Genomic DNA, 55703 nt, shown 5'->3' on the forward strand with positions numbered 1-55703 from the left:
CTAGAGTAAAAAATGCATAACAAGTTGTCAAAGTTCACTCCGCAGCAAGCTGCTCCGCGGGACGCGTTTTCAACGCGCCCCTTGGCAAGGCGTTAGGTGTGTTCTGTCTGTTTAGCTAAAACGGTCGTTGATAAGAAGTGTTTCGTTGGTGCAAACTTTCTGGTGTGAGGCAGCCTAGAAAACTGGTTCATCGTTGTAAGTTAAGTATTTATATCGTTTTGGTCGAACAGCATTTTTACCACTAAACGAATTCTGATAGTCTGGCTTAGTATATGATATAAATGGTTTTGTTCTATGGAGGCAAAAGGAAGTGCATCAAGTCATCGAAAAAGTCACACCACCTAACAAGGCGTCAAAGTTCACTCCGCCAACAAGTTGGCTGCGCGGGACGGCTGCTTCGCGCCGCCCCTTGGCTTAGCGTTAGGTGTGTCCTGTCTATTTAGCTAAACCAGTCGTTGATAAGAAGTGTTTCGTTGGTGCAAATTTCCATGAGTGAGGCAGTCTGAAAAACTGATTCATCGTTGTAAGTTAAGTATTTATATCGTTTTGGTCGAACAGCATTTTTATCACTAAACGAATTCTGATAGTCTGGTTGAGTAAACGAAAGAAATGGTTTTGTTCTGTGGAGGCAAAAGGAAGTGCATCAAGTCATCGAAAAAGTCACACCACCTAACAAGGCGTCAAAGTTCACTCCGCCAGCGAGCTGGCTCCGCGGGACGGCTGCTACGCGCCGCCCCTTGGCTTAGCGTTATGAATACAAGGAGATCAATAATGTTTAAAGTTCTTATTCCCATTTTCCTTATCGTAGTTTCTTCTTCAGCAAAATCTCAAGATTGGAATGAACGTCAAACAGAAGGTAGTCTTAATACGGCAAACGTAATTAATTCTGCTTGGGAGTTGAGAAGGCTTTCTGAGAGCTTAGAACCCGGAATAGATACTCGTTGTTATATCGCGAAACTTGCTGCATTTAAGGCAAAGAGCCTTCCTGCTGCTGCAGAAATAGTTAAGCGGTATGAAAGCACCGACTCTGATCGCTTTGCAGTCCAGAGTGCTGAACAAGCCATAGAAATTTTTAGTCAGAATAGAGTTCAAGAAATAGCCAATGAATGTAAGAGTAATAAAGATTCATAACAAGAACCCAAAGTTCACTCCGCAGCAAGCTGCTCCGCGGGACGCGTTTACAACGCGCCCCTTGGCTTGGCGTTATATGTGTCAACAAACATGAGTATTGAAACCGATGCCTGAGTCTATAGAAATAACATTATGGGAACGATTCGATTCAAATTCGAAATCGTGGAAATATAATCATTACTCAGAAGGCTTTTTTGAAGACCAAGATCGACCAATTCCAAAGGGAAAAGTTCAAGAAGGCAGCTGGCCAAGTGGAACTTGGAGAAAACAAAAAGCTGTTTTAAAAGTTAAAAAAATCATCGAGGAATAGCTCAAAAGTGTTTCTAGTAAAAACATATAACAAGGCGTCAAAGTTCACTCCGCCAACAAGTTGGCTCCGCGGGACGGCTGCTTCGCGCCGCCCCTTGGCTTAGCGTTAAGTGCATCAAACCATGAAGATAAATTCTAGATTAAAAATTTTTCTGAGTGCGCTGGCAGGGACAATTTTTGGATATGTCCAAAGCTCATCAAGTATTCCAGGCTTATCAAAAATCGCCTTCAACCCAAATACGATTTATTCCATTATAATTTTTGGGGGTTTAGCGGGTTTTTTTATCGGTATGTACTCAATAAGTAAGTCCAACAAGGAAGAAGATAGGCATGCTGGCTACGCATTTTTTCTTTGCTTATGTGCGGGGATCAGCATTCCAACATTGTTAAGAGATTATAATGGAGCAATATTCGAGAGCTTAAGCATGGTTAGTGCTTTTTTTGGCTCAATCGCAGTCTTCTTAGTTTTAGGTGGGGCCGTCAGTGCAATTTTCAGCAAGAGCACTTAACAAGCTCAAAAACTTTCGCTCACTGCGTTCACTTGGACGCGCAGAAAACGCGCGCCCGTTTTAAGGGCGTTATATGTCCGAAAAGCTAAGGAGATCTTAATCTATGTTAGAACTTCGCCCCAACTGTGAAAGCTGTGATAAAGATCTTCCTCCAGAATCAACTGAAGCTTGTATATGTACTTATGAATGTACTTTTTGTTCTAATTGCGTCAGCAACTTGCTAATGAACGTTTGCCCAAATTGTGGTGGTGGGTTTTCTCCTCGGCCAATACGTCCAAAAAAGGAGCGTAGAGTTGGCGTAAGTCTTTTGCATCAACCCGCTTCAATGTCTAGGGTAAATACAAAGTACACTGCGGCTGAAATAACTGATTTTTCTAATGCCGTTAAAGACATTAAACCAGAGAACCGATAGTGCGATTAACAACATATAACAAGTGTGTCATGTTCGCACGCAAAAAGCGCGTGCTGGGACGGCTTACGCTGCGCTCCAGCCGCCCCATACACAAGCGTTAGTTTTACGTGATTCATCAACGGCCTAATGACCTTCTCGAAATTTATCTTGAGGGGCAATACTATTATTTGGTTGTTATGACTAAAATAGTACTATTCGGAGGGAATATTGTTTTCGGATTTCATAGCGATGGCGAACAAAAAAGTCCTAAATTTCTATTATCACAAGCACATCCGAATGGTTTCAATTGTTGTGTAGATTTACTTTACGCAAAAAAGCATGGTGAAGTAAAACGAGTAGCTTCCATTACTAGCATCGAGAAGTACTGGCTCACAAAATTTGCTAAATCTCCGATTTATTTTGGTAGTAACCTAGAACGAACATGGGGATGGAAGATTTACTCAATAAAAGACTTAAAAAATATTAAAAAAATCAGAATCTTCCTATTTGGAGAACATAAACAAGCAATGGACTATAGTTGCTGTGGATTTTTGTTTTACATCCAGTTAGTAGAGAGGAAATATCTGTTGGGACAAAGCATGTTTCTAAATGAAAACTAACAAGTTGCCAAAGTACACTCCGCCTTCGGCTCCGCGGGACGTCGCTCTGCGCCGCCCCTTGGCTTGGCGTTATATTTATCATGTCTAAATTCTGGAGAAATACTCTTGGTTTACTTGCGGGAGCTGCAATATTTTTTGTTGGTACGAGTCTATTTACCTATATTAGAAAGGGAAAGTGTTTAGAACTCGATGGCACGTATTCCGGCTACAGTTACTGCGAGTCTGCTGCTGGAACGCGTATCGAAATAGAGCTCACCATTACTGAATATATAGTGGTTCTGGGAACTTTCACGATAGTGTGTTGCTTGATCTTATGGGCAACAAATAAATTAACTAAACGTCTTGAAAAAATATAACAAGCTCAAAAACGACAGTACACTTCGTGTGCTCGGACGCGCAGAAGACGCGCGCCCGTTTTAAGGGCGTTATATGAGTAGCTAAATTTGAATATGTGGCCAAAATCGTATTATTTAGCAATGAGCAGAATGCTGTATATGGAGGTATTTATTATTGCAATTGCGATGTTGATATATATTGGCATAGGTGGCTTGGTGGGTCGTAGTTCACCAGAAGTATTTTTGTATTTTGTGGGCTCAATACTCTATACCTCAATAGCATTCTATATGGCATGCGTGTTATTTGGTTTGGTCGCTCTGGTTAAAAGGCAGCAGGTTCTTACTTCTTTATTCAAACTGCTTGTAGCTAGTGTCGTTGCAGTATTTCCTGCTGCAGTTGTACCGAACTTTTTGCCGATATAGTAGGTTTCATATAACAAGTTTGTGAACAGGACATTTTTTGCTACTCTTCGTTTTGGAGTGGCTGCGCCACTTTACTCCAAAACTACGTTTCGCAAGAAAATGCCTGTTACAAAGGCGTTATACAACAATAGGACCGTACGATTGAGATACTATCTTTCAATAGCAATGATTTTACTCGCTTCGTTTATGAGTTTTTTGTACAAAGACTATATAAGCGCGGTATTCCTCGATTCTTATGAAATCGAATTCGAAATAAAATTGGATGGACGTAGTGAAAACGTACATATTGGAACCTTTGCCGATCAACGAGAAAACTTAAAATCGTCTGGTGAAATCGTCGTTGTTAGTTCTGAGGTTGAGATCTCTATTACATACCCGTTGAATTCTCCTTCGGTATTTAAGGTGCACTCGGAAGGTGGTTTTACTCGGTTAGAATTGGTGGATAAAATATCAGAGTTGTATAAGATGGTGTATGAAGAGGAGGAGGCGACCACCAAAATATCTATAATCCCAGTAGAAAAAAGGATGGAGGAAATGGGCTTAATTAATAGAAATACCACCGACGGAAAATATCAGATTTGGGGCCACGATCTAGGTGATCTAGTCTTGGATGGTGCGCATATATACAAAGATGAAAACGGTATAGTTTCTGTAAATCTATACGTACAGTCATAGAGTTATGCCAAACAAATGTATAACAAGTTGCTGCTACGGACACAAAATAGTTGGCACCTTTCCTGCGTTCGCTGGCGCTCAGCAACAAAGGTGCCAACTATTTTGTGGCGCAGAGCAATGCGTTATGTGTAAAAACGAATGAAGAATTTGCTCCTAGTTATATTTATAGTGTTCATCACAAGTGGTTGCGCCACTCAGAAGACATATATTGGTTCAGTTACATCTTGCCAGAATGAGCCAGTATTAAGTGCCGCTGTTGAGGCATGGAAGAATCAATTGATTCCGTTTCATCTTCCGGTAAAACTAGGAGAAACTAAAACAGATCAAGATGGAGCGTTCGTACTAAGCACTAAAAAGGCCGCGAGCTTCTTTGTTTACTCAGGTGAAAAACTAAATTTTTCAACTCACCCAAAAAAATCAATAAATAAATGTACCAAGTCAAACACATAACAAGGCGCCAAAGTATAACTCCATTCGCTGCGCTCATTCCGCGGGACGTCGCTCCGCTCCGCCCCTTGGCACGGCGTTATGACTACAGAGAGCCCAATCTATGAAAAATATTGTTTTAACTATTTTAATATTCATATTGTTTAGTTTTGGTATTTCTCTAGATAGTTTTGCTAAAGAGCGAGCTTCTGATGCCTTGCTAACCGCTAGAATGATTTATGGCTTGGCCAAGGCCAATGGTGAATCAGCAGATCCATATGAGAGAGAGGCTTACGCTATTGAATCTATAGCCGAAGTATGGGAAGAGTTACGACAAAAGGGTCAGGCTGAATCAAACAAGAGCCTTGATGAATTAGTTTCTGTTAATAAAGCCGGGTATATCAAAGAATATACATGGCACTATTTGAAGAAGAAAAACTGGAAGAAACCTAGGAGGCTAAAAACCAAAGAGTTTGAAGATTGGAGTAAAGAAAATTTGTTTGATCATGAGCTGAGTTATTTATAGGGAAAACCTCGGTGAATATGAGTCATAACAAGGCACCAAACTATCACGCTTTTAGCGCTCGGACGCCACTGTCGTGGCGCCCGTTGGCTTAGCGTTATGGTCTTATGAATAAACTACTTTTTCTAATATCATTAATAATACCTGCAGTGAGTGGAGCAGAGGTAATTGTCCCCGAAGTGGTTCTATATAAATGGGGATACGAATCTATAGGCACGGACGAAAAGTCACAATCGATTAAGCGAATCAAAGGCGAGCGCTGGTCAGCTGATGAAGTTTATTATCCGCGGTTTACTTTGAGTAAATCTTGCCATTCGTCTGAAGCTGAAGCTTTATTAAAGCAGGAAAGTATAATTGATAATCTGAAAAATGACCCCTTTAAGGGGACCAAAAGTCACTACGATAGCTTTGTATGCTCAGCATGTTTGTATTCGATTACAACTACTGCAAGAGTAACCTACCTAGAGCATCAGCCGGGTATTTTGTTAAAGTATGAGGCTTATATTAAGAAAGGGGCAAAACCATAACAAACGGCTCCATGCAGACGCCCAAACCTACGCTGCTTTTGTGGGTTTCGCTGCGCTACACTTTACCACAAAAGCCTCTCCGGTTCGGGCGCTGGTGAGAGCCGGGCGTTATGTGCTGTCAGTCCGAGAGGTTTTCAAGTGGTTAGCTATTGGATAAATTTCATATTTATGCCGCTTATTCTATCGGCCGTAATTTTTATTTCTGGAGAAATCTCTCTATATTTTTTACTCGTAGTATTTTTATTTCTACACTTTATAGGTGAACGGAATTGTGGAAAATGGCAAACGTTTATCAAATCTAAGTTTGGGGTTGGAGCAACGGCCGTTCTGGTAATGGCAGCAGCACTATCCTTATCTGTGTCAGGCGTCATTCTGTACATTACTTGGGGCCATAACCCGCAATGCGAGTTCCATTGTGGTGGTGCTATTAATTGGTTAAATTGGCTGCCCTATGGTGCAATATCGGCATTTTTAACGTACTCTATTTCATACGTAATTGGCATGGCACTATTGGCATTTTTTCAAAATATCCGCGTAGGCACATAACAATTTTGTCCAGCCGACGTTTTGGTCTACGCTTCTTTTTGTGCATGGCCTTCGGCCATTTTTACACAAAAATCAACTACAACCAAAACGCGGCTGACAAAGGCGTTATGAATACATGAATAAATATTTGATGCTAGCAACTCTCTTAGCTTTTTCATTAATCATAGCCGTTAAAGCTGATGAAATCGTTAAACCAATTCCAACGGACATGCCAAATCAGCACACTTTTGTTCTTATGTTGTCAGCTAAATTTAGTTGTGGTCTTAAACGTTGGCCAGCTGATCTAAATGAGCTCAAGGCATTTCAGGAGATCAATGAAATTGAATTAGGTGTCGTTCCAAATTGGGGCTGGATATTTGGTGAAGAATTCAGCTTTGAAAAATCTAAGAATAAAATGGATTTGGTTTCGGTCAGCATAGCGCCAGAGGGAAACCCTATTACCGTAAAGTCTTATCAGGAAAAGCCTCTATGTGAAAATGGTTCAATCACAATACGTGGCGCGCATGTGGACATCGATTTTGGTGAAGAAGATTCATAACAAGTCAAACAACGCCTGCGGCTTGGACGTGCTATTCGCACGCCTGTTTTTGAGGCGTTATGTGGGTTACTAAATTTATGACAATTGAAGTCCTTCTATGGAGTGGGTTAGCGTTAGTTCTTACACTAAACCTAATTGTGAGTATTGCTGTAGCATTAAATTCTCCTGAATATTTAGGTAGCCAGAAGTTATACAAAATTCTGTTTGTTTGGCTTGTGCCAATAGTTGGTGCGATCCTTGTATGGAGCTTCCGTCGTATTGACAGAGCTGAAACCTTATCAACAGCGGAGCGTAAAAAATCCAGAGAGTGGTCAGCGGAAAATGACAGTTGGTTCCACGGATGATCTAAAGGTATGAGTAAACTAAAACCACATAACAAGTTGTCAAAGTTCACTCCGCTGCAAACGACGTAGTTCCGCGGGACGTTCGCTCCGCTCCGCCCCTTGGCAAGGCGTTAGGTGAATCTTTAAATCTATGAATAGAAAGACCATAGGGTTAACTTTACTACCGTTGGGTTTAGCAGGGCTTACATACGTTTTTCTTCAGCAAAATTTGATGCCGCCTGGTGCTGCTAGATCTGAGTTATGGATCAAAGGTATCACTGGAAATGAAGGTTACTCATACCCCGGGTTATCTGGTTGGCTACCGGCGGGTAGAACGGTCTTCTTTTTAAGTATAGTACCGATAATTTCAGGAGTAGTTATGATCTTTGGTGCCCCAAAAAAGTGAATACAAATACGCGATCACCTAACAAGTTTGCAAAGTTTGCTCCGTTCGTTTCACTCACTGCGCGGGACGGCGATAAAGCGCGCTGCCCCTTGCAAAGGCGTTAAGGTTGTAGTCGATGTATGAACAAGAAATACAGTTTCTACAGAAAGTTGAAGATAAACTAGATACAAATAATATACGTGATTTATTATCTAAAGATGAATGTGTAGTTATTGAAGCTAAATATCCATTAATACCTAAAGAATATTTAGCATATCTAATGGAGGTTGGTGCGGGCTCTGCAAGAGAAGATCAATATATGATCTATGGTATGCCCACATTGTGTCATGAGGATACTGACTATTCGTGGTACGAAACAAAAGGAGTTAACTACTTAGTTATTGGTGATGACTTTACTGGTAATTTGTATGCCTTTAATATTGATACTGGTTTTACTCCAGTATTACTTGATCATGAATGTATGGAGGAATTTGTTCATAACGGAACAATTAAATCATTTTTTAGGGAAATGATGCTTATGGACGAAAATGGTAATGATCAAAGAGAACCTTAACAAGGCACAAAACTGTCACTCACTGCGTTCGTTCGGACGCGCAAAAAACGCGTGCCCGTTAACTTGGCGTTAGACACTCTAGGAGTAAAAATGAAAAGAAGAATTTTTTTGACGACGTTATTGTTGTTGATTATTAAACCAAGCTTTGCGGACGAATATTTCCCGTTTGTTGAGTTTACTTGTATTCCAGAAGCAAATTATTTAAGAGTGTCTGCAGAAGGTTTTTATAACATTGGCGCTTACAAAAAAGAAACTGAAGTGGTTGAGGCTATCGAAAAACAATCAACCCTTCACTATGTTGGCTGGAATAATCCCCTGAAAAAATCATGCACTGTTAACGATAAAATAATTGAAGTGGAGCTCAACTATCGTAAGCCTGAGGCTAGAGGTGAATGTGGCGGTGAAGAAAGAGGAGCATTACAGGTCACTATTGATGGTTTAAAAGTAATAGATGGGGCTCGTTTTCATAGTGAATGTTTCACCTCATCTGTTAAAACGATAGACTTTAGTACTTTACAATATGGTCATTTTAAGGTTTGTGGTAGGTACACTGAACGTAAACCTTACAAAAATAAAAATGTGTGTGCGGAAGTACATTTGAGAAAAATAAAAGAAGGTGAGCCCGCAAATGTAGAGGTTCTCTTGAAAGAGTTTTCGGCTGATTATTAGCCTAACAAAAAGCTGTACGCTGACACATACTGCTACGTTCGTTTTTGTGTCTGTCGCTGCGCTCCATTATCACACAAAAACGCTCTCCACATTATGTGCAGGTGAGCTTAGCGTTAGTCTTTCGAATTAGCCTTGGAGTAAGCGTGTTATTTAATTGTCCTGTTAGTAGCGAAAAAGTACACCTATTAATAAGTATTCTGGAATTGAATTCCACATGTAAAGTTATTGATATAGGGTGTGGAGAAGGCGAGTTGCTTACTCTTATTCAGCAAGCGTCTGGCGCTGATTGTTTAGGTATAGATATTGACCAATCATGTATACAGCGTGCGGAACAAAAAGTAAGGCAATATGACTTGGGTGATAGACTTCATTTTTTATCAGATGATGTGCGAAAAACATCATTAGAAAAAAATAGTTATGATCTTGCTGTATGTGTAGGTTCAAGTCACGCCTTTGGGCAAGGTGAAGCGACCTATGTAAATGCCTTAAAAGAAATGAATGAATTATTAAAACCGAGAGGTCTTATATTAGTTGGTGAAGGATACTGGAAACAACCTCCAAAAAGGGAGTATCTGGATTTTATCGGCGAGCCAGTCGGAATTTATAACACCCACGAACAGAATATACAGCAAGCGGAATCTCTTGGGTTCATTCCTCTTTATGCAACAACCAGCTCTCAAGACGAATGGGATCATTTTGAGTGGTGTTTTCGAATGGAAGCAGAGTATAAAGTTATTGCTGATCCTGATAATGAGATGGCTAAAGAGAAGTTGGAAAAAGTGCGGGAATGGAATCATAATTATCGAAAATTCGGAAGAACAACAATGGGTTTTGGTTTTTATCTATATATGACGCCTTTGTAATGCGAGAATCTCACCAGTGTATAAACGCGGATTTATTTTTCCGTTGCTTCGCACCCCAAAATAAGCCGGTTATACAAGCATTAACATTAGGAGAGTGTAAGTATGAATAGAGAAGATTTCACATCGAAAATTTCAGAGTTTTCGACATTGTGTACATCTGAGATAGAGTTGAATGGCTCGGATGAATCAACGCATTTAACTACAGAAGTAGCTTCAGAAATAATTTCAATTTCAGAGGCTAATATAGAATTTATTGAATCATCAGTATTAGGTAATTGCTTATATAGCTATATAGAAAAAGTATTGGCTAGCCATAAGCCAAACAAATCTGAACTGATCAGAAATAGTATTTTTGTTGTGTGGTCATTTATTGATTCTATTTCGGATGATGAAACTAGAGAGCTATTGTCGCACTCGGTCAAAGATCAAGAATCATTTGATAACTTTGCTTCTTACATATTATCTGGTAAAGATAATGTTGAATCTGAATAAGAGAGGAGTTTGAAAATGAGCTGGACGCCTATTCGTTGTTGGTTCTGCTTGTGTTGAGTCTCCTTCGTTGTTTGAGGTCGGTCGCGGGCAGTGCGGTGTGTCTGGCAATGTTCCAGATATAGGCGCTGATATCATGAGCAATGGCAGCAAGCGATAATCGATATTGCGAAGCTGACGGTGGTCAATGACGGAGTTGCGGTGCAGTTGGAATTTTGTAACGACAGCTCATGTGCTAGTGCTCGCTATGATACCGCGCCTCACCAGCAGCAGGCAGAGCTGCCACTGAAAGTCTGGTACTAACAAAACTGGCCTCAATCGCTTGCTTTGCAAGGTTTGGGCTATGCAGCAATGCTGGCGATGCTCTCGGCGAGTTTTATGGTTCTGTAGCGAACATTGGCCAGCGCCATTTCCGACCGCGCAGCAATCATTAGCACGCAAGGTTTGTCGAGATATTGCGTTCGAACAAATAGCACGTTACCAGATTTAGATTCAACAATTGTGACGTCAAATTGGTCCGTTAACACTTGATTCGATGTTGCGTCGCTCAGCGCGCAAATTGTACTGCTCATGGCCGCGAGTTTATCTGCTTCGGCGGCGAGGCTTTTTGATGCAAACGACTTAATCGAGAATCCATCTGTGGTGCATAGGCTCACTACAAAGATTTCTTTATTGGTTTCACAGAGCGTTCTTATTTCACTAATAAGCTCTGGTTTAACTGGAACCTGATTGTTTGGCATGGTCTTTTTTATGATTAAGTTTGGTAGTTAATAGCGTTAAACATATGCAATACCGATAGCGCTGATTCTTTGTTACGAGGGTCAACGTTAATGATCGGGCTTACCAATTTGTTGTGGTCAAGGATAGCGCGTATTTCGCAATTGAGCGCAACTAGATCAGAATTTTCCGCTTGTTCACAGTGTGTTACGCCGACGACACAGGTGGTGTTGTTTTCATTCGGGGCAAAGAATGAAAGGAGATGATCAAAGTCGTCATAATTTGGGGTTTCACCGTATTTTACCAAGATCAAAATGCCCCAAAGTCCTTTATTTACGGTTTCCCATAAAAAGGAAAAGCGCTGTTGTCCGGGCACACCGTACAAGCCAAGTGCAGTGTCATCAGTCAGCTTAATGCGGCCGTAATCGATGCCCACCGTGGTGTATTTTTTGCCGATATCAATGCTTGATTCGACCTCGGTCTCTACTGGGCTGATCTCGCTTAATGTTTTAATTAAACGCGATTTCCCGGCACCGACTTCACCGATTATTGCTAGCTTTTTATAGTCCATGCTGCCTCTAGGTTAATCTCAAAAATGATCGCATTTTTGCGTAAAAGCCGCCATTGGTCGCAGTCGTGCGATCGGACTGGTGGTCGCCTTGAATTTTGGATGCAGTTAAAATATCTAAGGAATAAAGGGTTCCGAGAAGCTTGTCTAACTCGGCCTTTGAGCCTAATTGTTTATTTTTCACAAGCTCGCTATATGGCACAGAATGTCGAATGAGTTGAGCGCAAAGCTCATAAACCATCGGGGATTGCCCTACGTGATTAAAGTCCGGCCAAGCCGAAAGTTGCAGCGCTAATCCTTCAAAAGTAGGCTGTTGCGTTGCACTCGGGGTATTCCGACCCTGTGGGGAGTCGAGAAATATTTGAAGCAATTCTCGGTCTTCTTTCGCTAAGGTGTTCAAGGTGCTGGCATGTTTGCTCAAAAAACGCTTGAACTCTGGCACTTTAGAGATGTTCTCAGCTAACTTCATATCCCATTCAGGAAATGATCGAGAGGTAACTTTGGTGTCCAGTATAACTCTAACGTTGGAGTGCCGTTTATCTAAGCGTATGCTGTTAAACAGTTGATCAACACTACTGGCTTCGCCTTCAATGACTTGAATGTAGCGGCCTAGTCGATAAGACAGTATGCCGGTTACCTTCAATTCAGCATTTTTCTTTCTTGCGGTGCTGAAAATATTCGACAAGCCGACTGGCAATGTCGCTCCATTTTTTCGCGCGATTACCTCGCTTATATAGGCGATGCATTTCATTTTCCTACCCCTTGTGTGACCCCGTTCTGTGCAGCACTGACTGCATGAGCTTACTGGCTATTTACAATGATGGCCCGGCCCAGAATGAAGTCTTGGCGTCCATCCAATCGGATATTTGTAGTGCTTAGAATGACGTAGGGTTGGCCGGTTCTATCAACCTTGAACGAGTCGACCGTTCATCTATAGTACAAGTATTCTTGAATCGTGAGTTTGGCTATACGAATCCAGCTAAACTCACGACTCGACTGCTCTTTATTAAACTTCTAAACTGTCTTCGATGTTTTGAACTTTGCGACGTGCAAGTGCTAAATTAGCCTTGGCTGTGTCAAGTACTAGGTAGATGAATAGACCTTTGTGATTAACTGTTGGGCGAATGATGTGCATTTGCGTGTCAAGAGTAATCAAAATGTCAGTGATGTCGCCTGTAATACCTAACGACTTCATGGTCGCTATTTTGGCTTTCACTACTTCAGAATTACCTGCCGCCGCTAACTCAAGGTCAACGCCACTGCCTGCTGTGCCTAAAGCCATGCCAGATGTATAGTCTACGATGCATGCACCAAGCGCACCGTCAATGTTCAATAGTTCAGCTAAGCTATCATTAATATTTGCCACAATTTCCACCCATTTTTAAAGTTAATCTAGCTATATTGACGGAGTGTCAATATACGAGAAGCAAGCATTCTACACCGAGAACGGACTTTGTCTAGTAACCTAGGTGCCAATGGGTATGGATTTCCGCTGTGTTTTCAATTGTTTGCAATTAGTTTGAAAAGCAGGAGTTTGACTTGTCGGTGAGTTTCGATTTAGGTGTTAAGCACATATAACACGGGTGTCGAAGTGCTGGGATTACGCGAGAGGTGTGTGTTAATCAAAATATCCTTTGGCAGCTGCTGCAACCACGCTCGAATGGCGAGGGTTTCAGCCTCGCCGGCTGGATGGCCGGGGTAGCACAGTAGCGTCATAACGCCATGTGCAGACAGCTTGGTGAGGGCCGCATTCAGTGCTAGCAGGCTTGATTCAGCTTGTGTTGTCAGCGTTTTATCTGCGCTCGGCAGATAGCCGAAATTGAACATTACGCAATCAACTTCTCCGTCTACGTGGTTGGCTAGTTGCTGATGGCCGTCATTAACTAATTGGACATGATCAAATCCAGCTGCTTCGAGGCGTTGACGCGTTGCCGAAATCGCCTTCGCTTGAACATCAAAGGCCCATACTCGATGCTGAGTGTGCTGCGCTAAGAATAATGTGTCGTGTCCGTTGCCACAGGTAGCATCGACTGATTGCCTAAGAGTACCTGGCAGAAAATGATCGAGAATACTCTGATGAGCGATATCGGTTAAAGCCATTGGCTGAGCTCCTTGGACAATTCCGTGCCGTGCTGCAGGTGCTCACAAAGCGTGGCAGCATAATACGGAATAGTTAAACAACCTTTGCTGCCGAACCCGTTAAAGCAATAGGTGTTTGGTAAGTTTGTCAACGGCCCAATAAACGGTTGGCGTTGCGCGGTGGTTGGTCGTATACCAACTTGATGCTGCACCACGCTAGCGGTTTGTCCGGTGTGTAGTGAGAGGCTGTCAAGCAAGCTTTGTTGGATCGCCGGGTCAGTCTCCAGACTTACATCATTCCATGCATAGTTAGCCCCGAGTTTGGCGTAGTTTGGCTTGTCAGCCGCGGGAACTAACCAGTTCCCCCAACTCAGCATGCGGTCGTTTGGTTGTTCGGTTTTAACCGTGATGATCTCGCCTTTAGCTAGTTTGAAGGGTAGGTCTTTGAGCCAAGGGTTATTAATGGCCTGGTATCCTTCGCAGAAAATAATGTGTTTAGCTTGCCAATCTTGGTAGTGGCATTGGTGTTCTGTGATGCTCAGCTTTGAGTAGTCGAAGTGCTCGCTGTGATACACCGCTCTAGCCAATAAGGCTTGCTTCACTGAGGCTACCATTGCCACAGTATCAACTACAGCGGTACGTGCTACATCGGCACACGCCAAGGCATTATCAGAAAATGGTGATTGGGATGATCGGCTTAATATTGTTTGGTAGTCTGCTTGCGTTAAGCGCTGTGTAAAATAGCTCGCCTGACCAGCATTTTTGATTAGCCTTTGTTGCTTGATAGGCCGGTAGAAGACGGCACCGAGCTCCTGTTCTAGAGAGGTATACCAGTGTTCGGCGTACTTTGAGTATTCCTCGAATCTGTCGGTAATATTGAGTCGGTGGCCAGTAACTGGGTTGATGATGCCTGCGGCAACTTGACTGGCGCTTCCTTTGTGGTGGTTATCAATGACACGCACCGAGTAGCCTGCTCGGAGTAGGCTAAATGCCAATATCGACCCCGCTATACCTTGGCCAATCAGTAAAAAATCAGTCTGTGCCTGAGGCATGGGGTCACCGAGGGTAATCTAAAAGTAAAAGGTTTGTGGTAGTCTTTTCAAATGATCGGCAAGTATAACAATTGCACTCTTTCAATGGGTGGAAGAAAGCAGACAATGAAAATCTAATATGGCTCAACATTTGGTTAGCTCGAAGCGTTTTCTTCCGTACTTTTGTACGCAGTTTTTAGGCGCCTTTAATGACAATATCTACCGCAATGCGTTTGCGATTCTGATTACTTATTTCCTTGCCAAGGAAAACCAAGGGGTCATTATCAATATTGCGCTGGTAGCCTTTATTCTGCCGTATTTTTTGTTTGGCGCTATTGCTGGGCAACTCGCCGACAAATATGAGAAAGCTCGTTTGATCCGCTACATCAAATTAGCAGAAATCGTGATTATGCTAATGGGCAGTTTGGCGTTGTACTTTCATCACGTGCCTTTCATGCTATTTGTTTTGTTTGCATTAGGTTCTCAGTCGGCCTTTTTCGGCCCGATTAAATACAGTATTTTGCCGCAACATGTTAGCCCCGACGAAATTCTAGACGCCAATGCTTATGTCGAATCTGGCACCTTTATAGCGATTTTACTCGGTACTATTTTGGGCGGCACGCTGGCTAGTGATCTGAGTTATCAATACGCATTGATGGCGAGCATTGTAGGGTTTGCTGTGCTCGGCTACTTGGCGAGCGCATATATTCCGGCTGCGCCGGCGGCATCGCCGACACTGAATATGTCGTTCAATATCTGGACTAGTAGCCTCGAAATTATTCGCATGACACGCCGCAATAAGCCGGTGTTTATGTCGATTTTGGCAAATTCCTGGTTTTGGTTTTTTGGCTCAATTGTACTGACCCAGTTTCCGGTATTCGCCAAAGAAGTATTGTCCGGAGATGCCGGCGTCGCTACCTTATTATTAGCTACATTTTCTGTTGGGATTGGTCTCGGATCGTTTGCCTGTGCGGTATTTTCGCGAGGGCGAGTTGAAATGGGCTTGGTGCCGTTTGGTGCCTTGGGAATTAGTTTTTTCACTTGGCAGTTGAGTAGAACCGACATTGTCGCGGGCGACTCGCTTAGAACCTTGACGGAGGTTATTCAGTTGCCGGGCGCATGGTGGGTCATTACCAATCTAACGATGATCGCGTTTAGCGCGGGCCTGTTTATCGTGCCGTTATATGCCTTCATGCAAACTCGCAGCGCGGAGCAACAGCGTTCACGAACCATTGCCGTTAACAATATCTTTAATTCAATTTTTATGGTGGTGGCCGGTGCGCTAGGTGCGGTGTTACTCGCCTTAGATTTTTCGGTATTGGATATTTTTAAAATTGCAGCGATTCTGAATTTGATTGTCGCTGGTTATATTTTCTATCAGATTCCGGAATATTTTCTGCGGCTTTTGAGTTGGTTGTTGATGCACATGGTGTATCGCATTGACACCAAAGATCTAGATAAAATACCCAAAGAGGGTCCTGCGTTGTTGGTCTGCAATCACGTAAGTTTTTTTGATCCAGCTATTTTGCTTGGCGAATTGCCTCGGCCAGCGCGATTTGTGATGTGGTACAGTTTTTATGAGGTCCCGTTATTTACCTATTTGTTTAAAGGCTTGAAATCTATTCCAATTGGGAATCGGCGGGAACGACCTGAGTTGGTGGACGAGGCGTTTGATCGTATCGCGGAAGAGTTAGAAGCGGGTAAGTTAGTGGTTATTTTTCCTGAAGGAAGCATCACTCGTGACGGCGAGATGAGTAAATTTCAACCGGGCATCGACCAGATTGTAAAGCGGACGCCGGTGCCGGTCGTGCCATTGGCCTTACGCGGTATGTGGGGAACATGGTCATCACGCAAGCGCGGTCGTGCATTAAAAGGTTGGCCTACCGCGTTTATGCGTAAATTAACCGTGGTGGCTGGCGACCCAGTTCCAGCGAAGCAGGCGACGCGCTTAGTATTGCAAGAAAAAGTTCTGGAGTTACGCGGAGAACATAAGTGAACGATAGCTTAGTTAAGGATGGTCTGTCGCGCTGTAGTTGGTGCGAGAGTAGTGAGTTGTATCGCCAGTATCATGATCAAGAATGGGGCGTGGCCGTGTTTGATGATCGTGAATTGTTTGAAATGCTAAATCTTGAAGGTGCGCAAGCCGGTTTAAGCTGGATTACTGTATTGAAAAAGCGTGAGAATTATCGTGATGCATTCGACCAGTTCGATCCGGTCAAAATAGCTCAGTACGATGAGGCTAAGCGTGGTGAGTTGTTAGCTAATGCCGGGATTATTAGAAATAAGCTTAAGGTGAATGCCTTCATTGTAAATGCCCAACTCTATTTAGAGATGCAGTCGTTGGCTGAGAAAAATGCCGGCCCGACATTTTCGGAGTTTCTGTGGTCGTTTGTTGACGGCAAGCCCATTGTGAATACGCCAAGTTCTTTGTCTGAGGTGCCAGCCACTACCGCACAGTCGGATGCAATGAGCAAAGCGTTGAAAAAACGTGGATTTAAGTTCGTTGGTTCAACTATTTGTTATGCGTTTATGCAAGCCTGTGGCATGGTTGTTGATCACACCCAAGATTGTTTTCGGTTTAACAAAGAAGCTAAGTAACCCCATTAGCGGCTGTTTGACTGAGCTAACATGAGATAGTTAGGTTAATGCTAAAGCCCACGCTAATACCACGATAACTAGGCTAAGTGTCGCAAAAACTCCTTGGGCGGGTACGGTGCTCTCCATACGTCGCAGTACTGTCATCCAGACTAGCGCGGTCATGCAGCCACTAAAATAGCCTGTGAGGTGTGCCATTACGTCGGTTCGTTCACCGGTGGTGCCCAAAAATCCAAGTAAAGCCAGTGTTGCGATCAGCGGTGCCCAGCGCCTTAACCCACGTTGGGCATAGGCGTAACGGTCATTCAGGGCAAACACACCGAGGATGCCCAGCGCAGCGAATACCATGGTTGAAGCGCCAATCGATAAGTGTAATGTTTGGTACAAATAGGCGTTGAGGGCGTTGCCTAGTGCGCCAGCAATTAGGATGCTGAACCACGCGGCGCCACTACCGATGTATTGCGATACCAAAATGCCAAATAGCGCGCCAAAGCCGATATTGCCAATAAGATGCGCGGCATCGGCGTGTAACGTTAATGCGGTGATAGTGCGCCACCATTCACCATCGAAAATTTTCTCGGAGTGCGCGACGCCTTGGTTTTGCCAGTTTTGTCCGAATAATTTAAGGCTGCTAAAAGCGCCAACTATTAGTAATGCCAAGCCATAAAGATAGGCACCTAAAAAGCCTTTTGAGATTGGATGAAGTGGTTTCGCCAGAACTTCTTCTTCCGCGTTCTCACTTAAATATAAGCGCAACTGCTGGTAGGCTTGCTCGGCGCGCTCATGATCTATCAGTAGATAGTAGCGAGATCCAGAGTGTACTAAGTGGCTGTCAAATCCTGTTGCTTGCAGTACTAAGTTAAACTCCTGACATTTAGCAGAATCGATTGAATGAAAAAGGGCGGCGTAACTCATTTAGGTTTGATGCGACCGACTTATTCAAATTCAAGTGAGAATGCCATTTGCATTGTTGTCATAGTGGCGTGCTAGGTTCGGTTTAGCGGATCATAGCTTGCCGTTTCATAGGTGCCCCTGTGGGTTTTTGCTGCTGTTATTGGTTCAATAGACGTGACGTGAATGGTTAAACATAATAGGTGTTTTGTATGTCAAGAAAATGGAGCATGGTTTTGATGTTATCGATGTTGTTGTCTTCGCCAACGATGGCTGATCCGCTGGTTATTGCGCATCGTGGGGCGTCTGGGTATTTGCCAGAACATACGTTAGAAGCGATTACCTTGGCGTTTGCACAAGGCGCTGACTATATCGAGCAAGATGTTGTTCTTAGTCGCGATGGTGTGCCGGTGGTGCTGCATGATATTCACTTAGATACAGTTACCGACGTGGCGGAAAAATTTCCCAAGAAAAAGCGCGCTGACGGTCGCTTTTACGCGATTGATTTGACCTTAGCCGAACTTAAATCGCTGACGGTGAATGAACGACGGGAGCTCAACGGAGATCAGGTTTTCCCCGGCCGTTACCAAGGCTCTGCTGGTTTTACTATTGCCACCTTTGAGGAGCAAATCGAGTTAATTGGTGAGCTCAATCGCCAATTTTCAAAAAACGTCGGCCTGTATCCAGAAATAAAATCACCGGCTTGGCATCGTGCGCAAGGAGCGGATATTTCTGTGGTGGTGCTAGAGGTGCTTCGTCGTCATGGTCTCGACAGCGCCGATGCGCGCATCTATTTACAGTGTTTTGATTTTGCTGAAACTCAGCGAGTCCGTGTGGAGCTTGGCGCTAAGCTTAAGTTAATACAGCTCATCGGCGAAAACGATTGGAGCGAATCCGACTCTGATTATGATTATTTGAAAACACCAAGCGGCTTGTCTGAAGTCGCTAAGGTTGCGCAGGGGGTTGGGGTTTGGATTCCGCAGTTAGCGAGCCCCTCAACGTTTAAACCCACCGCGTTGGCGAAACATGCTCAGATGGCAGGGCTCGATGTGCACGCTTATACGTTTCGCAAAGATGCATTGCCACCTAGTGTAACCTCACCGATGTTGCTCGACCTGCTGTTCAAACAACTTGGCATCAATGGCATTTTTACGGACTTCCCAGATCTGGTGGTTGAGTATCTGGCTGGTGGTTAAGTTTGCCTGGTGGCAGATTCAAGCGCTGCGCAAAGATTTATTCGCGGATACATTGTCAGTGGTGGCAACGACCTTCGTTGTTTGCTCTGAGCGTTTTGGGCCAATACGTGATTGCTTGATTGAGCCGATACCGGCGACATCAATTGCGATCGATTTGGTGGCGGCAAAGTCTATTGCTTCGGTCTGAATCAGCTCACCGCCAATGCGGCACGCGGTTGCGTAGTCCACGTATGCTAAGCGATTTGCGTTGGCGAATTTGTTAGGGTCTCGATCGTATAAGCCATTCACATCTTTGAGCAGTCGTACGCTTTCCAACCCTAGTGCATGGGCAATGCACACAGCGCTAATATCGCTGCCGCCGCGCCCCAGCAGCACACATTCGCCGTGTTGGTCAACGGCCGAGAAACCTGGCACCACAATCACCGGCGTCTGTGCTAGCGCCGAATTGATCTTAACTGCATTTATACTGGTGGGAGTTGCTTTGGTGCGCTCGCCATGCGCAACAAACTCAAGGTCAGCAGGTGTTTGGCAAGACGCTTTTAAGTCGTGTTGGGTCAGAAAGTTAACCAAAGCCGCTGCGGATTGAAATTCGCCGCTAGCGATTAATGTTGCAAACTCAACAGAATCGGTACTGAGTTGTTTTGCGGTTGCTTGTGTAATTAACTGTTCGGTCATTCCGAAAAATGCTGAAACGACGGCGATGACGTTAATGTTTTGCGAGCGATACCGATGGATTTCTGAATGGATTCGCTCGAAATCGGCTTGGCTGTGAAGAACTGAGCCACCAAATTTCAATACGATGGTTTCTGTGTTTGCGGCGCCTTTTGGTAGGCTCAAGGCTGTTGTTCCGCTCAGGGCTTCTGTTTCGCTCAGGGCTGCTTGTTCGCTCAGGGCTGTTGTCTCGGTGCTCATGGGGTACTCGTAACTAGCTGGTCAATGGTTGTGTGTTTCGACACTGTTATTCACAATAAAGGAGTAGCGTCGAAGGACATGTGGCCAATCAGGGGAAACATCAACCAAGCACCAACCGAGAAGGATTCTCGTTCGGGCTCGCTTTAGCTGAATTTATTTCCGCGCCCGCAATCGGAGTCAAATCGGCGCCATGGGGGGACTATATCAAATTATTGAATTTGAATCAGTAAATCTAAAATGACACTCGAATCAACTGTCGTTTGACCTTCTGTTGTTCGAGTGGTTGGTCTTATTGGTCATTTAATGTGGCACTGTTAAGTGCGAGTTTTCTGTTTGTGAAAATAGTGATAAAGAATAATAAATTTATGATAAACATAAAATATGTTTTGTAAAAGATTGTTTTTTGAAGTAAGCTGACCCTATGGATATCCGAATTAATCTTGACGTGGAAATGGCAAAGAACAAGATGTCTCTAAAAGAGTTGTCTCATCGAATTGGCATTTCCATGACTAATTTGTCGCTACTCAAAACTGGCAAAGTTAAGGCCATACGTTTTTCGACGTTGGCGGCTATTTGCCGAGAGCTGGGTTGTCAGCCCGGTGACATTCTTGAGTATGTTGGAAGTGCGGCCACCGACGGCGAAGCTGTTTCGTCATGACAGTCTATTTTGGAACAACAATATTGGAGAGCGGTGATGCAAAATAATGATTACATCTTACCTGGAGTCGCTGCGATTGCGTTAGCGATACTGTATCCGTTGTATTGGATAGGCGAGTTAACTGGAAGTGCGCTGAGTATCTCGGCTGCGGCATGGGAAAATATGCTAATGCTGACGTTTTCAGATGTGCTGTTTTTAGCGATCGGACTGTTGGTGATTTATGTATATCTAAGCGTTAAAACTATTCTGAATGACCAGTTGAATTTTAAACGCATCGATTTATTGTTGTTGATCATGGTCGGCGTAAACGCCATCTTTATTGGTACTTTGAGCCTCGATTTGGCCGCGGCCATCCTGCCGGATGCGATTGTGATGCAGAATAAAGACCTGTTGTTAGCCGTCGGCTTCTCGCTCACGGTTGGCGTGATTCTAGTGTGCGGATTGTTGGACGTTGTTATTGGTTTGGTATTACTCGCGAACGCCAGCAAGTTACCTACTTTGGTGAAAATATTTGCGGTTATGACGTTGATCCAAGGTGTCTTTGAAGTCACCGTGGTTTTTTCTCCAGCCTCGATCGTGATCTTCCCGGTTTCTCTTATCGTGTTGGCGGCTTTTTTCTTAACCAAGCCGGAATCGATTGAGGTGGTTTAGCCTCATGTCTGCTAAACAACAGGGCTTAGTTATCGGCTCAAATTGATTCGTTAACCGAATTGGTGCGGCTATTGTGAGTTTTGTCGACGCTCCAGTTGCTTGATTGTTAGTGAACAAAAAAGCGAAAACGCTGTACATACGTCAAATTTACTGTATGGTGCAGACTAGCTTAAAGATTCAGCCAGTTTAGATCCTTCGTATTTCGGTTATCTCCTCGTAGTTGTTACATCCCGCTTAGCCTATCCGTTGTTACTATTTTAGTGCCCTCGTATAGTAGAAATAGTTGCTTGTTACCCTCCAGAAGTTTTTACCTTTTCAAAGTTTATAAATCCCCGCTTCAATTTTTCTGCATCATCGCCTCATTGAGGCATTATAAATTTTATATATTTAAAGGTAATACACATGTCTAATACAACAACTGGAACTGTAAAGTGGTTTAACGAAACTAAAGGCTTTGGCTTCATCGAGCAAGAATCTGGCCCTGATGTTTTCGCACACTACAGTGCTATTTTGGACTCTGGTTTCAAAACATTGCAAGAAGGCCAAAAAGTTGAGTTCAACTTAACTCAAGGCGCAAAAGGCCCACAAGCTGAAGCGATTGTTTGCGTCTAGATTTGGATGCTGCTGAACGTAGTTCAGCTTCAGAGTGCTGATTAATTTGGCACTCTGACAAAACATAGATCAAATCGGCCGATTGCTAAATCGCCGACTTGCTCAAAAAATCCAATCTCCGATTCATTCGGTGGTTGGATTTTTTTTTGCTTTATAGTGATGGCTAGTTTGTAGTTAGGTGCTAGCTGAGTTCAGCTAAAAAATCACCGGCGAACAGAGCTCAAGACTCTGTTCGCCGGCGCGCTCTTCTGGCTAGCCGGTAGATCCCTTGGGGCTAATTTATTGCCATTATTATATTAAGTCGAATCTATCTAAATTCATTACTTTGTTCCATGCTGCGATAAAATCTTCGATGAATTTCTCGTCAGCGCCACTGCTGGCGTATACCTCAGAGATAGCACGCAACTCAGAGCTTGATCCGAACATTAAGTCGACTGGAGTTGCCGTCCACTTCAGTTTGCCGCTAGTACGGTCGTGACCTTGGTAAATTCCAGCCTGCGTGTCAGACTTAGACCACTGTGTCGACATATCCAATAGATTGACGAAGAAATCATTGCTTAGCGTGCCGGGTTTGTCTGTGAGCACGCCGTGTGCCGCTTCACCAGTATTGGCGTTGAGTGTACGCATTCCTCCGACCAACACAGTCATCTCTGGAATACTCAGAGTTAACATGTTCGCACGATCAATCATCATGGCGCCCGGTGATCGAGTGCTGCCTTCAGCAAAATAATTGCGAAAGCCGTCCGCACTGGGCTCAAGAGCGGCAAAAGATGCAATATCCGTTTGCTCAGGGCTGGCGTCGGTGCGCCCCGGTGTGAATGGAACCGAGATTGAGTGGCCTGCCTGTTTGGCTGCTTGTTCAATTGCTGCAGCACCTCCAAGTACTATCAAATCGGCCAACGATACGCGCTTGTTGCCTCGTTGAGCCTCGTTGAACTCTTGTTGTATTGTCGCAATGCGCTCGAGCACGTTTGCTAACTCTTTAGGATTGTTGGCCTCCCAGTCTTTTTGCGGTGGGAGACGTAATCGTGCCCCGTTTGCTCCGCCGCGCATATCGGTGCCACGAAAACTGGCGGCTGATGACCATGCAGTTCTGACCAGTTGAGACGTGCTTATACCTGAGGCAAGCAGGCTATTTTTGAGGTTAGATATATCTTTAGCGTTCACTAGGTCGTGGTTTAGTGCGGGAACTGGGTCTTGCCAAATCAATTCTTCGCTAGGTATATCGGCTCCCAAATAACGCGCGCGCGGGCCCATGTCCCGGTGAGTGAGCTTAAACCATGCTTTGGCAAAGGCTAACTCAAAAGCCTTAGGGTCTTTTTGAAAGCGTAGAGCGATCTCACGATAACTTGGGTCGACTTTGAGCGAGAGGTCGGTAGTGAACATTATGGGTGCATGTCGCTTAGATTTGTCGTGCGCATCAGGAACCAAGTTGGCCACTTGACCGTTGGCCGGAACCCATTGTACTGCGCCGGCGGGGCTTTTGGCTTGAACCCATTCGAATGCGAAAAGGTTGTCTAAGTACTGTGAGCTCCATGCAATAGGATTTGCTGACCATGCGCCTTCTAATCCGCTGGTAATGGTGTCGGCACCGTTGCCTGTACCGCATTTATTTTTCCAACCAAGGCCTTGCTCTTCGATCCCCGCGGCGGCAGGTTCTCGGCCAACGCATTCGTCTGGTTTTGCAGCGCCATGAGCTTTGCCAAATGTATGGCCTCCAGCGATAAGTGCGACCGTTTCTTCGTCATTCATAGCCATGCGAGCAAACGTATCACGTATGTCTTGGGCTGCAGAAAGTGGGTCGTGGTTGCCATTTGGGCCCTCAGGGTTGACATAAATTAAACCCATTTGTACAGCGGCTAACGGTTTTTCAAGTTTTCGGCCTTCGCTATAGCGCTCATCGCCTAAGAATTCAGTTTCAGGGCCCCAATAAACTAGGTCTGGTTCCCAGTCGTCGGTGCGCCCTCCAGCAAAACCAAAGGTGTTGAAGCCCATCGACTCAAGTGCGACATTGCCAGTTAGAACCATCAGATCGGCCCAGGAAATAGCATTACCGTACTTTTGTTTTACCGGCCATAATAACCTGCGTGCTTTATCTAGGTTAGCGTTGTCTGGCCAACTGTTTAAAGGTTCAAAGCGTTGTTGTCCGCCGCCTGCACCGCCGCGGCCATCTGACACGCGATAAGTCCCTGCACTGTGCCAAGCCATGCGAATGAAGAATGGTCCATAATGACCGTAGTCCGCTGGCCACCAGTCTTGCGATGTCTTCATAACCGCCTCAATGTCGCGCTTTAGTGCGTCGAGATCAACGCTGTTAAATGCCGCGGCGTAGTCAAACTCCGAACCGAGCGGGTTTGATTCAGCGCTATGCTGTCGTAGAGGTGAAAGGTCTAAATTGTCTGGCCACCAAAAGTTGTTAGGCTTGGCTTGCCTAGCGGCGCCGGTAATCGGGGCTGTCGCAGCGATGATGAGCGTGGCGGCGGCTAATAAGGGGATAGTCTTTTTTAACATGATATTCGCTCCTTTGCGTGGTATATGGATATTTAACTTTATCTATCCCTAACAAGATAAATCGATTGATGTCAAGAAACCAATTCAATTATTAGATGGTCATTATCGGCTTTTCTGATCGAACTAAATCGATTGCCGCTGTTATACAAAGAAATAGTTAGCGCCCAATAGCGCATCTTAGGTTGGATCGAGCGGTGAGAGTGATGCTGGAGAAGTAGTGGTATCGGCGTTTTCGAGCACCGGTTTGTTTTGATCTTTATACTGCTCCAGCTATTTATAGAACCGAGGAAGGCGGTTCACGTTCGGCGGAGCTGAATACATTTATGTTATTTTTTGACGTTGGTAAAGGTCGCGAACGCTCTAGAATGCTACAGCCAGCCGTTTTCACGAGCGATTCGAAACGCTTCAATGCGATTGCCCGCACCTAGTTTCTGAGTAGCTTGAGCCAAGTAGTTTCTGACGGTACCGGCAGATAGATGAAGCTGTTTGGCTATGCGTTTATTGGTGTGCCCAGCCTCGGCCAATCGTAGAATTGCCCGTTCACGATCACTTAATGGGTCGCTTGTTGCCCACGCGGCTTCTGCGAGAGCCGGGTCAATGACGGTTTGCCCGGCAGCAATTCGTCGTACTGTTTGCGCGAGATCTTCGCTTGGTGCATCTTTTAAGACGTAGCCTGATACCCCCGCGGCGCGCGCGCGCTCTAAATACCCCGGTCGTGCGAAGGTGGTTACCACCAGAACTTTGGTGGCGAGGTTTAAGCGTTGAATTTCCTGCGCTAGTTCGATGCCTGATTTATTAGGCATTTCGATGTCAGTAACCAGCACGTCGGGACGCAATTTTTTCACGTGTTCTAATGCTTCGCTGCCGTCGCAGGCTTGCGCTAAAACTTCAATGTCAGCTTCTAACGATAACAGTGTGGCGAGAGCACCGCGTAGCAGGGATTGATCCTCAGCGAGAATAGTCGTAATCATAATGTTAGTGAGTCAGTGGAATAGTTAATGAAATACGCACGCCGGCTAGCGTGTCGATTTGGGTGCGACCACCGAGATCGTCGATGCGTTGCCGTAATCCACTAAGTCCGGAACCTTCGGAGGTGATGGTGCCTTTGCCGTTATCATGGATGATTAATTTAAATGTTTGTTGGTTTTGCTCGAATACTAACTGAGCTTTGTTCGCGCGTGCGTGACGTACAATATTGGTGGTCGCTTCGCGTACCGCTAGTCCTAAGGTTCGGTCGACGTGCGAATCAAGTTTTGGTAGTTCACCAACTACCTCTAAGTCGACTCCCGCGGAGGTCAGTATAGAGCGTGCGCGGTGCAACTCTTTAGCGACACTGGTTTGGTTCATGTTGGCGACGGCTTCTCGAACATTGGCGAGTGCTTCGCGTGACGTGTGCCGTATTTCCTCTATTTCTTGTTTGGCTCTAGCCGGGTCGCGTTCAATTAGTTTGCTCGCAACCTCGGATTTCAACGCGACCATGGTCAGGGTTTGGCCGAGCAGATCGTGTAAGTCTTGCGCAATGCGTTCACGTTCGGCCAAGGTAGCCATTTGGGTATCGTGGTCACGCGATCGCCGTAATTGTTCGACTTGCTCATCTTGGCTAGCACCGTAAATGCATCCGACACCGATCGCAAAGCCGGCGACCAGCGGAAATGAATAGACCCACCAAGGTTGGTTAGTGGCGACGGTGAAAATGATAAACGAGAAGCTAACCAGCGCCAGCCCAATCCAAGCTCTGCGCTCCGGTCGCGTATAGGCCGTGAGTACGCATGCGTAGATATGAAATACAGTGAAGCCGCCGTTAAACTGAGATAGCACAAAGCCGATCAAAACAAAGGCGACAGTGTGCGGAATATTGTCGCGCGATGGGTCCCTAAACGCTAAAAAATAAACCGGTAAGAAAACCATAAGACCAACAATGCTAGCAATGATATCGGTCTTACTCGGCGACTGGAAAAACCACGGCGTAATATAGAATACCAAGTAAATTAGGTAAAACTCGGGTCTGGAGCCAAGGGCTTTTATATTGTTTGCCTGGAATTTCATTGTGATTCGAGAGTAACACTCTTTAGTGAATACTTATATTTTCCGGGCCTAGGGCCAGCGACTATTGCGAAGCCAATCAGTTGTTTGGAGTCGAGTCCGTGAAATTGCTTTAGAGGCAATCGAAACGTTTGCCATTCCTCTGTAAGGTTGAATGTCTGTGCGGGCGGTGCGCCAGCCATGCTGCCGGAAAAGCTCAATGCTTGGTAGACTCCGGGGGAACCTTTGGCCATGAAAGACAGTTCATGATAATCGCTGATGTCTAAGGCTGTATCGCCAAACAAGCCCGCCCCAGCCCAGGGAAACATGAAGCCTTGTTGCACGTTAGCTTGAACTTCTAGTACACCATTGGTTCGCCGTAGTTTGGTGCTGGAGTTACCGCCGGTCATACGGTCATCGGTGGTTGCCCAGTTTAAGTTTGACGGCCCGTTTAAGTCTTGTGCAAACTGACTGAGATAGCCACTGGAAATTTTAGAGCTGACGACATTAGCCGAGGTGGTTGTGCGATTCACTGCAAAGCCATTTTTATAAATTTGGTGTAGGTTTCGTGTGGCATTAATATTTTCAATGGGGTTGTTATCGAGGAGCAAAAAATCAGCTCGCTGACCGACCGAGATTCTGCCGCGGTCGTTAATTCCAAACGCTTGCATAGGCAAAATGGTTGCTGCGCGTAAAGCTTCTCTAGGAGTTAGTCCGGCGCTGACCAGCATAGTTAATTCTTGATGCAAGCTTGCGCCATAGGTGGTTCCTGGGTTTGGAGCGTCTGACCCAGCTAAGATCATGATGCCTGCCTCATGCATACGACGGACATTTTGTTGGGCTAGTTTAAAGTTGAACCCTGGCCATGTCGCGTCACCAAAATCGGTTTCTAATTGTTGCCGGCTAGCGCTGTTTAAAAAAGGTTTAATGGATGGGTCGTTGGCAAGTATTGCGCCGCTTCGTTGGTGGTCAACCGTCGCAAGCACCGATAATGTGGGGATCACAAAAATAGAGTTTTCGAGCGCTAAATCTAGAAACTCCTGCGAGACCGCTTGATCGGCAAATACATGTACTAAGCCATCGATGCCCGATTCCAGCATGGCGGTCGCGTCGTCAAGTGTGTCGATATGTGCGACCGCTAGTAATCCGGCGTTATGCGCTGCCTCGATAACCGCGGTTGCGGTTGCTCGATCAATGCTGCTAAACATTGAGTTGTTGGGCATGTAAACCAATTTTATGAAGTCGCTCCCCTCCGCTTGACGCCGGGCTACCCATTGCGCGGCCTGTTCTGGCTTAGTTAGAGTGTCGACGTGAATGCCGAATTGCGTGCCGTGACCACCGGGAGAGGTTGTCAGCATGCCGGCACTAAACAGATCTGCTTTATCGGTTTTGGTTAACGCGTTTCGGTCAGTTTTGGCACTACTAATTACGTCGGCTGAGGTGAACATGTCGATGCTGGTGGTGATGCCGAAATTTAGTGAGTCGGACAGCGCCGATCCGAAGTTGTGTGTATGCGCATCAACTAATCCGGGAATGAGCCATTTTTCTGACGCATCGATGATTGGAAGCGCATCGCTAACTAGATCATTTCCGACGTGTTGAATTATTCCATCGCGAATCTCAATTGTGGCGTCGCGTAACACTTGTTCTCCGTCAAATACGTGGGCATGTTTAATAATAAAGCTATTGCTGTTAAGCACTACAGAATGCGGTGTTGGTAGAAGGCTAATGACACCGATGGCGAGCATGGACACGCTAGCTAGCGTGATCCAGAAGATTTTTTTTAACATGAGGAGTACCTTTTAATGAATGGGCTAGCGCTGACGCGCCCAACTAGCAATGGCTAAGCTGCCGAGCGATGCAGTCATTACACTGATCCAAATGAGATTCAGTTGTGGACTGCGCTCGCCTGGCGCGCCAATAACGCATAAAGCGAGTTCGGCGAGGTGAAATGACGGAGTGAAGGCCGATAGGGTTTGCATGGGGGCAGGGAACATAAAGACTGGGAACCATAGCCCGCCGAGAATAGCGAGCCCTAGAAACACAATGTTCGAGACCGCAACGGCTCCTCCGGAGTTCAAAGAAAAGCCAAGGATTAAGCCAATTAATACAAACGGTACGGCGGAAAATAAATGCAATACAAATAATAGGGTCCACGTACCACGCGGTAATGCTACTTCGCCTAAAAATCCGGCAATTAAATAGATTGGAAGGAGCGCTGCTGCGCAGAACAACAAGGTGGTGATAAGTTTGGCTGATATATATGCAAAGGCTGGTGCCGGTGCAGCGCGTTTGAGCTGTAACCAGCCACGGTCGCGTTCGTTGGCCACGCCGACGCCAAAGCCAAAAATCGACGGACCCATCACCGCAAATACGCCGTATGTCGCGAGTAGATAGGGCGCATTATTATCGGCGCCAGGCAATACGACGCCGAATAATGTGTAAAACGCCATTGGCATTAATAAGGTTGGGAGTACAAACTCTGGGGCGCGCAGAGCCTTTAATATTTCGGCGCCGGCTTCATTAAGGTAGATATTCATATCGTGTCCTGAGATTTGTGTTTGGCGAAAAGATAAATTTGAGCGAGCTAACCGTTCGAGGTTAGGCGCTTAAACGCGTTCTCTAAGGTCGGTTTGGTTACCGTTAACTCAGTGACTAGGTCGTCTAGGCTGAGTAGTTCGCGCAAGGTCTGTGTGCCACTATTGGTCAAAATTTCAATAAATCGGCCGGATGTTTGAACAGTTTGAACGCCAGTCAGTGCTGCAAGGTGGTTTTCGTTGAGGCTTGTCTGACAACGAATGACCGCGCCACTTACCGCCGCGCGTATGTCTGCGCTGGCCGCATTGGCGATAATTTTTCCGGCGTTCATGACAATGATGTGGTCCGCCAAGGTATCGGCTTCCTCTAAATAGTGCGTGGTCAATACCACACTAGTGCCTTGCTCTCGTAGGTCGCGAATGGTATTCCAGAGCACGCGGCGCGCATCGATGTCTAAGCCGGTAGTGGGTTCATCGAGAAATACCAGTTGTGGACGACCAACAATGGCTAATGCGAATTGCACGCGGCGTTTTTGGCCACCAGATAGCTTCTTATAACGGGTATCGGCAAATCCATCTAGCTCACAAAGAGTCAGCAGTGCATTGATGTCGTGCGGTTTTTCATAGTAAGTAGAAAATAGGCTGATGTGTTCGCGCGCGGTCAGTTGGTCGGGTAAGTCAGAATCCTGCAGCATTACCCCGATGCGTCGCTTTATGTCGATCTTTCCGGCCTTTCCGCCGAGAACCGTGATCGAGCCACTACTCGGTTGTTCGAGTCCGAGCGCGCAATTAATCAAGCTTGTCTTGCCTGCGCCATTCGAGCCCAATAAAGCGGTAATCCCACCGTTTGGAAAGCTTAGGCTGATTTCATCCAAAGCGCGTGTTGTACCAAATGTTTTTGTTAGCCGATCAATGATGATTGGTGAGCCATGAATAGGTTCGAGCATTCGACCTCCGATGAGCCGTCTGTAGTGTAGCGTCTACTATGCCTATGGATGGTTCGGCTAACTATTGATGGGTATCACCACTTTTAGGTGACATTTGTCATATCAGAGCTTTTGATATAGGCAGTAGCGCGACCGCGATGCCTCGGTCATACTGACATTACTTGTTCTGCCAAAATGCGCTGTGTAACGCTATGCCTCAAACAAAATGCCGACTTGTGTACGACGGCGAATGCCCTGTATGCCGGCTGTATTGTGAATCCATTGAGCTGGAGTCGTCAGCGGCTAATTTGATGTTGGTGGACGCCCGCCAAGATCATGAGTTGATAGATGAAGTAAACAAAGCGCAGCTCGACCTCGATCAAGGCATGGTGCTGGAGGTTGACGGCAGTCTGTACTACGGTGCACAAGCACTGCATGCATTGGCTGGATTTGGTCGTCGGTCTGGGGTATTTAACCAAATAAATTATTGGCTGTTTAAGTCTGAATCACGGGCTAATCGTTTATACCCACTATTACGTGCACTTAGAAATGGGCTATTAAAAGTGCGTGGAAAACCTAAGATCAATAATCTAGAGCAACCCAACAATGATTGAGTTGAGGTGGCTGGTTAAAACCCTCACTCTTATCCGCTTGGAATAATCGCTTCGACGCCTAAATCCATACAAGCTTGGTAGATTTGTTCGCAGGTTTCGGAAATTTCGTTTAAATCGGTGCCTTTAACCACAAAGATAACGCGATATTGGCTGATGGTTGAGTCTTTGTCTTGTGGGTAGCTGCCGATGTCTATGTCTGGATGGCGGTTCTGTATCGCTTCCAGTGCTGCAGCGATTTCACCTTCGCCAATATTGGCGTGTACGCTGGCGTTATGGATCGCAACGCCGGTTTTTAGGTGAGCCACGATGCCGTCGAGCATGATGCGCATAATTCTGGGTACTCCGGCCATCACATACACGTTGTCGATGCGATACCCTGGTACGATCGATTGATCTGTTTTGATCATTTCAGCTCCTTGTGGCGCGTATGCCATACGCTGAGCTGCTGCCGTGAACTCGACTCCTTTGCCGGACAAGTAAGCGTCGATAAGGTCATATACTTCTTGTTGAATGACATTCTCCACGCCGAATGCGGCGGCAATAGAATCTGAGGTTATATCGTCGTGGGTCGGGCCGATGCCGCCAGTGGTAAATACATAATCATAGCGTTGTCGCAGGGCGTTTACCGCGGTCACAATTTCGGCTTCGATATCTGGCACGATTCGCGTTTCACGCACTCGAATTCCGCGTTGCTCTAAGGTCTTTGCGATGTGCGCTAGGTTTCTATCTTCTATGCTGCCTGACAACAATTCGTTGCCAATTAATAGAACGCCTGCAGTAAGTGTATTTTTCATAATATTGTCAGTAAGCCAAGACTAGTCAAAACGAGGTCTTGCAGAAATTTTGTGGTTAAATAATACCCTAGGTGAGATTAAATATTCGTTGCGCATTTTGGCTAGTAACCTCAGCAACCTGCTCCACGCTAAGGTTTTTTATCTCGGCTACCGCGGCCAACACAAACGGCAGGTACTCAGGGCTGTTGCGCTCGCCTTGGTGTGCTGACACCGTCATGTCCGGCGCGTCAGTTTCCAATACGATGGCGCTCAATGGCAACTGTTTAACCAGCGCTCTAAGCTTGCTGGATCGTTCGTAGGTAAGCATGCCGCCAAAGCCGAGCATGAAACCCATTTCGTGGTATTTATGCGCCTGTTGAATGCTGCCATTAAAGGCGTGAATCGTGCCGCCTGCTACCACGGTGTCGCTAAGGAGGTTCAAGCAAAGGTCGTGTGCTTTACGATTATGAATTATCACCGGTAAATTGTGCTGTTTTGCTATAATTAGCTGCTTAACAAAGAAAAGTTGCTGTTTTTCACGATTCGCTTGAGTGCTGCTTTCTGGATTCTTGCCACCTGTGTTCGATTGCGGTCTTTGGGCTGCATAGAAATCCAAGCCGATTTCGCCAACCGCAACAGGTCGGTGGGTTTCGATTAAGGTGTCTAGCTGCGATAAATGTTGCGGTTGATGGTGTTCAATGAATTGTGGATGTAAGCCGAGCGCAAAGTGCAATGTTGGGGTCGACTGACTGAGGTTGATGGTGCGTTGCCATGTGTCTGCGGTGACGCCTGGATTGATAATTGTTTGCACATTGTTAATCGCACAGCGGTTCAGCACCTGGTCTCGATCTTCATCAAATACCGCAAAATCCAGGTGGCAGTGAGTATCAATAATTGCAGGTGTGGTGCTCATTTTTTAAGTTTAACGTATTCAATATCTATTTAGCATTTATTCCGATGGCAAGTATGACGGCATCTAATTCATCTCTCGATGACGCACAATTCGAACGCCGTTTCGGTGGTGTTGCGCGCCTGTATGGTGATCGTGGTTTAGCGAAGCTTAGTAATGCCCATGTTTGTGTTATCGGTATTGGTGGCGTTGGCTCATGGGTTGCTGAGAGCTTGGCCCGCAGCGCTGTGGGTAGCATCACGTTGATTGATATGGATGTGGTGTCTGAATCCAATATTAATCGTCAGTTGGTGGCAACTGCGGATACTATTGGGCGCGATAAAATACGGGTGATGCAGGAGCGGATTGCTGCCATTAATTCGCGTTGTGTGGTTCATCCGGTGGACGAGTTTTTAACTCGTGACAATCTAGCCGAGCTTATCCGCCAAGATTTTAATTATGTGGTCGATTGTATTGACGATTACCGTACTAAAGCGGCGTTGATAAACTATTGTCGTCAACACAAAATCAATATTGTGTCCGTTGGTGGCGCTGGTGGTCAAATTGACCCTACGCAGATTCGTCGCTGTGACTTATCTAATACACAGCACGACGTGCTACTGTCTAAGACACGTAAATTACTTCGTCAAGAGTATGGTTTTGCGCGAAACCCAAAGCGGTCATTCGGTGTGCCGTGCGTGTACTCTGATGAGCAGTTGGTGTATCCCGATGGCGCTGGTGGAGTTGGCGCACAACGGCCAGTGGCCGATCCAAATAATCGCTCGTCCAACGCCTTGAATTGTGCTGGTGGAATGGGTTCAATCACGCACGTAACCGCGAGCTTTGCGTTTGTCGCATCTGGGTTCGTAATTAATGAGTTGGCACATGCTTCCGATTAATGCTTGTTTTTCCACTCCTCAACAAGACATCGTCTTGTGTACACTCAATGCTCGTTACATCCATTCTGCATTCGGTCTTCGTTATCTGAAGGCAAATTTAGGTGAGCTTGCGGAGCGCTGTGAACTCATCGAATACACACTCGATGCTCGCCCCGAAGACATTGTTGAAGAGTTACTCGCGCGCCAGCCGTTAGTAGTTGGTTTTGGCGTGTACATATGGAATGTGGTGCAAACTCTAAAAGTAATCAGTTTGCTAAAAACGGTATCGCCAGAAACAAAAGTAGTGTTGGGCGGGCCAGAAGTAAGTTATGAACAACAAGGGCAAGAAATTATAGCGCTGAGTGACTACGTAATTACCGGTTGGGGCGAAGTGAGTTTTGCTCAGTTAGTTGGTGAACTGTTACAAGGATCCGAGCCGCCGGAGCGGATCATAGCTGGCGTTCAACCTAAGCTCGATCAGATTGCAATGCCGTATCATTTGTATACGGAAGACGATATCGCAAATCGTTTGTTGTATGTCGAAGCGTCTCGCGGTTGCCCATTTAAATGTGAATTTTGTTTGTCGGCGCTGGATAAAACCGCATGGCCATTTGATTTGGAGCTATTTCTTGCTGAAATGGATACGCTGTACCAGCGTGGTGCGCGACACTTTAAGTTTGTGGACCGCACTTTCAATTTAAAAATTAAAAACAGTCTGCGTATATTGGACTTTTTTTTGGAGCGGCTAAGCGACGATCTATTTTTACACTTTGAGGTGGTTCCCGATCATCTACCGAATGCCCTTAAACAGGCGATTACCAAGTTTCCAGCTGGGACATTACAATTTGAAATTGGTATTCAAACCTTTAATCCCGAGGTTCAACAACGGATTAGTCGGCGTCAAGACAATACTAAGGCGCAAGAGAATATGTGCTGGATCCGTGAACACAGTGATGCGTACATTCATGCAGACCTGATATTCGGTTTGCCGGGCGAGACTCTCGATAGTTTTGCCAATAGTTTTGACCAACTATTTGCCTTGCGCCCGCATGAAATCCAAGTCGGCATCCTCAAGCGTTTGAAGGGATCGCCGATCGTTCGGCATACCGATGCACATCAGCTGCGATTTAATCCTAATCCGCCGTTTAGTATTGTGTCGAGTGATACGGTTAGTTTTGCTGATGTCCAACAAATCGGGCGCTTTGCGCGTTACTGGGACTTGGTCGGTAACTCTGGCCGATTTAAAAATACCTTACCACTATTGGTTAATGACAAGCCATTCGAGCAATTCTCTAGGCTCGCTGAGGCGATTTACCAGCGAACTGGGCAAACGCATAAAATTTCGTTACTGCGTTTGTTCGATCTAGTGTATCAAATAGGGGTTGAGAGCTTCTCTGTGGCTCCCCAAGCGCTCAAGTCGGCTGCGACCTTAGACCACCAAGCATCGGGACTAAAGTCCATGCCTAAGTGTCTCGGGCGCGACGGCGTAGCGAAGAAAACGCTGAATATCGACGCTAAGGTCGGAAAAAATAACTCGACTCGACAGTCCCGCCATACCTGACCAGTTTAAGACAAGCGAGTGCAGTATTTGTCATTTGAGTGACAAAAATATACGCCCGATGTCGCAAATTGTCATAGAATATATGTGTTTAATATCAATGACTTATATGATTTGTGATAATTTGAAAAAAAGTTCTTAAAGGGTTTGTTTCTTTCTCTCTCTAGCAGTATAAATAAGTCATCGACAGCCCGACAGGGGGGCTTTGAATAGCCAAGTAGAAAAGTTTCTATTTTGTCTGACAACTGTTTTTTACAGGGGGACGAATGAAAGTTAACGACAATATGGTAGGCCTATTACAGAAAATAATGAGTCGAGAACCAGAATACGAGCACAGTCTTACAGAAGATGATTACATCTCAGAAGATGTAGGTACTGAGCTGATACAGATTTATCAATCAACATCAAATTTGGAAACGCGGGAGTTAATCACGGGTTTCATGCACGAAGCGGGTTATAGGTGGCTTCGACGCTTGATTACTCGTGATGCAGAGCATCAAGTACATTAAGTACTCTGTGGTCTTGGGTTAGTAGAGTAGGGTCCAAAGCTCAAGACAATGTGGTGGGGTAGGCCTAATCCTAAGGCGCTCGAAAGAGTGCCTTAGGTTAGGTTTTTTTTTGTCTGGCGTTTTTCTTTAGGGCGCGTAACGGGCATAATCCAATTCTTGTTCTCGCACACTCTGTGCTGAGTCTTCTAAAAGCAAAGAATTAGGAATTTTCATGATTAAACAAAATACCGTCGTTACGATGCACTATGAGTTGAAAAATGCTCAAGGCGAAGTCCTCGATTCCTCTAAAGACCAAGAGCCATTGGTTTACCTGCACGGTGCTGGCAACATCATCGTTGGATTAGAGGAGCAATTGGAAGGAAAAACGATAGGCGACGAAGTCAACGCAGTAGTGCCACCTGAAAAGGGTTATGGCTTGCCAGTCGATGCGCTGATCCAAACAGTGCCACGCGAAGCATTTGGTGCAGAGATTGATAAAGTTGATGTCGGCATGCGTTTCCAAGCTGAAACCGAGCAAGGCCCAGTGCCTGTGGTTGTAACTGCAATGGACGATACATCGGTGACTGTCGATGGTAATCATCCGCTTGCTGGCCAAGAACTGCATTTTAACGTTAATGTGTCTGCCGTACGCGAGGCTTCTGCTGAAGAAATCGAGCATGGTCATGTGCACGGCGTCGGCGGACATCAACACTAAGTGATTTTAGCCCTCGTTGTGGTTTGCCGTGGGCATCCGAAAAATTGATGACTGATAATAAACGACAAGGGCTATCTGAGGGTACGTTGCATGAGCAGTTGACTGATTCGAGTAAGTCAGCGTTTGCGCGCTACCAAGATTTGGCGTTAGGCTCTGGGAGTCTGTGGTACCTGATTAAATATGAACTGATCATGTTATTTAGTTCATGGGTTCCTGGCGCGCTCGGCTTAGTCCTCAGAAAGTTTTTATACCCTCGTATCCTGAAATCGGTCGGTCGCAACGTAGTTTTTGGACAAGGTGTGACAATTCGGCATGGTAATAAAATCGTTATCGATGATGGTGTCATCATTGATGACGGTGCTGTGTTAGATGCTAAAGGCGGTGCAAACACCGGCATACAGATTGGCAGCAACACGATTGTGAGTCGAAATGTAGTGTTGTCGTGTAAAAATGGCAACATCTCGATTGGTGCCGGTTGTACGATCGGCATTAGTACTTTAGTGCACGCCATGGAAGGCAGTGACGTGGTGATGGGCGATGAAGTATTGATCGGAGCCTTTAGTTACTTTATTGGCAGCGGCCCGTATATTACAAACAGTTTATCGTTACCGTTCAAGAAGCAGGGGATGCGTCCTTTGGGTGGTATTCAGATTGCCAGTAATGTCTGGTTCGGTAGTCACGTACAAGTGCTAGACGGCGTAAGTATTGGCACTGGTAGCATTATCGGGGCGAGTACAGTCGTCAATAAAAATGTTGCTGATTATGATGTCGTGGCAGGCGTGCCGATGCGGTTACTGAAGAACCGGCAAGCCGGCTAGACTAAACCTTGCATTAAAGTCAGTTACGCAAGTATGTAACAGACTCTGCGTTATGATGTGGCTTCGATTAATCGGCGGCATTGCCAAATTTAAAAGCTATGGTTCGACACATTCTGCGCATCGGTCTGTCAATAGCGGTCTCGCTGCTGATCTTGGCGCTCTTATTGCAACTTGTCACCTCAGGCCTTCCGGCTCAAGAGCGCCCCAGTGTGCTTACTGCCTTGCAAAATACCTCGATGAGTTTGGTAATGGCTTATGGCCTGTTAAGCCTAATCGCATTATTTGTGCGTGCTTATCGTTATCGATTACTGATTCAATTAAGTGGTTCTGATGTATTGCCGACAATCGGGCAAATGGCAATTGTGACTGGTATTCGAAATATGGTTGTTGACCTGCTCCCTGCACGACTCGGTGAGCTGGGTTATGTCGGGCTGCTTAATCGTGGTTATGGCGTTAAGCTTCAGCATTGTATTAGTTCTTTAACCATAGCCATTGCCTTCGATTTTGTGGCTGTATTAGTTGTGATCGCGTTGATTGTGGGCAAGCAGTTATTTGGCGGAGATCTGCAGGGTTGGGCGTTGGCTGCGATGTTGTCAGCGCTAGTCTTGTCGTTGGTGGCATTGGCGGGTTTGTTTGTCATCACGCCGTGGTTCAATAGGCTAGTGCAGCAACGAAGTGGGTCGGTTTCAACCACCTCGTTGTGGGGCAAAGGGCTGTCATTATTAGACGATTTCAGCAAGAGTCTTCAAGCCGTTGGTCAAGCACGTAAGTCAATATTGATCGTCTTGCTGTCAGTCGGCATACGACTGTTAAAGTATGCTGGCATGTATTTATTGTTTCTTGCCGTGGCGCTACCAAATTTCGATAGTTTGAACGGTATTCCAATGGAGCACACGATTGGCGCGTTGATCGGGGGAGAAATCGGCGCGAGTATGCCAATTCCTACTTTTATGAGTTTTGGTGCGTACGAAGCTGGGTCTGCATTGGTGTTTCAATTGCTTGGTGTGGCGGATCAGGCTGCCGCTGTGGTGACAATGCTGTGTGTACATATCTGGAGTCAATGTATGGATTATTTATTAGGTGGCACTTTACTTGCGCTCTTTATTTTTCTGGTTAGGAGGGCGAAAACTGAGTCGCCACTCGAGGCAGCTGACTCGGGTCTAACAATTAAGTCGGCTTCGACGTTGGCGTTGGCAGCTGGCGCATTAATAGTTAGTTCAGGGTTTTTAGGCTATCAATTGTGGGCCGCGAGTAAACTGGGGTCCCTGACGCCGCCGCCAGCTGGCGCGGCTGACATTGCTGGACAATCCGCTAAAGAGCGCTCGCGAGCTGAGCTTGCTGGGCTACAAGGGTTTGTTGTTTTCAGTTCTAATCGCGATGGCAATCACGATATTTTCAAGCTCGACTTAGCCAGTTTTGAACTGACTAAGCTGACAAATCATCCGCATACTGAAACCTACCCGAGAGTGTCATTTGATGGTACTCGAGTGATTTTTTCGCGTGCCCATCAAGACTGGGTGTCGCAGCGTAATACGGTCGCTTGGGACATCTATCTGCTCGATTTAGTCAGTGGAACTGAGTCTAAGCTGGCTTCCAATGCTACAGCGCCGGAGTGGATAAGTAATAATGAGATTGCGTATTTGCAGTCAGGTCAGAATGTGATGCGGCTTAATGTTGAAACACTCAAGGAGGCTGCTGTATTGATTCCTGGCCTGCATAATAGCTTGCCGAAAAATGCGTCGCTGCAAAACCCTAGCGTGAACGGCGCTAGTGGTGAGGTGAGTTTTACTGGTAGGCAATCTGATATCGGTTCACCGCATGGTCATTGGGGAACCGCGCTGGTTGACGGTACAGGCAATAAAAAGATTGTGCCTATTTTAGAAGGATGTGAGTTAAGGTGGCGGCGTGATGGCACTAGTCTATTTCAAGTTACTAAAGGCGGTCGTGATAACGACCTACGTATTGTTAGTGTGTCGCCTGACAGTTTAAAAATCGAGCCGTTAATCGATTTGGCTGGCGAGTTTAGCCATGAATATTGGCCTATCGAATCAAACGACGGTCGCTATATTGTGTTTGGTGCGAGTCGCGGCAAGAAAGACCATGAACACGACGTGGCAGATTATGAAATCTTTCTGTGGAAGCATGGCTCAGACCCGTCTACGGCTACGCGGCTGACCTTTCATACGGGTAACGATAATTGGCCTTCGGTCTATATTCAGCAAGGAACAGAGTAATGTCGTTAACAGTTAGGGAGCTATTTTTACACCCTTTGAAGTCGGCTGCAGCGATTAGCGTTACCTCGCTTGATTTTGATCGGCAAGGACCCAGGCATGACCGTCAGTGGATGGTAGTTGATCAAGCTGGTAAGTTTGTTACGCAGCGGCATCATCCCAAAATGTGTCTAATTCGCCCGCAAATTGAGCATGGTTGTTTGCTGGTGAGTGCGCCAGAGATGTCACGCCTTGCGGTGCCAGCATCGATTTCGACTAGGCAGGTTACGGTATGGCGGGATTCTGTAAGCGCCGGTGATTGTGGCGACCTTGCCGCACAATGGTTCTCCGACTACCTTGGGTTTGCTTGCCGTCTGGTGGCTATTGCCCCGCAGACCAATAGGTTGGTGGATACCGACTATGCAAAAGCCGGTGAGACGGTTGCCTTTGCTGATGGGTTTCCGCTGCTAGTAGCATCACAAGCGTCGCTTGATGAATTGAATACCCATTTGGATGACCACATCGATATGCGCCGATTTCGCCCCAACGTCGTGATTGATGGATGCGATCCTTATGCCGAAGACGATTGGCGTCAACTGGTAATTGGGGACATCGAGTTACTGCTAGTTAAACCCTGTTCGCGCTGCATTATCCCATCGATTGACCCTGCTACTGGAGTCAAGCAATTGCAGGTCAATGCGGCCCTTATGGCGACCCGACGCCGAGGTAGGCAGACGTTTTTCGGACAAAATGCTGTGCATCGCGGAGTTGGATTGATTGAAGTTGGGCAGAGTGTCACAGCGAGTTGAGCAATGACGTCATCGTTGGTTAGCAAGCTAGTGAGTGAGCTTTCAGTCGTCGTTACTTAGATCTAGTTAGGCACTTCAGGTGTGGTATCTATTGAGCTTCTGCGAGTTGGGAAGTGTAGACTTGATCCAATTGACGTTGAGTCACGCTCCAAGAGTAGTGTTGTTCAAAGTGCTGAAAATTATTTGCGGCTAGTTGCTCAACTATTTTCGCGCGGCTACTAAGTTTTAGTAATAGTTTAACCATGTCTTTGCTGGACGCTGCCAAAGGGGTGCCTGTAGGTAAGAATTCGCGATTATTTTGCGTGTCGAAAGCCGCAACGGCGAGCCCGCTGGCGAGGTAATTTAGCATTTTTCCACTTCCTTCCCCGGCATTAGATAACTTGGGGTCAATAGCGATGTCTGCTAGTCGTAGTAGGTTGGGAAGTGTTTCAAAATCTACTTGGCCGGTTAGTGTGCAACTTGATTCTAGCCCATGCTCACGCAGAAATAGCCTGAGACTTCCGGTCGGATAGCCGATGATAAGCCAATGTAGGGCCGCTACTTTTTGACAGCCGACTATGACGTCTTTTAGCTCTTGTAGGCCTTTGGAATCGAGCAGCGCACCTGAGTAAACGATAATGGGTTTGTCGCTGGGGAGCTCATACAGCTCGACCAATTGTTTGCGTCGCCGTGGGTCTAACGGTGCGCTGTGATCTGCGCCGTCTTGTGCTAGCGAAATCTTGCTGTGCGGAATGGAAAATTCCGATTGTATCTTCTCCAAGGAGTGTGACGACGAGCAAATAATGGCATCGGCACTCCACATTAGGCCGCGTTCGATTAAATGTGTTGGCCAGCGCAAGTATGGACGTTTTTTAAAACTACCGTGCGCGTCTAACTCGCCAACCAGGCTACCTTGCATGTCTGCAATTAGACGAATGCCACGCCAAAAAAACAGCAATTTAACGATGAAACCTATCATCAGTCCTTCGTGTAGATGTGCGTGGATAGCGCGGGGTTTGGCGCGTCGGCATTCGCTCACTGTGAGCCACAGTAATTTCCAATCGGCCCACAGTTTATACTTGCTGGGGCCGGCGGCGGTTTGGGTATAATTTTTTATTGGCGTAATGCGACGCGTATCAACGGTAGCCACATCACGGCCATGATGGTAGGTGCATACGGTATTTTCGTAGCCCAGATTGCTCAGACACCGAACAATGCCCTCGATTCGAATGTGGCAGCCTCGGTCGGAAAAAAATGGAGTAGGAGCAATATGCAGAATATTGATTTTTTTAGCCATCGTTGTTGCCCGGTCGCAGTGCCTGTTCAATGCTATTAAGTCGTTTAAGTACACGATTAATTTCCAATTCCTGCTGAGTGTCACTCCACTCAAGAATTGTACTCATGTGGCCTGCGGCGGCATGTATGCTCTCGGTCGATATGCCAAGCAAGCCTAATGAGGTTCGGTGGAAAAGCACATCGTGAAGGCTTACCGCTTGTTCTTTCTCCACGGCCCAAAAGATTTGTCCAACTAGATCGAGGTGATCGTCTGATATTGGGCGTTGCCACTCGGGATGATCTGCGATATACGTGAAAAATGCGTCGAGGTCGCTGCCGTATTGCATGATTAGGTGTTGAATCGTCGCGGCTGAATAACTTGAGCTGTATTGGCCTACTTTTGCCGTCGAAAATTCAGCTAAGCTTTGGTATTGGCTGGCGCGGAGTTTTGTGCGCGGCGGTGTTTTAGTCATGCCGAGTTTTGAGCCGACTAGCTTCATCGTTAGCTCGGAGAGCTTACGACCAGTTGTGTATTTGGCTCCGAGTGCGGTAACGAGCCCTTCAACACCGTTGGCAACTTGATGATCGATAATTTGATATTCGCCAGAGCCTTGGTAAACGGTTCGTTTAATATTGTCAGTCTGAAGTGGGTATAAACCGGAGTAGCCTGAAATTAGATCAGCGCGGGTTAACTTTGCACTCGGTAGGCCAGCGTTTACCGCATCTAAAAGCTGTGAAACATGATCGGCTTGAATGCTCAGATCACCGTTGGGGTTTTCGATTTCGTCGTAACTGGTGCCTATTAGTGAAAATCCGCGCCATGGAATGATGAACACATGCCGACCTCCGCGGTCTATTTTGGCATCACTCTGATGTTTGGTAGTGAGGGCAATCGCATGGTCGCTAAGTTGTCGCGTGACGATGTGTGACCCGACCGCAAAACCGTTTATTCGCGGTGCGCTGGCGGATCTAGGTAGGTCTTGGTTTAAGTTGTCAATCCACGGTCCGGCGGCGTTGATGACTAATTTGCTCTGAATAGAAAATGTTTCGCCGGTCAGCTCGTCTTTTGCTGCAACCCCAGTGATGCGGTCGTCGGACTGAAGAAAGTGCTGTGCAGATACATAGTTAAATGTATCTGCGTGATGATCTTGGGCGGTTTGGATGATGGCTAAAACCATTCTCTCACTATCGAGCATATGCCGTTCATAGAACACCACTCCGCCGGTGTGCGCCTCATTGCTCAAATCACATATAGTATTGAGCTGTGGGGCAGAAATAGATCGGATTGGTGGTAAGTAGTTCTCTTTTGAACCAATAACTCGATTCTCACCTATACACAGTAGGCGATAAGCCAGCATGCCGCAGTTTAGAAAAAATTTGCTACGCTGAAAGTCACGATAAGTTGGTACTGCAAATGGCACGGCATTAGACAAATGCGCTGCAGCGTAGATGTATTCGGCGCGCTCCATTGCTGACTCGCGAACTTTGCCAAATTGCATTTGCTGTAAATAACGTATGCCGCCGTGTAGCAGTTTTGATGAGCTGGAGGAGGTTTGTGAAGCGTAATCTCCTTTGTCAATTAAGGCTGTTTTAAGGCCAAGCTGCGCACAATGCAAGCTCAGCCAAGCGCCGCTGATTCCGCCGCCAATGATGAGGACGTCGTATGCTTGCTTGCTGAGTTGCGCAGTATTACGGTTAGAGAAGGTCATTGTCCTGGTACCACTTAATCGTTCTCTTGACGCCTTCGCGAGTGCTGATTTTTGGCTGGTAACCGATCATCTCTCGAGCTTTACTGTTGTCGAATGCACGTGACTTAACAAAAAATTCTACGCGTCGAGTATGTAAAGGTGGATCTATGCCGAGCGGGCGACATAGTGCTTCACAGGCTTTCGCTGCCAGCATGAGTGGCCCGATCGGTGGCGCGAAGGTCGGAGCTTTAACACCGAGTTGCGAGGCTATTGTCGCAGCTAAGTCTTTTAACGTGCCGTATTCGTTAGAACACAAAATAAAGCGTTGGCCGAGCGCGTTTGGGTGCTCTCCGCATAAAATTATGCCGTCGGTGAGGTCATCAATGTAGGACAGGTGGTACAAGTTTGTGCCGCCACCAAACAATGGGAAAAAACCGCGCTTAATTTGTTTGAACATTTTAAGCAAGCGCAGGTCGCCTGGTCCGTAGATCGCTCCAGGTCTAAAAATGGAGCCAGGTAAGCCGTCGTCCATGGCTTTAGCAAACAGCTGCTCACCGGCTAGCTTGGTGCGCTGATAAATGTCGCCAGGATTAAATGGCGACTCTTCGTTTGATGGAAGTTCCTCGATATCGCCATGCACGCCAATGGTTGAGCAATGTACCGTGCGAGCAACATTATGCGTGCGGGCGGCATCAATTACATGTTTTACTCCGCCGATGTTGACGGCCTCATAGTATTCATCGGGATGTCCAGCGGTGCGGAATACTGCTGCGATATGGTAAATTATTTGTACGCCTTGCGCCGCTTTGCTTACCGCATCAGCATCGGTGATGTCGCCGAAAACTAACTCGACCCCGAGCTGTTCGAGAGGGGCGATATTTGCACCTTTTCTCACTAGAGCAACGACGTGGTCACCGCGTTCGACGAGCTTTTTAGCCAAGGCGCCGCCGGTAAATCCAGTTGCGCCTGTTACTAACACGCGTTTAGAGGGCTGTTTCATATGTCTTAATCAGTCAATAAATTTGATTGCGATGATCCGGGCAAAATTCATCTATTTAGGTGATAGGCAGCTACCGGTTGGCTAAGTATAGTAAGCACTCCTCTGCCACCGAGTCAGGCATGGGGAAGAGCCAAAAGATGGAACTCATTCAGCCTTTGAATGCTCCCCAAGGAGGGGGTTTTTTCCATTCAACCCGATTGCCTTTTCATTCAGTTTTTTACTTATTTGTTATTCGCTTACTTGAAGTGAGCCTTGCTTGAGTGGCAGCGAGACATTAAAGCCTCATGGCCTCCTCAAGCACGACTTGCGGTAGGCTATTCGCTAATTTCAACCGACTGGATTACCACGTCTTCAACGGGCACATCGGCAAACTGGCCTGAACGCCCAGTTTGAACGAGTTCAATCGCATCCACGACCTCTTGACCGGCAACGACTTTGCCAAATACAGCGTAGCCCCAACCTTGTGATGTTTCGCTTGAAAAGTTTAGGAAGTCATTGTCTTTGGTGTTAATGAAAAACTGTGCACTCGCAGAGTGTGGGTCGCCGGTGCGCGCCATAGCCACGGTGTATTTTTCGTTTAAAAGACCGTTGTTTGCTTCATTCTTGATCGGTGCATTGGTTGGTTTCTGACGCATGCCTGGTTCAAAACCGCCGCCTTGAATCATAAAGTTAGGAATCACTCGGTGGAAAATCACACCATCGTAATGACCGGCTTTTGCATATGCTAGAAAATTCGCAACCGAAGCAGGCGCCTTTTCAGCATTAAGTTCTAGGGTGATGTCACCTGCGCTAGTTTTTAAAGTAACCATATTCATTTTATTGTTTTGTATTAATTTACTGTCTTGAGCTTGGCATGCAGAAGCCACGAAGGCGATAGTGCATACAGCGAGAATTGATGCGAATCTTACGCTAATTTTTTTCATAAGGCTTTCTTGGTTTAGCGTTGGGCATTGACTAACTTAGACTTGACCCAACAACGATATATTCACGATCTGTGAGTATAGCATCTAACTTAATGTCCCAAGGCTTTGAGATAAGTGAATTAACCTCTTGGAAATGATGTCCGACTCCAACTAAAAGCGGTCTACGGTTAGCGCGGTGACGCAGTGATTGGAGTGCTCGGTCGTAAAACCCCGCGCCCATCCCTAAGCGGTTACCCTTTCGGTCAAACGCCACCAAGGGAACTAGAATTACATCTAGCTGATTAATAGAGGCTGCCGGTGCAGTTGGTATTGGCTCGACGATTCCCCAACGATTAGTGCGGCGGTGGTTAGCGGAGTAGAAGCGCATAAGATGGCGCGTATAATTGTCAACGCGAGGGAGGAAATGTTGGTGGCAATTGGGCGTTTCTATTAGTGCTGGCGAAAGTTCGCCATTAAATGGAGAGTAGCTCGCGATACGAGTCGCAAACAGGAGAGGTTTGCACTGCCTAGCTATATTTGCCACGTCAAGCATGGCCTGCTTAGACTGTCGACTTGAGAGTGCGCTGCGCTGTTGACGCATTTCACGGCGAAGCATGGTTCCCGAAGTTATATCGATTAACTTGAGCGTTTGGTGTCTTTTTTGATGCAACATACGAGACGCCTCGCTGATTGACCAATCCATTGTTAATTTGGTGCGCCGAGGTGTGATTGGCGCAACGATAGATAGCCGCCGGGATCAGTCATTGGCTATCTAAAAAATAATGGAGCGTTACCCATCAATGCCGTAAAAGCTTGGTGCCTTGAACCAAAGGTCCAAGTGGGAGCCTGCAAACTGCATCAGGTGCGCTAGTGGACTGACACGAGGCCAATCTGACCAGCACTCACAACAGCAGTGTGGTTCAGCCCCCGATAAAAAATACTAGGTTCTAAGGGATTAGAAGCGATCACAAACACAACAGGCAACGCCCGTGGGAATTATAGCAGTGTGTGTTGATGATCAGTTAATAACTTCTAATTAATATATTACCTTGCTGTGTTAAACGCCTTCAGCTTCTCGCAATACTTCATCGATTCTGGCTTGCAAGCTCGATAGACGCGCCTGTACTTGCTCTTGACCGGTGGTCATTCTCTGCAGTTTCAGTAATTCGTTGGTTATGTTTAACGCGGCCATGATTGCGCATCGTTCAGCGCCAATGATTTTGCCGGTCTTTTGAATTTCTTTCATCTTGGTGTCAAGATAACGCGCAGCTGACTGCAAGTCTTCTTGTTCCTCAGGAGGGCAAGCAACCGAAAAGTCGCGCCCCATGATACTAATATTAATGCCTCTGCTTTGTGCCGAGCTCGCCATGTTTGTTCCAGGTTTTATGTTCGTTTAATAAGGAGTGTTGCCGGATCACTGGTCTTCTAATGTGCGTAGTTTCTCGACAATCTTCTCGAGACGGCTGCACGCTAGACGGTTCTTTTCCTTTAGCTGAGTTTTTTCAGTCAGTAAAGAGCTCTGTTCAGTTTTCAGGTTTCGGTTCTCACTACTCAGGCGTTTACACTCGCTGATCAACGTTTCAATGCGTTGTTCGAGACCGATGATATTGGCTTCCATACGGGCGTACCATCTCTATTATAGATATTCAGGCTTAATATTAGGCGGGCAGTGTGGTGGCGTCAACTCACTATCACTCTGTTTCGCGCCTTCTCGCGAGCTTAGACTGTATCGCAGTACACATTCGATAGGGTAGAATAGCCAGCAAATTAGAAAGCGCGTTGACAAACTTATGCCTGACCGTTCAGACCGATATACCCAAATTGAATCCACATTGGCCTTGGCCGAGATTACCGAGCTTACGCCGAGCGAAGTGCATGGCACTGTTGTTGGCGCGATCATTAATCACCTAAAGACTGGGATTACGCCGGAATTGCTAAAGCTGGTTGCTCCTGAAGCACAAGCTGGTGACGGGCGCTTTGCACGTTTAAATGAGTTGCTATACGAAATGTATCGCGAGACTGGTGAGTTGTTGTTCGACAGCAAAGAAGGGTTTGAGTTGGTATTGCCTGACGACGATGAGCCATTGGCGTGGCGTGTCGAAGGGTTGGCGACTTGGAGTAAGGGCTTTCTACTGGGTATGTTGTATAACGATCGATTCAGTATTGATCAATTACCGGAAAGCGGGCCTGAAATTGCTCGAGATATGTTTGAAATATCTGAAGCCGGCTCTGGCGATGAGGATCAGCGAGAGGAAGAGTTCGCCTTTGTAGAGCTAGAGGAGTATTTAAAAGTCGGCGCTCAGCTTATTTTTGAGTTTATATACTCTGAGCAAGCTGCTGACGCACCTTCGCAAGCTCATTAAGGGGAATGGCTATGGGGCATTTACAGACGCAACGGGCAGCGACAACCAGTATTGATGTTTATGCTCGACGTCGCGCTGAGCTGATTAACCAAATCGGCGAAGATGACATTGTTATTGTCGCTACCTCGCCCGAAAAGTCTCGGAATGGGGATGTGGTTTATCAATTTCGCGCTGACAGCGACTTTTATTATTTGACCGGTTTTGCGGAACCAGATGCCGTGTTGGTTATTAGCCCTGGCCGCTCGCAAGGACAGTTCGTGCTATTTTGTCGAGAGAAAGACGTAACCCGCGAGATGTGGGATGGGCGTCGTGCCGGGCTCGAAGGCGCGATGGAGTTATTCGGTGCTGATGATGCGTTTCCGATCGACGACATCAACGATATTTTGCCGGGCATGATGGAGGAGAAAGAAAAGGTCTTCACTACCGTGGGTCGGTATCCCGACTTTGATGCGCAATTGCTTGGCTGGATGACAAAAATTAAACAGGACGCGCGCCGCAGTAAGCAAGCGCCCTATGAATTCGTCGACCTCAACCATATTCTTCATGAGCAACGACTCATCAAGCGCGCCGACGAAATATTCTTAATGCGAAAGGCGGGTAGAATTTCAGCGGCAGGCCACCTGCGGGCTATGCAAGCTTGTCGTCCAGGAATGTTTGAATATCAGGTGCAGGCGGAAATGGAATGCGAATTCCGAAAAGGTGGCAGTCATTACAACGCTTACCCATCGATCGTAGCGGGCGGCGCCAATGCCTGTATTTTACATTACACTGAAAATGTTGATCCACTGCGCGATGGCGACTTGTTACTGATTGATGCCGGTGCTGAGTTCGAGTGTTATGCCGCGGATATTAGTCGAACGTTTCCGGTAAATGGCAAGTTCAGCCCAGAGCAACGAGCCTTGTACGAGATTGTTTTGGCCTCTCAATATGCCGCGTTTGAAAAATGTAGCGCCGGGCATGGTTGGAATGAGCCGCATGAGGCGGCGGTTGAAGTGATTGCTCAGGGCTTGATCGATGAGGGCTTATTGAAGGGTTCCTTAGCTGAAGTGCTTGAGCGTCAGACCTACACACAATTCTATATGCACCGCACTGGACATTGGTTGGGCATGGACGTGCATGATGTTGGTGATTATCAAGTTGAAGATAACTGGCGGGAGCTCGAACCGGGAATGGTGTTTACCGTTGAGCCTGGTATCTATGTGAATCCTGCTGATGAGATTGATCCGCGATGGCACAATATTGGCATTCGGATAGAAGATAATGTGCTCGTGCGACGTGATGGCTATGATAATTTAACTGCTTCGGCGCCAAAGACGGTTGCCGAAATCGAAGCCATTATGGCCGGCTAACCCCTAATGCGTACGCAGTACGATGTGGTTATTGTTGGCGCAGGGTTGATGGGCACCTCGCTGGCGTTGTGGCTGGCTCAGCATACCGATTACTCGATTGCTCTGTTGGAACGCGCTGCACCGTTGCCTGATACCTTGCCGGCGAATCAACGTGTTGTGGCGCTCGGCACTAAGGCCACTAATCTATTAACTGAGTTAGGCGTGTTTGACACTCTCAGTGAGGAGCATGCTTACCCTTATTCGAGCATGTCAGTGTGGGACGAGCAATCGAATGGCGAACTGCATTTTTCTGCCGCCGACACTTCGTTGCCGCATCTTGGTCACATGGTCGACAGCGTTTGGTGTAATTATCTGTTACAGCAACGTTGCTTACAGCAACGTTGCTTACAGCAACGACAGCTGGATTGTCGCTTTGATTGCGCTATCGAGTCTTTCGAATCAGCTGAATTTCAGCCAAGCGCAAACAGCATAAAAATCACCGAATCGGGTGCCGTAACGACGCTGCAAGCTAGCTTGTTAGTGGCCGCCGATGGAGCTAATTCGTGGGTTCGCCGCCAAGCTCGAATTTTTTCCAGCCGTCGAGACTATCAACAGATTGGAATTGTGGCAAAAATAGAGTCAGTCAAGTCACATGAAGACTGTGCTTGGCAACGGTTTCTAAGCAGTGGGCCGGTCGCATTTTTACCCTTGGCGAATAACCAGTGCTCTATCGTTTGGAGTGTTGAGCAGTCACTGGGCGAAGGTTTAATGGCTCAATCGGATGAGGATTTTGAAGTATCTCTAAGCCACGCCATGGAACAGCGTTTGGGGGCGGTCAAATTGAAGTCTACGCGGCATGCCTTTGCACTTAAAAGTCAGCGCGCCGAGCGATACTATAAGCAGGGAGTCGTGCTGCTTGGAGATGCCGCCCACGCGGTCCACCCGTTGGCTGGTCAAGGGGCTAACTTGGGATTTCAGGATGTTGTCTGCCTTGGCGATTTGTTGAAGAGCGCTGGTCGCGAGCGGGTCGGCGATAGTCAGGTATTGGCTCGTTACCAGCATCGCCGACAGCCCGACAACGAGCAGACTGACGGTGCCATGACGGCGCTGCATTCAGCCTATCAAAATGCTACGCCGATGTGGACTGCCCTACGGGGGCTCGGAATGAATCTTGTGGATCGTAATCAAACTTTAAGGCGTTTATTGATTCGCCAAGCGATGGGTTTGTAATAGAACGTCGGTTCGCTTGGTTAGGTAAACCTTTGCGCACGACTATCCCCAATAAGGTGCAAGAATCGATAGGTAGCTTTTAGGGTAATCGGCTCGGCGCACGGGCAATAAAGAGGGGCTGCTGGAAAATTGTTTGAGTAGCGGCGTGAGAATAGTAATAGCGGTTGCGCTGCGCAAAAAACGTTTGAGTTTAATGGCGGTATCGCGTGCAATGTCTGGATGTGCAATAAACGCGTAATTACGGTATTCGGGCCCTTGCAATAAGCGAATGAAACGGTCTGGTTCTGCCGTATTGAAACGCTTAAAGGTATGCTCAGTAACAGCAAAGGCGGCACAGTTCTGATTATCATATTGCATTGCGCTGGCCACCGAGTTGACGAATTTGTTACTGGCGGTTTTGAGGGGCTGATCGAAGGCTTGTTGTACCAGCAGAAAGTCCAAATTAACTGCGCGTTGCGAACAGATATTCTGGCCCGCTAGATCATTTACTTCAAAATATTGAGAGTCGGCATGGCGAGTGGCGATGACATATTGGAGTGAGTTAGGTAAACGCAGGAACGGTATAAAGCGATGTTTGTGCAACGCCCATGCCGTGTAATGGGGCGCAGCTAAATAAACGCCTATTCTCCCTTGCCGAATGCCTTGTTGGTATGGATGCCAATAGTCGGTGGTGACGGTTTTGAATTGTCCGAGGCCAGCTTCGGCTAGCGCTGAGTCTAATTTAAGCGCGAGCTCGGGGTATTGTGATGACTGGTAGGGTAGGTATAAGGGAATGTCGGTAGTCTGTTGCTGCGCCGTCGATGTAGTAGTCAGCATGCTAAGCACGATGCCGATCAGCGCGGCTCGCCAGGATTGTTTGCTTGAATTTTTGGATCGATTACAGGGCACGGCTTTATTCTAACCTTGGATTGAAAAACTGCTAAACTAAGTCTCTATATTTTCCATTCTTTATTGGAATGGCGTATTAATTAAACGTTACGAGAACCCTCATGCCGACCAGCCAAGAACTAAAAGACGCCGGTTTAAAAACGACGCTGCCACGTCTACGAATACTATCGGTACTCGAAAGCAGTGGTGACCGACATTACACCGCGGAAGATGTGTACAAAGCGTTATTGGACGCCGGTGAAGACATCGCTTTTGCCACGGTTTACCGAGTGCTGACCCAGTTTGAAAATGCGGGCTTGGTGCTGCGCCATAATTTTGAGGGCGGTCGGTCGGTGTTTGAGCTGGATAATGGCGAACACCATGATCATATGGTTTGTATTAAGTGTAATACCGTTACGGAATTTTACGATCCTGAAATTGAAGAGCGACAAAAGAAAGTGGCGCAAAAATATGATTTCAAGTTAGAGGATCATTCATTGTACTTGTATGGCATGTGCAAAAGCTGTCAGGACGCTCGCAGCGAGTAGTGTTGATAGTGGGGTTGAGTTCGCCCCAAGCCGCTAACGGTTGATTGCTCGTGTGAGTAGAATTACCGGTATTAGACCAGCCAAAATAATAGCCAGTGACGCCAATGATGCGTCTGCCAAGCGTTCGTCAGACGCAAGTTCATAGGCCCGGACCGCCAAGGTGTTGAAATTGAATGGTCGCATGACAAGGGTTGCTGGCAATTCTTTCATTACGTCGACAAATACAACCAACAATGCCGTCAACAAACTTGTGCTGAGTATCGGTACGTGAATTCGGCGTAGCACTTGTATGGGGGTATAACCCAATGATCGGGCCGCTTGATCCATGTTAGGGCCGATAGATTGCAAGCCGGAGTCCACGGAGCTGAGAGCGACCGCCATAAATCTAACTAAGTACGCAATGATTAGCGCCGCTAAGGTGCCGCTAATTAGCAAGCCGGTTGATACGTCGAAATTTGCTCGGAACCAAGCGTCTATCGTATTGTCTAGTCGAGCGAGAGGTATCAAGGTGCCAACCGCAATCACGGTGCCTGGAACGGCGTAACCGAGGCCGACTAACTGGCGAGCTAGGCGCGTGATGTGAGTATTTGCGATGCGTGTACTGTATGCAATTAATAGTGCCAATGCTACGGCTAGTAGGGCTGTAACACTGGCTAGCATCAGGGTGTTGGTGACTAATCGCCAAAATTGTGGTTGCCATAATTGAGTATGGGTTGCGATCGCCCATTTTAATAATTGTGCGACTGGAATCACAAAGCCAATTAGTAGTGGCGTCATCGCAAGTGCCACAGCAATATAGTTTTTCATTCCCGATAGTGGTGTAGCGGCGGGTCGTACTTGGTTCCGTTTATTAATGTATTGAGCGCGCCTTCGTGAGCGTTGTTCGACCCATACGAGTACGATCACGAAAGATAGCAACAGCATGGCTAATTGCGCTGCGCCGGCAACGCTACCTAAGCCAAACCATGTGCGAAATATTCCGGTGGTAAATGTTTGTACACCGAAATAACTAACTGCGCCATAGTCAGCAAGTGTTTCCATCAATGCCAGCGACAGTCCAGCGATAATGGCAGGTCGCGCGATCGGCAGATTAATTCGAAAAAATGCGCTGCGGCGTGAGTGTCCGAGTAGCTGGCCTACGTCTTTAAGGTGTTGAGACTGGTCAAGAAATGCAGAGCGAGCCAAAAGGTAAACGTAAGGATACAGTACGAAGCTCATGACGAATATTGCGCCGCCTAAGGAACGAATTTCCGGAAACCAATATTCTCCGAAGCGTAGTCCAAACTGGCTACGAATAGCACTTTGTAATGGGCCGGCTATATCCAGTAGTCCAGTATAAGAATAAGCGATAATGTAGGTTGGCATGGCTAGTGGCAATAGCAATGCCCAATTGAAAAACCGGACTCCGCGAAATTGATACTGAGTCACTAGCCACGCGCAGCCGACGCCCATAAACAGTGTTAAGACGGCGACGCCAGCCATAAGTAGCAGCGTACTGACGACATAATCATTGAGTACGGTACTGGCTAAATGCGTCCAAATTTCACGCTCAGCCTGCAAGCTTAAAGCCAGCAGGGCAAGCAATGGAGCAACTACTAACAGCGAGATAGCCGTCGCTGTTAGTTCCCATCGCCAGACACGGGTTGTAAGCATTGGGCTATTCCCGAGCGTTATTTCCAGCCAGCTCGGTCCATCACTTTGACCGCGTCGGCATTGTTTTTACCAAGCATGTCTAGACTTAATGCATCTGCTTTGAATGGGCCCCACGACGCCAAAATTGGATTGAGCTCAACGCCCTCTTTTACTGGGTATTCAAAGTTCACATCAGCGTACATTTTTTGAGCCGTGTCGCTGGCAAGAAATTCGATTAGCTTGATGCCATTCTCCTTGTTGGGAGCCGTGTTGATCAAGCCGGCACCGCTGACATTGACATGAGTGCCGCGATCTTGCTGGTTTGGCCAGATAACCGTCATTGCCGAAGCCGCATTAAAGTCGGCTTGATTGGCCTTGTCCGCCAGCATATTGGCTAAATAGTATGTATTAGCGACCACCACCGAGCATTGGCCTGCCGCAGCTGCGCGTATTTGATCACGATCTCCGCCTTGTGGGGGGCGAGCGAAATTCGCGACCAACCCACTAACCCAGCCTTCAACTTCAGTGTTGGTGCTGGCCGCTAGCATTGATGCAACCAAAGACTGATTATAAATATTGTCAGAAGAGCGAATGCAGATTTGTTGTTGTAGCGCTGGGTTGGTTAAGTCTTCATAGCGACTAATCTCAATGTTAGGCTTGGCGTTGGTTACCATAATGGGTCTGGCTCGAACCGAGAGGCCAAACCATGCATCATCGCTGTCTCGGTAATTGGCCGGTATGTTTTGCTTGAGAATAGCGGAATCAACAGCCGTAAATATGCCGGCTTGTTTGGCGCGGTGCAGTCGGCCAGCGTCAGTAGTTATCAGTAAGTCTGCTGGGCTATTTAGCCCTTCGCTCTTAATTCTTTCTAATAACGCGTCGTCTTTGCCGCTGATGATATTGACGGTGATGCCTGTCTCGGCTGTGAACGCATCTAATAATGGTTTGATTAAGGCCTCTTTGCGAGCTGAATATAAGTTCACTTCAGCGTTCTGAGGGCTGCATGCACTTAGCAATAGTGCCGTAGTTAGAGCTAGAATCGTTTTCATAGGAAGGGCGGGTTAATATATAAATGAGAATCATTCTCATTTTCATTGATCGCGCAAATGAATGCAAGTCTTAGTATTGTGTCGTGCGAAAAATGCATTAATTGGCGAGCACCTTTAGCGCTTGATTGCCGTATAATACCGAGCAATAAACTAAACCTCGGTTTGCTAAACGGTTTATTGACCACAGCACGCCATATTCTGCGATTTTGGAGATCACCATGAGCGAAACCCCTGATGATTTATTGTATGCGTCTTCCCATGAATGGGTACGTAGATTAGATGATGACGTAGTTGAAGTCGGAATTTCTGATTACGCCCAAGAAGCCCTAGGCGATGTCGTTTACGTTGAGCTGCCGGAAGTTGGTTCTGAAGTGACGGCTGGTGAAGAATGTTGCGCAGTTGAATCCGTCAAAGCTGCATCTGATATTTATGCGCCGGTAAGCGGTGAAATTGTTGCGGTAAATGAAGCGCTTGATGGTGAGCCTGAGCAACTCAATGAAGCGCCTTATGCTGGTGGCTGGATGTTTCGAATTAAGGCGAGTAACCTGAGTGAGCTTGAAGCGCTGCTTAGTGCTGAAGCGTATTTAGCTCAAGTCGACGATTAGTACCTGAATTACTTGGCGACCGCGTCGCCTCCAGGTCTAGAACAACACACAAATTAGGAGAGACTTATGCAAGTCACTTTAAAAGGTAATCCGATAAATTTAACTGGGACATTCCCGACCGTCGGTTCAAACGCCGCGGACTTCAAATTGACTACTAGCGGTTTAGCTGACGTCGGTTTGGCCGAGTACGCGGGTAAGAAGAAAGTCGTTAGTATTGTGCCGAGCTTGGATACGGCAGTATGTGCTACATCTACTCAAAAGTTTAACGCTCAAGTGGCGGATAAAGAAGGGGTGCAGCTTCTTGTTGTGTCTGGTGACCTGCCATTCGCGGCCGGCCGGTTTTGCGAAGCAAACTCAGCGGGTAATACAGTTACCTTGTCGACCATGCGAAATAATTCATTTGCCACCGATTATGGTGTGCTGATGGCGGATGGCCCCTTGGCTGGATTAACCGCTCGGGCGGTACTTGTGCTTGATGAAAACAACACAGTGTTGCATGCAGAATTGGTGCCAGAAATCACACAAGAGCCAGACTATGAAGCCGCGTTAGCAGCGCTTTAATTTCTGCCTTTTATGCAGTCGGTGCGGATTGATTGTGCCGACTGTTTTTCGCTTTATATTAAATGTGACACCAGTTCGATTTTCGGCCACTTATAGATATGGCTATAAACCCGTTGGTTGCTTGCATGCCTTTCCCTAGACTCTAAATTAGGAGCAGTCCTTTGAAAACGCTTGTCACTGGCTCATTGGCATTCGACACAATAATGGTGTTCGAAGATCAGTTTAAAAACCATATTCTCCCAGACCAAACCCATATTTTGAATGTGTCGTTTTTGGTGCCCGAAATGACACGCCACTATGGTGGATGTGCGGGTAATATTGCATATACCCTGGCGATGCTGGGCGGTGATCCGCTGATTATGGCCACTGTCGGCGAAGATTTTGGGGCGTATTCTCAGTATTTGGAGCAAAAGGGCTTAAATCAAGAGTATGTAACTCAAGTTGCTGGAACCTTTACCGGTCAATGTTTCATTACTACAGATGTCGACAATAACCAAATTAATGCGTTCCATCCCGGTGCAATGAATCATGCTCATGTCAACAAAGTTGGTGATGCAAGTGGCATTGAGTTGGGTATTGTTGGCCCAGACGGTCGAGATGCCATGATTCAGCATTCAGAGCAATTCGCTGAACTAAATATTCCATTTGTATTCGATCCAGGTCAAGGGTTGCCGATGTTTGACGGTGCTGATTGTTTAAAGTTCTTAAGCGAAGCGACCTACACCATTGTTAATGACTATGAAAGTCAGATGTTATTGGGAA

The 55703-nt window shown here is 46.5% G+C and carries 63 protein-coding genes and 1 other RNA gene (1 of these 64 running past the window's edge); 37 read left to right on the forward strand and 27 right to left on the reverse strand.

Annotated elements, in window-relative coordinates:
- Positions 1–771: 771 nt before the first annotated feature.
- The 16 genes from DFR28_RS11855 to DFR28_RS11940 all read left to right on the forward strand — a co-directional run bounded on the left by DFR28_RS11855 (position 772) and on the right by DFR28_RS11940 (position 10259).
- Positions 772–1131 (forward strand): hypothetical protein, encoded by a 360-nt coding sequence (locus DFR28_RS11855; protein WP_113954586.1) that lies wholly within the window; start codon positions 772–774, stop codon positions 1129–1131.
- A 106-nt stretch (positions 1132–1237) separates the two neighbouring features.
- Complete coding sequence (locus DFR28_RS11860; RefSeq protein ID WP_113954587.1) at positions 1238–1441, forward strand: hypothetical protein; 204 nt, start codon at positions 1238–1240, stop codon at positions 1439–1441.
- A 121-nt stretch (positions 1442–1562) separates the two neighbouring features.
- Positions 1563–1949, forward strand: coding sequence for a hypothetical protein (locus DFR28_RS11865; RefSeq protein WP_113954588.1), 387 nt, complete (start codon positions 1563–1565; stop codon positions 1947–1949).
- Positions 1950–2052: 103 nt separating this feature from the next.
- Entirely contained in the window at positions 2053–2361 is a 309-nt protein-coding gene (locus DFR28_RS20075; RefSeq protein ID WP_113954589.1) for a DUF1272 domain-containing protein, read from the forward strand.
- A 176-nt stretch (positions 2362–2537) separates the two neighbouring features.
- A complete protein-coding gene (locus DFR28_RS11875) occupies positions 2538–2960 on the forward strand; it encodes a hypothetical protein (RefSeq protein ID WP_147251014.1) in 423 nt (140 codons plus the stop codon).
- 476 nt (positions 2961–3436) lie between these two features.
- A complete protein-coding gene (locus DFR28_RS11880) occupies positions 3437–3718 on the forward strand; it encodes a hypothetical protein (protein WP_211316984.1) in 282 nt (93 codons plus the stop codon).
- A 141-nt stretch (positions 3719–3859) separates the two neighbouring features.
- Positions 3860–4393, forward strand: coding sequence for a hypothetical protein (locus DFR28_RS11885; protein WP_170132079.1), 534 nt, complete (start codon positions 3860–3862; stop codon positions 4391–4393).
- A gap of 550 nt (positions 4394–4943) precedes the next feature.
- Positions 4944–5345 (forward strand): hypothetical protein, encoded by a 402-nt coding sequence (locus DFR28_RS11895; protein WP_113954594.1) that lies wholly within the window; start codon positions 4944–4946, stop codon positions 5343–5345.
- Between the two features lie 104 nt (positions 5346–5449).
- Positions 5450–5869 carry a hypothetical protein gene (locus DFR28_RS11900; protein WP_147251016.1) on the forward strand — a complete coding sequence of 140 codons (420 nt, stop codon included), beginning with the start codon at positions 5450–5452 and terminating at the stop codon, positions 5867–5869.
- Positions 5870–6037: 168 nt separating this feature from the next.
- Complete coding sequence (locus DFR28_RS11905; RefSeq protein WP_113954596.1) at positions 6038–6415, forward strand: hypothetical protein; 378 nt, start codon at positions 6038–6040, stop codon at positions 6413–6415.
- 115 nt (positions 6416–6530) lie between these two features.
- Positions 6531–6953, forward strand: coding sequence for a hypothetical protein (locus DFR28_RS11910; protein WP_113954597.1), 423 nt, complete (start codon positions 6531–6533; stop codon positions 6951–6953).
- Positions 6954–7012: 59 nt separating this feature from the next.
- Positions 7013–7297 (forward strand): hypothetical protein, encoded by a 285-nt coding sequence (locus DFR28_RS11915; protein ID WP_113954598.1) that lies wholly within the window; start codon positions 7013–7015, stop codon positions 7295–7297.
- 500 nt (positions 7298–7797) lie between these two features.
- Complete coding sequence (locus DFR28_RS11925) at positions 7798–8235, forward strand: SMI1/KNR4 family protein (protein WP_113954600.1); 438 nt, start codon at positions 7798–7800, stop codon at positions 8233–8235.
- Positions 8236–8325: 90 nt separating this feature from the next.
- Entirely contained in the window at positions 8326–8904 is a 579-nt protein-coding gene (locus DFR28_RS11930; protein ID WP_113954601.1) for a hypothetical protein, read from the forward strand.
- A 143-nt stretch (positions 8905–9047) separates the two neighbouring features.
- Entirely contained in the window at positions 9048–9767 is a 720-nt protein-coding gene (locus DFR28_RS11935; protein WP_170132080.1) for an SAM-dependent methyltransferase, read from the forward strand.
- 102 nt (positions 9768–9869) lie between these two features.
- The gene (locus DFR28_RS11940) at positions 9870–10259 is read left to right on the forward strand and encodes a hypothetical protein (RefSeq protein WP_113954603.1); all 390 of its coding nucleotides are present in this window, start codon (positions 9870–9872) and stop codon (positions 10257–10259) included.
- Between the two features lie 338 nt (positions 10260–10597).
- Here the strand turns inward: DFR28_RS11940 and DFR28_RS11945 are convergent, their stop codons facing one another.
- The 6 genes from DFR28_RS11945 to DFR28_RS11970 all read right to left on the reverse strand — a co-directional run bounded on the left by DFR28_RS11945 (position 10598) and on the right by DFR28_RS11970 (position 14672).
- Positions 10598–10996: a roadblock/LC7 domain-containing protein gene (locus DFR28_RS11945; RefSeq protein WP_113954604.1), complete on the reverse strand. Its 399-nt coding sequence runs from the start codon at positions 10994–10996 to the stop codon at positions 10598–10600.
- 14 nt (positions 10997–11010) lie between these two features.
- Positions 11011–11544 (reverse strand): GTP-binding protein, encoded by a 534-nt coding sequence (locus tag DFR28_RS11950; protein WP_113954605.1) that lies wholly within the window; start codon positions 11542–11544, stop codon positions 11011–11013.
- 7 nt (positions 11545–11551) lie between these two features.
- Positions 11552–12292 (reverse strand): BLUF domain-containing protein, encoded by a 741-nt coding sequence (locus DFR28_RS11955; protein ID WP_113954606.1) that lies wholly within the window; start codon positions 12290–12292, stop codon positions 11552–11554.
- A gap of 255 nt (positions 12293–12547) precedes the next feature.
- Positions 12548–12907 (reverse strand): hypothetical protein, encoded by a 360-nt coding sequence (locus DFR28_RS11960; protein WP_113954926.1) that lies wholly within the window; start codon positions 12905–12907, stop codon positions 12548–12550.
- A 191-nt stretch (positions 12908–13098) separates the two neighbouring features.
- A complete protein-coding gene (gene mnmM, locus DFR28_RS11965; RefSeq protein ID WP_113954607.1) occupies positions 13099–13641 on the reverse strand; it encodes a tRNA 5-(aminomethyl)-2-thiouridylate-methyltransferase MnmM in 543 nt (180 codons plus the stop codon).
- A complete protein-coding gene (locus tag DFR28_RS11970; RefSeq protein ID WP_113954608.1) occupies positions 13632–14672 on the reverse strand; it encodes an NAD(P)/FAD-dependent oxidoreductase in 1041 nt (346 codons plus the stop codon). Before DFR28_RS11970 ends, mnmM begins: the two co-directional genes overlap by 10 nt.
- A gap of 118 nt (positions 14673–14790) precedes the next feature.
- On the opposite strand from DFR28_RS11970, the gene DFR28_RS11975 reads away from it, so the two are divergent.
- The gene (locus tag DFR28_RS11975; RefSeq protein ID WP_113954609.1) at positions 14791–16647 is read left to right on the forward strand and encodes an MFS transporter; all 1857 of its coding nucleotides are present in this window, start codon (positions 14791–14793) and stop codon (positions 16645–16647) included.
- 23 nt (positions 16648–16670) lie between these two features.
- The gene (locus DFR28_RS11980; protein WP_113954927.1) at positions 16671–17249 is read left to right on the forward strand and encodes a DNA-3-methyladenine glycosylase I; all 579 of its coding nucleotides are present in this window, start codon (positions 16671–16673) and stop codon (positions 17247–17249) included.
- A 39-nt stretch (positions 17250–17288) separates the two neighbouring features.
- On the opposite strand, the gene DFR28_RS11985 is transcribed toward DFR28_RS11980, so the two are convergent.
- Complete coding sequence (locus tag DFR28_RS11985) at positions 17289–18161, reverse strand: rhomboid family intramembrane serine protease (RefSeq protein WP_113954610.1); 873 nt, start codon at positions 18159–18161, stop codon at positions 17289–17291.
- Positions 18162–18349: 188 nt separating this feature from the next.
- Between DFR28_RS11985 and glpQ the strand changes: the two genes are divergently transcribed.
- Complete coding sequence (gene glpQ / locus DFR28_RS11990) at positions 18350–19333, forward strand: glycerophosphodiester phosphodiesterase (protein ID WP_211316985.1); 984 nt, start codon at positions 18350–18352, stop codon at positions 19331–19333.
- A gap of 18 nt (positions 19334–19351) precedes the next feature.
- On the opposite strand, the gene DFR28_RS11995 is transcribed toward glpQ, so the two are convergent.
- The gene (locus tag DFR28_RS11995) at positions 19352–20245 is read right to left on the reverse strand and encodes an amino acid kinase family protein (protein ID WP_113954612.1); all 894 of its coding nucleotides are present in this window, start codon (positions 20243–20245) and stop codon (positions 19352–19354) included.
- A 421-nt stretch (positions 20246–20666) separates the two neighbouring features.
- Here DFR28_RS11995 and DFR28_RS12000 point away from each other — a divergent pair, with 421 nt between their 5' ends.
- The 3 genes from DFR28_RS12000 to DFR28_RS12010 all read left to right on the forward strand — a co-directional run bounded on the left by DFR28_RS12000 (position 20667) and on the right by DFR28_RS12010 (position 22166).
- Complete coding sequence (locus tag DFR28_RS12000; RefSeq protein ID WP_113954613.1) at positions 20667–20903, forward strand: helix-turn-helix domain-containing protein; 237 nt, start codon at positions 20667–20669, stop codon at positions 20901–20903.
- A gap of 36 nt (positions 20904–20939) precedes the next feature.
- The gene (locus DFR28_RS12005; RefSeq protein ID WP_113954614.1) at positions 20940–21554 is read left to right on the forward strand and encodes a hypothetical protein; all 615 of its coding nucleotides are present in this window, start codon (positions 20940–20942) and stop codon (positions 21552–21554) included.
- 402 nt (positions 21555–21956) lie between these two features.
- On the forward strand, positions 21957–22166 hold the full coding sequence (locus DFR28_RS12010) for a cold-shock protein (protein ID WP_113954615.1): 210 nt from the start codon (positions 21957–21959) through the stop codon (positions 22164–22166).
- A 291-nt stretch (positions 22167–22457) separates the two neighbouring features.
- On the opposite strand, the gene katG is transcribed toward DFR28_RS12010, so the two are convergent.
- The 6 genes from katG to DFR28_RS12040 form a co-directional block, all read right to left on the reverse strand.
- Positions 22458–24677 (reverse strand): catalase/peroxidase HPI, encoded by a 2220-nt coding sequence (gene katG, locus DFR28_RS12015; protein ID WP_113954616.1) that lies wholly within the window; start codon positions 24675–24677, stop codon positions 22458–22460.
- A gap of 368 nt (positions 24678–25045) precedes the next feature.
- On the reverse strand, positions 25046–25648 hold the full coding sequence (locus DFR28_RS12020; protein ID WP_113954617.1) for a response regulator transcription factor: 603 nt from the start codon (positions 25646–25648) through the stop codon (positions 25046–25048).
- 4 nt (positions 25649–25652) lie between these two features.
- Positions 25653–26723: a sensor histidine kinase gene (locus DFR28_RS12025; protein ID WP_113954618.1), complete on the reverse strand. Its 1071-nt coding sequence runs from the start codon at positions 26721–26723 to the stop codon at positions 25653–25655.
- The gene (locus tag DFR28_RS12030) at positions 26720–28489 is read right to left on the reverse strand and encodes an amidohydrolase family protein (protein ID WP_113954619.1); all 1770 of its coding nucleotides are present in this window, start codon (positions 28487–28489) and stop codon (positions 26720–26722) included. The genes DFR28_RS12025 and DFR28_RS12030 overlap by 4 nt, the downstream gene beginning before the upstream one ends.
- Positions 28490–28513: 24 nt before the next feature.
- Positions 28514–29239 (reverse strand): ABC transporter permease, encoded by a 726-nt coding sequence (locus DFR28_RS12035; protein WP_113954620.1) that lies wholly within the window; start codon positions 29237–29239, stop codon positions 28514–28516.
- Positions 29240–29286: 47 nt separating this feature from the next.
- Positions 29287–30183, reverse strand: coding sequence for an ABC transporter ATP-binding protein (locus tag DFR28_RS12040; protein ID WP_113954621.1), 897 nt, complete (start codon positions 30181–30183; stop codon positions 29287–29289).
- 191 nt (positions 30184–30374) lie between these two features.
- Here DFR28_RS12040 and DFR28_RS12045 point away from each other — a divergent pair, with 191 nt between their 5' ends.
- The gene (locus DFR28_RS12045; RefSeq protein ID WP_113954622.1) at positions 30375–30776 is read left to right on the forward strand and encodes a DCC1-like thiol-disulfide oxidoreductase family protein; all 402 of its coding nucleotides are present in this window, start codon (positions 30375–30377) and stop codon (positions 30774–30776) included.
- Positions 30777–30805: 29 nt separating this feature from the next.
- Here DFR28_RS12045 and DFR28_RS12050 read toward each other — a convergent pair whose 3' ends face one another.
- Entirely contained in the window at positions 30806–31570 is a 765-nt protein-coding gene (locus DFR28_RS12050; protein WP_113954623.1) for a competence/damage-inducible protein A, read from the reverse strand.
- A gap of 67 nt (positions 31571–31637) precedes the next feature.
- Entirely contained in the window at positions 31638–32462 is an 825-nt protein-coding gene (locus DFR28_RS12055) for a TatD family hydrolase (protein ID WP_113954624.1), read from the reverse strand.
- Positions 32463–32515: 53 nt separating this feature from the next.
- Here DFR28_RS12055 and tcdA point away from each other — a divergent pair, with 53 nt between their 5' ends.
- The 7 genes from tcdA (at position 32516) to DFR28_RS12090 (ending at position 39914) form a co-directional block, all read left to right on the forward strand.
- Positions 32516–33337, forward strand: a complete 822-nt coding sequence (gene tcdA, locus DFR28_RS12060) for a tRNA cyclic N6-threonylcarbamoyladenosine(37) synthase TcdA (protein ID WP_113954625.1) — start codon at positions 32516–32518, stop codon at positions 33335–33337.
- On the forward strand, positions 33324–34877 hold the full coding sequence (locus DFR28_RS12065; RefSeq protein ID WP_113954626.1) for a B12-binding domain-containing radical SAM protein: 1554 nt from the start codon (positions 33324–33326) through the stop codon (positions 34875–34877). Before tcdA ends, DFR28_RS12065 begins: the two co-directional genes overlap by 14 nt.
- Positions 34878–35140: 263 nt before the next feature.
- Positions 35141–35383, forward strand: a complete 243-nt coding sequence (locus DFR28_RS12070) for a hypothetical protein (RefSeq protein ID WP_113954627.1) — start codon at positions 35141–35143, stop codon at positions 35381–35383.
- 211 nt (positions 35384–35594) lie between these two features.
- Entirely contained in the window at positions 35595–36077 is a 483-nt protein-coding gene (locus DFR28_RS12075; protein ID WP_113954628.1) for an FKBP-type peptidyl-prolyl cis-trans isomerase, read from the forward strand.
- Between the two features lie 47 nt (positions 36078–36124).
- The gene (locus tag DFR28_RS12080; protein ID WP_113954629.1) at positions 36125–36895 is read left to right on the forward strand and encodes an acyltransferase; all 771 of its coding nucleotides are present in this window, start codon (positions 36125–36127) and stop codon (positions 36893–36895) included.
- Between the two features lie 98 nt (positions 36896–36993).
- The gene (locus DFR28_RS12085; protein WP_113954630.1) at positions 36994–39129 is read left to right on the forward strand and encodes a lysylphosphatidylglycerol synthase domain-containing protein; all 2136 of its coding nucleotides are present in this window, start codon (positions 36994–36996) and stop codon (positions 39127–39129) included.
- Complete coding sequence (locus DFR28_RS12090) at positions 39129–39914, forward strand: MOSC domain-containing protein (protein WP_113954631.1); 786 nt, start codon at positions 39129–39131, stop codon at positions 39912–39914. Before DFR28_RS12085 ends, DFR28_RS12090 begins: the two co-directional genes overlap by 1 nt.
- An 88-nt stretch (positions 39915–40002) precedes the next feature.
- On the opposite strand, the gene DFR28_RS12095 is transcribed toward DFR28_RS12090, so the two are convergent.
- From DFR28_RS12095 to DFR28_RS12130, 8 genes are all read right to left on the reverse strand, one after another.
- Positions 40003–41190, reverse strand: coding sequence for a glycosyltransferase family 4 protein (locus tag DFR28_RS12095; RefSeq protein ID WP_113954632.1), 1188 nt, complete (start codon positions 41188–41190; stop codon positions 40003–40005).
- A complete protein-coding gene (locus tag DFR28_RS12100) occupies positions 41183–42877 on the reverse strand; it encodes a glycerol-3-phosphate dehydrogenase/oxidase (RefSeq protein WP_113954633.1) in 1695 nt (564 codons plus the stop codon). The genes DFR28_RS12095 and DFR28_RS12100 overlap by 8 nt, the downstream gene beginning before the upstream one ends.
- Positions 42864–43856, reverse strand: a complete 993-nt coding sequence (locus DFR28_RS12105; protein WP_113954634.1) for an NAD-dependent epimerase/dehydratase family protein — start codon at positions 43854–43856, stop codon at positions 42864–42866. Before DFR28_RS12105 ends, DFR28_RS12100 begins: the two co-directional genes overlap by 14 nt.
- Before the next feature lie 314 nt (positions 43857–44170).
- Positions 44171–44665 carry a peptidylprolyl isomerase gene (locus tag DFR28_RS12110; protein ID WP_113954928.1) on the reverse strand — a complete coding sequence of 165 codons (495 nt, stop codon included), beginning with the start codon at positions 44663–44665 and terminating at the stop codon, positions 44171–44173.
- Positions 44666–44810: 145 nt separating this feature from the next.
- Complete coding sequence (locus DFR28_RS12115; protein WP_113954635.1) at positions 44811–45461, reverse strand: 5-formyltetrahydrofolate cyclo-ligase; 651 nt, start codon at positions 45459–45461, stop codon at positions 44811–44813.
- Positions 45462–45545: 84 nt separating this feature from the next.
- Positions 45546–45744: non-coding RNA, 6S RNA (ssrS, locus tag DFR28_RS12120), on the reverse strand.
- A gap of 71 nt (positions 45745–45815) precedes the next feature.
- Positions 45816–46127, reverse strand: a complete 312-nt coding sequence (locus DFR28_RS12125) for a cell division protein ZapA (protein WP_113954636.1) — start codon at positions 46125–46127, stop codon at positions 45816–45818.
- A 45-nt stretch (positions 46128–46172) separates the two neighbouring features.
- Positions 46173–46376 (reverse strand): hypothetical protein, encoded by a 204-nt coding sequence (locus DFR28_RS12130; protein ID WP_113954637.1) that lies wholly within the window; start codon positions 46374–46376, stop codon positions 46173–46175.
- Positions 46377–46548: 172 nt separating this feature from the next.
- On the opposite strand from DFR28_RS12130, the gene DFR28_RS12135 reads away from it, so the two are divergent.
- From DFR28_RS12135 to DFR28_RS12145, 3 genes are read left to right on the forward strand one after another with little or no spacing between them, the layout of a single operon-like run.
- Positions 46549–47121: a UPF0149 family protein gene (locus DFR28_RS12135; RefSeq protein ID WP_113954638.1), complete on the forward strand. Its 573-nt coding sequence runs from the start codon at positions 46549–46551 to the stop codon at positions 47119–47121.
- Positions 47122–47132: 11 nt separating this feature from the next.
- Positions 47133–48470 (forward strand): aminopeptidase P N-terminal domain-containing protein, encoded by a 1338-nt coding sequence (locus DFR28_RS12140; protein WP_113954929.1) that lies wholly within the window; start codon positions 47133–47135, stop codon positions 48468–48470.
- Positions 48471–48476: 6 nt separating this feature from the next.
- A complete protein-coding gene (locus DFR28_RS12145; protein WP_113954639.1) occupies positions 48477–49679 on the forward strand; it encodes an FAD-dependent monooxygenase in 1203 nt (400 codons plus the stop codon).
- 42 nt (positions 49680–49721) lie between these two features.
- Here the strand turns inward: DFR28_RS12145 and DFR28_RS12150 are convergent, their stop codons facing one another.
- Positions 49722–50495 (reverse strand): PhnD/SsuA/transferrin family substrate-binding protein, encoded by a 774-nt coding sequence (locus DFR28_RS12150; RefSeq protein ID WP_147251017.1) that lies wholly within the window; start codon positions 50493–50495, stop codon positions 49722–49724.
- 173 nt (positions 50496–50668) lie between these two features.
- Between DFR28_RS12150 and fur the strand changes: the two genes are divergently transcribed.
- Positions 50669–51094, forward strand: coding sequence for a ferric iron uptake transcriptional regulator (gene fur, locus DFR28_RS12155; RefSeq protein ID WP_113954641.1), 426 nt, complete (start codon positions 50669–50671; stop codon positions 51092–51094).
- Positions 51095–51127: 33 nt separating this feature from the next.
- Here fur and DFR28_RS12160 read toward each other — a convergent pair whose 3' ends face one another.
- Both DFR28_RS12160 and DFR28_RS12165 read right to left on the reverse strand, forming a co-directional pair.
- Positions 51128–52747 (reverse strand): ABC transporter permease, encoded by a 1620-nt coding sequence (locus tag DFR28_RS12160; protein ID WP_113954642.1) that lies wholly within the window; start codon positions 52745–52747, stop codon positions 51128–51130.
- A 17-nt stretch (positions 52748–52764) separates the two neighbouring features.
- Complete coding sequence (locus DFR28_RS12165) at positions 52765–53775, reverse strand: Fe(3+) ABC transporter substrate-binding protein (protein WP_113954643.1); 1011 nt, start codon at positions 53773–53775, stop codon at positions 52765–52767.
- 218 nt (positions 53776–53993) lie between these two features.
- Here DFR28_RS12165 and gcvH point away from each other — a divergent pair, with 218 nt between their 5' ends.
- The 3 genes from gcvH to DFR28_RS12180 all read left to right on the forward strand — a co-directional run.
- The gene (gene gcvH / locus DFR28_RS12170) at positions 53994–54380 is read left to right on the forward strand and encodes a glycine cleavage system protein GcvH (protein ID WP_113954644.1); all 387 of its coding nucleotides are present in this window, start codon (positions 53994–53996) and stop codon (positions 54378–54380) included.
- 66 nt (positions 54381–54446) lie between these two features.
- Positions 54447–54941: a thiol peroxidase gene (gene tpx, locus DFR28_RS12175; protein WP_113954645.1), complete on the forward strand. Its 495-nt coding sequence runs from the start codon at positions 54447–54449 to the stop codon at positions 54939–54941.
- 161 nt (positions 54942–55102) lie between these two features.
- Positions 55103–55703 carry the 5' portion of a carbohydrate kinase family protein gene (locus DFR28_RS12180; RefSeq protein ID WP_113954646.1) on the forward strand. 332 nt of this gene lie beyond the right edge of the window, so 601 of the gene's 933 nt are visible here — the first part of the coding sequence; the start codon lies at positions 55103–55105; the stop codon falls past the right edge of the window.

It is taken from the genome of Arenicella xantha (assembly GCF_003315245.1).
GTDB lineage: Bacteria > Pseudomonadota > Gammaproteobacteria > Arenicellales > Arenicellaceae > Arenicella > Arenicella xantha.

Coding starts and splice junctions, on each gene's coding strand:
- DFR28_RS12000 (WP_113954613.1), top strand. CDS start 20,667: ATGGATATCCGAATTAATCTTGACGTGGAAATGGCAAAGAACAAGATG.
- DFR28_RS11955 (WP_113954606.1), bottom strand. CDS start 12,292: ATGAAATGCATCGCCTATATAAGCGAGGTAATCGCGCGAAAAAATGGA.
- DFR28_RS11905 (WP_113954596.1), top strand. CDS start 6,038: ATGCCGCTTATTCTATCGGCCGTAATTTTTATTTCTGGAGAAATCTCT.
- DFR28_RS12135 (WP_113954638.1), top strand. CDS start 46,549: ATGCCTGACCGTTCAGACCGATATACCCAAATTGAATCCACATTGGCC.
- DFR28_RS11880 (WP_211316984.1), top strand. CDS start 3,437: ATGAGCAGAATGCTGTATATGGAGGTATTTATTATTGCAATTGCGATG.
- DFR28_RS11950 (WP_113954605.1), bottom strand. CDS start 11,544: ATGGACTATAAAAAGCTAGCAATAATCGGTGAAGTCGGTGCCGGGAAA.
- DFR28_RS12165 (WP_113954643.1), bottom strand. CDS start 53,775: ATGAAAACGATTCTAGCTCTAACTACGGCACTATTGCTAAGTGCATGC.
- tpx (WP_113954645.1), top strand. CDS start 54,447: ATGCAAGTCACTTTAAAAGGTAATCCGATAAATTTAACTGGGACATTC.
- DFR28_RS12150 (WP_147251017.1), bottom strand. CDS start 50,495: ATGCTGACTACTACATCGACGGCGCAGCAACAGACTACCGACATTCCC.
- DFR28_RS12160 (WP_113954642.1), bottom strand. CDS start 52,747: ATGCTTACAACCCGTGTCTGGCGATGGGAACTAACAGCGACGGCTATC.
- DFR28_RS11915 (WP_113954598.1), top strand. CDS start 7,013: ATGTGGGTTACTAAATTTATGACAATTGAAGTCCTTCTATGGAGTGGG.
- DFR28_RS12115 (WP_113954635.1), bottom strand. CDS start 45,461: ATGGATTGGTCAATCAGCGAGGCGTCTCGTATGTTGCATCAAAAAAGA.
- DFR28_RS12090 (WP_113954631.1), top strand. CDS start 39,129: ATGTCGTTAACAGTTAGGGAGCTATTTTTACACCCTTTGAAGTCGGCT.
- DFR28_RS11895 (WP_113954594.1), top strand. CDS start 4,944: ATGAAAAATATTGTTTTAACTATTTTAATATTCATATTGTTTAGTTTT.
- DFR28_RS12095 (WP_113954632.1), bottom strand. CDS start 41,190: ATGGCTAAAAAAATCAATATTCTGCATATTGCTCCTACTCCATTTTTT.
- DFR28_RS11975 (WP_113954609.1), top strand. CDS start 14,791: ATGGCTCAACATTTGGTTAGCTCGAAGCGTTTTCTTCCGTACTTTTGT.
- DFR28_RS11925 (WP_113954600.1), top strand. CDS start 7,798: ATGTATGAACAAGAAATACAGTTTCTACAGAAAGTTGAAGATAAACTA.
- DFR28_RS12055 (WP_113954624.1), bottom strand. CDS start 32,462: ATGAGCACCACACCTGCAATTATTGATACTCACTGCCACCTGGATTTT.
- DFR28_RS12130 (WP_113954637.1), bottom strand. CDS start 46,376: ATGGAAGCCAATATCATCGGTCTCGAACAACGCATTGAAACGTTGATC.
- DFR28_RS11940 (WP_113954603.1), top strand. CDS start 9,870: ATGAATAGAGAAGATTTCACATCGAAAATTTCAGAGTTTTCGACATTG.
- DFR28_RS12075 (WP_113954628.1), top strand. CDS start 35,595: ATGATTAAACAAAATACCGTCGTTACGATGCACTATGAGTTGAAAAAT.
- DFR28_RS12085 (WP_113954630.1), top strand. CDS start 36,994: ATGGTTCGACACATTCTGCGCATCGGTCTGTCAATAGCGGTCTCGCTG.
- DFR28_RS12145 (WP_113954639.1), top strand. CDS start 48,477: ATGCGTACGCAGTACGATGTGGTTATTGTTGGCGCAGGGTTGATGGGC.
- DFR28_RS12010 (WP_113954615.1), top strand. CDS start 21,957: ATGTCTAATACAACAACTGGAACTGTAAAGTGGTTTAACGAAACTAAA.
- DFR28_RS12105 (WP_113954634.1), bottom strand. CDS start 43,856: ATGAAACAGCCCTCTAAACGCGTGTTAGTAACAGGCGCAACTGGATTT.
- DFR28_RS11970 (WP_113954608.1), bottom strand. CDS start 14,672: ATGCCTCAGGCACAGACTGATTTTTTACTGATTGGCCAAGGTATAGCG.
- DFR28_RS12100 (WP_113954633.1), bottom strand. CDS start 42,877: ATGACCTTCTCTAACCGTAATACTGCGCAACTCAGCAAGCAAGCATAC.
- katG (WP_113954616.1), bottom strand. CDS start 24,677: ATGTTAAAAAAGACTATCCCCTTATTAGCCGCCGCCACGCTCATCATC.
- mnmM (WP_113954607.1), bottom strand. CDS start 13,641: ATGGCTTTAACCGATATCGCTCATCAGAGTATTCTCGATCATTTTCTG.
- DFR28_RS11995 (WP_113954612.1), bottom strand. CDS start 20,245: ATGAGCACCGAGACAACAGCCCTGAGCGAACAAGCAGCCCTGAGCGAA.
- DFR28_RS12040 (WP_113954621.1), bottom strand. CDS start 30,183: ATGCTCGAACCTATTCATGGCTCACCAATCATCATTGATCGGCTAACA.
- DFR28_RS12070 (WP_113954627.1), top strand. CDS start 35,141: ATGAAAGTTAACGACAATATGGTAGGCCTATTACAGAAAATAATGAGT.
- DFR28_RS11865 (WP_113954588.1), top strand. CDS start 1,563: ATGAAGATAAATTCTAGATTAAAAATTTTTCTGAGTGCGCTGGCAGGG.
- DFR28_RS11910 (WP_113954597.1), top strand. CDS start 6,531: ATGAATAAATATTTGATGCTAGCAACTCTCTTAGCTTTTTCATTAATC.
- DFR28_RS11855 (WP_113954586.1), top strand. CDS start 772: ATGTTTAAAGTTCTTATTCCCATTTTCCTTATCGTAGTTTCTTCTTCA.
- DFR28_RS11875 (WP_147251014.1), top strand. CDS start 2,538: ATGACTAAAATAGTACTATTCGGAGGGAATATTGTTTTCGGATTTCAT.
- DFR28_RS12045 (WP_113954622.1), top strand. CDS start 30,375: ATGCCTCAAACAAAATGCCGACTTGTGTACGACGGCGAATGCCCTGTA.
- DFR28_RS11860 (WP_113954587.1), top strand. CDS start 1,238: ATGCCTGAGTCTATAGAAATAACATTATGGGAACGATTCGATTCAAAT.
- DFR28_RS11930 (WP_113954601.1), top strand. CDS start 8,326: ATGAAAAGAAGAATTTTTTTGACGACGTTATTGTTGTTGATTATTAAA.
- DFR28_RS11900 (WP_147251016.1), top strand. CDS start 5,450: ATGAATAAACTACTTTTTCTAATATCATTAATAATACCTGCAGTGAGT.
- DFR28_RS12020 (WP_113954617.1), bottom strand. CDS start 25,648: ATGATTACGACTATTCTCGCTGAGGATCAATCCCTGCTACGCGGTGCT.
- DFR28_RS12035 (WP_113954620.1), bottom strand. CDS start 29,239: ATGAATATCTACCTTAATGAAGCCGGCGCCGAAATATTAAAGGCTCTG.
- DFR28_RS12025 (WP_113954618.1), bottom strand. CDS start 26,723: ATGAAATTCCAGGCAAACAATATAAAAGCCCTTGGCTCCAGACCCGAG.
- DFR28_RS11985 (WP_113954610.1), bottom strand. CDS start 18,161: ATGAGTTACGCCGCCCTTTTTCATTCAATCGATTCTGCTAAATGTCAG.
- tcdA (WP_113954625.1), top strand. CDS start 32,516: ATGACGGCATCTAATTCATCTCTCGATGACGCACAATTCGAACGCCGT.
- DFR28_RS12050 (WP_113954623.1), bottom strand. CDS start 31,570: ATGAAAAATACACTTACTGCAGGCGTTCTATTAATTGGCAACGAATTG.
- fur (WP_113954641.1), top strand. CDS start 50,669: ATGCCGACCAGCCAAGAACTAAAAGACGCCGGTTTAAAAACGACGCTG.
- DFR28_RS12030 (WP_113954619.1), bottom strand. CDS start 28,489: ATGTTAAAAAAAATCTTCTGGATCACGCTAGCTAGCGTGTCCATGCTC.
- DFR28_RS12110 (WP_113954928.1), bottom strand. CDS start 44,665: ATGGTTACTTTAAAAACTAGCGCAGGTGACATCACCCTAGAACTTAAT.
- DFR28_RS20075 (WP_113954589.1), top strand. CDS start 2,053: ATGTTAGAACTTCGCCCCAACTGTGAAAGCTGTGATAAAGATCTTCCT.
- DFR28_RS12065 (WP_113954626.1), top strand. CDS start 33,324: ATGCTTCCGATTAATGCTTGTTTTTCCACTCCTCAACAAGACATCGTC.
- gcvH (WP_113954644.1), top strand. CDS start 53,994: ATGAGCGAAACCCCTGATGATTTATTGTATGCGTCTTCCCATGAATGG.
- DFR28_RS12080 (WP_113954629.1), top strand. CDS start 36,125: ATGACTGATAATAAACGACAAGGGCTATCTGAGGGTACGTTGCATGAG.
- DFR28_RS12125 (WP_113954636.1), bottom strand. CDS start 46,127: ATGGCGAGCTCGGCACAAAGCAGAGGCATTAATATTAGTATCATGGGG.
- DFR28_RS12005 (WP_113954614.1), top strand. CDS start 20,940: ATGCAAAATAATGATTACATCTTACCTGGAGTCGCTGCGATTGCGTTA.
- DFR28_RS12140 (WP_113954929.1), top strand. CDS start 47,133: ATGGGGCATTTACAGACGCAACGGGCAGCGACAACCAGTATTGATGTT.
- glpQ (WP_211316985.1), top strand. CDS start 18,350: ATGTCAAGAAAATGGAGCATGGTTTTGATGTTATCGATGTTGTTGTCT.
- DFR28_RS11945 (WP_113954604.1), bottom strand. CDS start 10,996: ATGCCAAACAATCAGGTTCCAGTTAAACCAGAGCTTATTAGTGAAATA.